This is a genomic window from Bacillus sp. AFS029533, assembly GCF_002585125.1.
In the GTDB taxonomy this organism is placed as follows: Bacteria; Bacillota; Bacilli; order Bacillales; family Bacillaceae_G; genus Gottfriedia; species Gottfriedia luciferensis_B.
Genome location: NZ_NUQC01000027.1, coordinates 57,672 through 115,342, shown reverse-complemented (window position 1 = coordinate 115,342; position 57,671 = coordinate 57,672). Strand labels below are relative to the sequence as shown.

Sequence of the window (57,671 nt, the reverse complement as noted above, 5' to 3'; positions counted from 1 at the left end):
AATCTCTAGTATATTCAATTTTTGTTGTTGATAATACTTCAATATTTGAATTCATGTTGCTCCTCCTAAAAATGTATTATAAATACATTACAATTTATGTCATTATACCACACGTCTAACCTTAAATCCCCTACTATTCTCATGCTAAATTTTGAAAAACTACTAAAAATCTTTTAATAATTCATTAATTGAATTAATTTTTATTTTGTTTTTCGGGATTAACTTTAAAAATTCTGATCCATAACTAGTATTTATTATGCGATTATCTAAAACAAATAATGAACCTTGATCTTTTTCATTTCGAATTAGACGACCATAACCTTGTCTAAACTTAAATACTGCTAATGGTAAAGCCAAACTTGAGAAAGAATTTTCTCCAGCTTTTTTTAATAAATTTGATTTAGCAATAAACATAGGCTTTTCAGGGTTAGTAAACGGTAAGCGTACAATGATTAAACAATCTAATTCTTCATTAGGTAGGTCAATTCCTTCCCAAAAAGTGTTCGTACCTAATAAAATTGTTTGTTTAGATTGTAAAAACTGTTTTATTAACTTTTGTTTTCCTCCAGGAGAAACACCTTGAGCTAATACAGATGAATTCAGAGAGCCTAAATCTTGTATTAATAGATCATAAGTCTGTTTTAATAAATCAAAAGCTGTAAATAAAACTAATGTTCTACCTTTTATTTCCGAAACAATTTTGCGAATTGTATTCGAAGTTTGTAATGCATACTCTTCTTGTGTAATCTCTTTTATTCCCATTAAATCTGATGGAATATACACTTTCATCCCCTGGGCAAAATCATTTGGGACTGGGTATATTTTTTCAATGACATTGATATTTTCACTAATTCCTAATGATGACTTTATAAATGAGAATGATGAATCAATCGACATTGTAGCGGATGTTAGTACAATTGAATTTCTTCCACTAATTAAATAATTTTGTATTAAATCTGCATTTTCAACTTTCTCACAATAAAGCATTGTTGTATGAAATGAGCCTTTTGCTTCAGTGTCCATCCAGCAAATATAATGATCATTTTTATCGAATAATATTTCATAAAGACCATTTTTCATGCTTTTTAGTTGTTCAATAATCATTTTAAACTCCGAAACGATTGAACGATGAAACGCTGATACCTTTTTATCTTCAATTAAATTCAAATATTGCTCACAACCCGTGAATAAAGTATTATTCACATGAATTAATCTATTTGCACATTCTTGTATAACTTTCCAATTTTGGCTTGCAGTATTTTTATCACTTAGTGTAATTGACTGTCTAATGTTTTCTTTATCAAGTTCATTTTGTTTACTTAAAATAAAATCACGTAATAACCTAAATAACTCTTCTGATTCATACTTTATTTCTTTTACTAAATGATCAACTTTCTTCCACCATTTTTCACGATTTGGTATTCCCTCATCAAATTTATATAATCGGTGTACAAGTTCATTACTATCAGTAGTACTTAATCTACTTAAATATTGATAATATTTTAAGCAAGAAAAAGTGATTCCAAAAGTTTTTGATGCTGTCTCCTCAAGAGCATGTGCCTCATCAATTACAATCGTTTTGACAGAATTAATTAAGTGATCTTTATTTTTTAAAGTAGACAATAAATAAGCATGGTTTGTAATAATTATATCGGCTAACATTAATTGATTTTTAGCTTTTTGATAAAAACATTTATGAAACCAAGGATTTGTTCTTTTATTTTCACTTTCTTCGTTACAACATACACGATCCCATAAATGTAAGCCACCTGAAGGAAGTGATAATTCATCTAATTCTCCATTTTCAGTTTCAGTTAACCAAACTGTTATCATAGCCTTCGATAAAATACTATCGTAATTATCATCAAATTGTTCGCCTACAATATATTCAAATTTTTGCAGACATAGATAATTTCTTTTACTTTGAATTGAAGCTATTTTCAACTGAAATGGAATTATTTTTTCAATTGTTTTTATATGTTTTTTAAGTAATTGTTTTTGTAACGAGATGGTACTTGTGCTGATGACCACTTGTTTGCCAAATTGTTTTGAGAAAAATGCTGATGGAATTAAATAACCAAATGTCTTACCTACACCTGTTCCAGCCTCAGCTAAGAGAATATTATTTTGGCTAAATGCATCGAATACATCGTGCATATATGCAAACTGTTCATCTCTTTTTATAAAATTTGGAATTTCCACAGCCATCTGATCTACTAGATCACGTTTGAGATGCTCGTCAAATTCTACGAAATCTTCTTCCTCTTGGGGTAAACTAAAGCTTCTTTTTTTAAGAGCTATTCGTCTAAATTCTTCATAATCAACAGATTCATTTGAAAATGATTCAGATTGCTTTTGAAGTAGATCCGAAATATAGTATGTAATGTCACTTTTAAAACTAGTGCTAAGTTTTTCTAATATTTTTAATGATGCATATGGCAAGCTCTCAAGTTTTTTTAATAAAATTGTTAATAATTCGGCAGTTACTTCCGCATCACTATCAGCTTGATGAGGGTTTTCATGTTGTATATTAAAAACTTTTGCTAAATCAGATAATTTATAACTAGTTAATGTTGGATATAAAATTCTTGTTAACTCCACTGTATCAATGGCTAACGGAGAAATTTTTGGTAAACCAATCCGCTCAAATTCTTTTTGCAAAAATGTTAAGTCAAAATGAACATTGTGTGCAACAAAATAGGCGTCATTAAACATCGGGTATAATTCTTCAACTATTTGTTCAAATTGAGGAGCATATTGAACCATTTCATCTGATATCCCTGTTAGTTCGGAAATAAAGGTTGGAATATTCATATTTGGATTAATAAAACTTGAAAACTGTTCAATAACTTCTCCACTTTCCAATAAAAAGGCTGCAATTTGAATAATTCGATCTTGACCTCTATTATTATTTCCGGTTGTTTCTAAGTCAACGACCACAAATTTATTCATATTTTGCCACCTCCAAATTCTCTATATAGATATTATTTTGCATAAACAGATTAAACAATACAACCAACAAAAAAATCCCCTAAAGAAGGGGATTTCAAATTGCCCTCAAAAGCTCGTTTCTTTCGATGTTTCACTTGTCTGTTAAATACTTTTGATCCTAAAGCAAGTAACTCCTTGCTTCGATATTCAAAAATTGACTATTACTTAACTGTACCTGCAATTTCTTTGCCAATCATTTCAACAATTTCATTTGCATCATTTAAAATAGCAATCTTTGGTTCATGTTGATCCAGTTTCTCTTCCTCTACCTGACCATATGCAATAATAATTACTTTGTCGCCTTCTTGGACTAATCTAGCCGCTGCACCATTAAGACAAATTACACCACTTCCACGTTTTCCTGGAATAACATATGTCTCAAGTCGTGCACCGTTATTATTATTTACAATTTGAACTTTTTCGTTTTCAAGTACATCTACAGCATCCATTAAATCTTGATCAATTGTAATACTTCCAACATAATTTAAATTAGCTTCTGTAACTGTAGCTCTATGAAGTTTTGCTCTCATCATTGTGCGAATCATGTCATTTCCCCCTAGTTGTTCAATCCTTAAATAGAAATTAAAATATTATCGATTAAGCGAGCATTAGAAAATTTTACTGCTAAAGCAATAATTACTTTTCCATTTATTTTATTTATAGGCTCTAAATCTGGATAAGAATAAATACTTACGTAATCTACTGTTCCAGATGTTTCGCTTTGAATTGTCGAAATAATATTTTGTTGCAGTTGATCTGGATTTAAATTCCCATTTTTTATATCTTCAACCGCTTTTTGTAAACTTTTATAAAGAACTGGTGCTTCTTGTCTTTCTTTATCTGTTAAATAGACATTTCTAGAACTTTTAGCTAATCCATCTTCTTCTCTAATAGTTGGAACTGGATTAATTTTTACAGGAATATTAAAGTCTTCAACTAAACCTTCAATTACAGCGACTTGCTGAGCATCCTTTAATCCAAAATAAGCCTGGTCTGGTTGAACAATATTAAATAATTTTGTTACAACTAATGCAACACCATCAAAATGTCCAGGTCTTTTTTCACCACAAAGGACATCTACTCGTTTTGTTACTTTCATTGTTGATTTTAATTCATTTGGATACATTTCTTCAACTGTTGGATAAAAGAGGCAATCTACACCAGCATTTAGTGCAACTTTTTCATCTCTTTCAAAGTCCCTTGGATATCGATCAAAATCTTCATTAGGACCAAATTGAGTCGGATTAACAAAAATACTTAAAACGACGATATCATTATTTCTTCTAGCTTCTTCTAATAATGATGCATGGCCTTCATGTAAAAACCCCATTGTTGGTACAAATCCAATCGATTTTTCATTTTTTCTGTGAATTTTTAATTCATTTCTTAAATCATTTATTGTGTGAAACACTTTCATTGCGAACTTCCCCCGTATAATGCCTTTAACTGTTCTTCCTTCATCGTAAACGAATGTTTTGTATCTGGAAATTGTCTAGCTTTAACTTCTTGTACATATGAAGCAATTGCATTTTCAATTGTTGGAGATACATTTGCATACTGTTTAACAAACTTCGCTACTCGACCAACACCATATGTTATTAAATCATGGTAAACAAGTACTTGACCATCTGTATCAACACCAGCACCTATTCCGATTGTTGGAATGGAAAGATCCTTAGTAATATCCTTTGCAATTTGCTTTGGTACACATTCAAGTACGATTGCAAATGCTCCTGCTTCTTCACATTTTTTTGCATCGTTAAACAATTTCATCGCACTTTCAGAGTCACGTGCTTGAACTTTATACCCACCTAATACACCTACAGATTGAGGAGTCAATCCTAAATGAGCTACAACTGGTACTCCTGCGATTGTTAATGCTTTAATCACTTCTAAAACATTTTCATCTGCGCCTTCAACCTTAACAGCGTGCGCATCACCTTCTTGCATAATGCGGCATGCATTACGTAAAGCCTCTTCTTTTGAAAAGTGGTAAGACATAAATGGCATGTCTGTCACAATAAACGTATTTTTTGCCCCGCGTTTAACTGCTTTTGAGTGATGAATCATGTCGTCTACAGTAACCTTAATTGTAGAATCATATCCTAGGACAACATTCCCAAGTGAGTCACCGACTAAAATCATATCTACTTCACTAGCTTCTGCTAATAGTGCTGAAGGGTAATCATAAGCAGTGATCATGACGATTGGGTCATTGTTTTGTTTCATGTTTAAAAAATCTTTTGTTGTTTTCATCTTTTTTCCTCCTTTTAAATGAGAGGAAATGGGGGTTACAATAAAAAAACTTTGCTCAAAAGAGAACAAAGGAAAATTGTAAACCGTCTCATTCCTCTGTCCCAGTCCTTATAGGATCAAGGCAGACACATTTTTAGAATTGATTTTTTAAAACCTGGTGTAGTTCTTCTTAGGATACTAAAGATTGATTAACCCTATTCAGATACCACCCATGAAGTATCAGCGAAAGTCGCGACCCTTCCAATACAGTTTATAGTAAGAATAGCAATTAAGTAAAGAAAAAACTTGGTATTATTTACAAATATACGTGACTATTATACAGCAAATAAAATAACTCTCTTTCAAAAATATAAAGAGAGTTATTTTATTTCATATTACATTATTTATTTATCGAAATATCCGCTGAATAAATTGTATGAACATTACCTAAGTGGTCTTCAATCAATAATTGGCCCTCATCCGTAATTCCAATAGCATTACCGACAATTTCTTCGGTTAAAGTTGTGGCTTTTATTTGTTTCCCTAATGAAATTGCATAGCTTTCCCATAAAATTTTAATCGGTTTAAACCCTTTTTCTAAAAATATTTCATAGAACTTTTCAAATTCAGCTAAAATAGCTTGAATTAAATTCGCTCTCATAAAGGTTTGTCCTTTTTCAATACGTAATGATGTAGCGATATCTGACAGTTCTAATGGGTAATCTTCCTCAACTTGATTTACATTAATTCCAATACCTATGACAACGCTTTTAATGCAATCAGCGTCACCTTGCATTTCAGTTAAGATTCCACAAACTTTTTTATTATTGATTAAAATATCATTTGGCCATTTTATATTGGGATGTAAACCGGTCACTTTTTCAATGGCTGAAGCAATGACTACAGCCGTTAGTAATGTAAGCTGAGGTGCTACTCTAGGTGAAATAGCTGGTCTAAGGATCACACTCATTGCAATAGCTTTTCCATCTGAAGTTAACCAGTTTCTTTGTAATCTACCCCTACCTAATAATTGACGCTCTGCCAAAACGATCGTACCTTCTGGAGCATCATTTAGCACTAATTCATTAGCGATCGTTTGTGTTGAATTAGTTTCTTCATGGTATACGACATTTCTGCCAAATTTTTTTGTTTCTAAACCAAGCTGAATATCCGTTGGAGTTAATCGATCAGATTTGCCTGTTATTTTATATCCAACCTTCCTAACTGCTTCAACTTCAATTCCCTCATCTTGCAATTCTTTCATGTATTTCCATATTGCAGTACGTGAAATTCCTAATTCATCACTCAAAAATTGACCTGATAAATATTCATTACTATTTTCCGTAAACAGTTGTATAATTTTTTCTTTTACTTTTGAAGCCAATTTATGAACCACTCCTTAATAGCAAGTTGGTTATTCTCAAGCTGGTTCTCTACTAATTGAAATTCTATTTCACTTAATACTTCTTTCAACCATGGTCCACCTTTTAATTGGGACCATTCTAATAAATCATTACCTGTAATACATATATCTGACTTTGAATAAATCGGTAATTGATTATATAAGGTCTTTAATAAATCTTCATTCAATTCATTTGCATCGATCTTGTCAATGACACATTGTAAACGCTCATATTTTATGGCATCCGTCAATCCAACTTGATATAACTTTGTATTGCTCCATTTAATTTTCGTTTCATTTAACAAATGATAAACCTTTAATATTTGTTTCATGCGATTATTCGACATCTTCCAATTTCTTAAAACCTGTTCTGGGTTATCAAAATTACATTTATATAATATTAGCGCCCAAATCTCTTCAATGGTTTTTAATGATTGAATAGGAAAATCTAATAGATCATTAAACTGACTTGTATATTCTTTTAAGCTTGGTAAATGATTTACTAAATTTGTTTGTATTAATAGACCGATGCCTTTTTTAGGCGACTTTCCTAGTAACATTTTTTCTATTTCAACTGAAATGCGTTCAATTGCTATATTTTCAATTAAATGTTTATATGATTTAATTGCATTAAACGTTTCATCATGTAAACGAAAATCTAATTGGCTTACAAACCGTATACCTCTTAACATTCTAAGAGCATCTTCTTGAAATCTTTCCTTAGCTTCACCGACACATCTAATTAATCCATCATAAAGATCAATTGTACCATTAAAAGGATCTATTATTTCATTTTTTGTCGTCATAGCAATGGCATTCATTGTAAAATCTCTTCGTTTTAAATCTTCTTCGATTGATTTTACAAATGTAACCTCCGATGGTCTACGAAAATCATGATATGTTGATTCAGTTCTGAATGTTGTAATCTCATATGGCTCACTATTTTGTATAACTAAAACCGTTCCATGCTGTAATCCGGTTGGAACAGTTTTTGGAAATATTGACATAACCTCTTCAGGTAAAGCTGAAGTTGCAATATCAATATCTCCAATTGTTCTATTTAATAATTTATCTCTTACACATCCACCGACAAAATAGGCCTCGAAACCATATTTTATTAATTTATCTAATATCGGCTTTGCTTTGTCAAAAATATCCATATTATTTCATTCCTAATAACTCATTATAAATAGCTAAATATTGTGAAACGATTTTATTTGATTGAAATCTTTCTTTTACAATTTCAATCGCGCGACTTGATATGCGTTTAAATAGTTCTTCATCTTGTAATAAGTTGAGTGTATAATAAGCGATTTGTTCAATATCTCCTAGTTCACAAATAAATCCGTTTTCTCCATGTTCGATTACTTCTGGAATCCCACCAACTCTAGTACCGATACATGGAACTCCACAAGCCATCGCCTCAAGTAAAACTAAACCAAAGCTTTCTTTTGATGAAAGAAGTAATTTTATATCGCTCATTGAAAGTAACTCTTCAACATTCTCTTGCTTTCCTAAAAATAAGACATCATCATCAATACCTAGCTCTCTTACTAATTTACATAAACTTGAGATTTCCGGACCATCACCAACTAATAGTAACTTGGATGGAATTTCTTTTCTAACTAAGTTAAATACATCTACTACATCTTTTGTTCGTTTAACTTGTCGGAAATTAGAAATATGTATAATGACTTTTTCATGCTCCTTAATCCCGTACTCTGCTTTTAATGCCCGACAATTTCTTTTGTAATACACTCGTTCATCAATAAAATTATACACAGTTTGTATTTCTTTATCAGGGTTAACTAATTCCTCTGTTTGACGTATTAAATCATTTGAGACCGCAGTTACAACATCTGATTTTTCAATCCCAAACTTAATTAACTCTGTTAAAGATGAGTCATAACCAAGAACAGTTATATCTGTACCATGTAATGTCGTTACAATTTTAATATCATGATGAATCATTTGTTTTGCTAGAACAGCACAAATTGCATGCGGAATCGCATAATGTACATGTAAAATATCTAATTTTTCACGGTTTGCAATTTCAGCCATCTTACTCGCCAATGCTAAATCATATGGAGGATATTGGAAAACTGAATATTGATTTACTTCAACTGCATGATAATAAATATTAGGATATACTTTATTTAAACGAAACGGCATACTTGATGAAATAAAATGAATTTCATGTCCTAGTTCTGCTAATAACTTTCCTAGCTCAGTTGCAATCACACCAGAACCGCCTACTGAAGGATAACATGTAATCCCAATTTTTAATTTCATTTTATCTCTCCTAAACTTCTTCATTTCTACTTAAACTAACCAATCTGCATTTAATAGGAGTGGTCTCTTACTCATAAACCCTTCCCCATATGGCACTCCGGCTTCTTTTCCAAAAATTTTCTCTCTTGCAATTACGCTATTTACATAGTCGTTTGTTAAAGGCGTAACTACACCATCTGGTCCGGGAGTAAATTGACTTTCATAAACTTCTAAAGCTGCCCTTTTGACTTCAATCGTTTCTGAAACATCAACTATAAAATTAGGTCGATGAAACCCATTAATCATATATTGAAAAACGTGTTTTACCTTGTGAGCTTCATGATTTGTATTTACATTAAATTTTCTAATCCCAGATGAAAATACAGCTTCTTCTACTATTTTTGTACAATTACCATGATCAGGATGACGATCCACTTCATATGGCGAAAAAATAATACTAGGCTTCGTCATTCGAATTAAAGCAGCAACTTGTTTAATCGCTTCCTCAGATAAGTATAGCCCCCTATCTGGTAATGATAAATTAAAACGCTTTGAAACCCCTAAAATCTTATCTGCTTCTTCAGCTTCTTTTCTTCTAATAATAGTATCCCCATTTGATGAGAGCTCCGCTTCAGTTAAATCACAAATAGCAACCTTATAGCCTAACTTCGTAAACTTAGCAATCGTGCCTGCCATTCCAATCTCAACATCATCTGGATGCGCTCCAAATGCTAGTACATCAAAATATTCCACTTATCTCACTCTCTTTCAAACTAACTAAAAAATTTCACTACTGCCTTAGCGGTTTGAATGTTCGTTGCCACCGGGACATGAAAAACATCGCATAGCCTTAATAAAGCATTTACATCTGGTTCATGCGGTTGAGCAGTTAATGGATCCCTAAAAAAGAAAATCGCGTCCATTTTCCCTTTAGCAATTAGTGCACCTATTTCTTGATCTCCTCCGAGTGGACCAGATTGAAAACGATAAACTTTTAAAGTTGTATTTTCCATTACGCGTAATCCTGTAGTACCTGTTGAAAATAGTTCATGCTGCTGAAAAAAAGATTCATTTTCTTGAACAAAAGTTACTAATGCGTCTTTTCTCTTATCGTGAGCAATTAAAGCTATTTTCACTACCTGCACCACCTTTAGTCCATTATATTTTCTAAGCCGTACACTAGCTCTGAAAGTTTCATTACTTCCTCAACGGCTACTTTAACTCCAGACATAAAAGAAGCTCGATTCATTGAATCATGTCTAATTGTTAATAGTTGACCATCTCCACCGAATAAAACTTGTTGATGCGCAACTAAACCAGGTAATCTCACACTATGAACTCTCATTCCATTTAGATCAGCACCTCTAGCTCCAGCTTCAGTTTCAACTTCATTTGGATGTCCTTGTACTTTCGATTCACGAACTTCCTCAATCATTTGAACTGTTTTAAGAGCTGTACCTGAAGGCGCATCTAATTTTTGGTCATGATGTAGCTCAATGATTTCGATATCTTTAAAATATTTCGCTGCCATTGCAGAGAATTTCATCATTAATATAGCACCAATTGCAAAATTTGGCGCAATAATACAACCTAGCTCCTTATTTGAAGCTAACTCTTTTAAATCATCAAGCTCCTCTTTTGTAAAACCTGTTGTCCCTATTACAGGTCGAATACCATTTTTTAATGCTAAAAATGCATGTTTTTTTCCAATTTCAGGTGTTGTTAAGTCAACAAGAACATCAAAGCTTTCATTTTCAATACATTGCTCTAATGTTTCATATATTTTTGCTTCCCCTTTAAAGCCGGGGCTAACTTTTTGGATTTGTTCTCCACCTAATTTATAATCTACTGCAGCTACAAGGTGAAAATGCTCAGTTCGATCAATTAATTGTAAAGCTTCAATTCCCATTTTACCTCTTGGTCCTGCTAATACTACTCTAATTACTTTCTCCATTTTAAACTTCCTTCCTAGTCCAACGATCTTTATCACGAGTATTAAACTTCTTCATTACCATATCATGTGCTTCTTGTAAGTCTATATTTAGGCTATTTGCTAAACAAATCATAACAAATAATACATCACCTAACTCTTCTTCAATTAGCTTTTCTTCTTCAGTGCTTTTCTTAGGCTTTTCACCATAGGTATGATTAATTTCTCTAGCTAACTCACCCATTTCTTCAGTTAACCTTGCCATCATTGCTAAAGGACTAAAATACCCTTCTTTAAATTGACCTATATATGTATCGACTTCTTTTTGCATTTCTTTCATCGTTTTTTCGTGCATACTAATATCAACTCCTCAATTAAATCTTATCGAATTGACCACTTTTTGACAAATTATATATTATTTTACTTGAAAAAAATACAAGATAAGATAAAAATAAGAGTTTAGGGTAATTTTTATAGTATGGAGGAAGTATATGATTTTTAAATTGAAGTTACGCAATATCTTTTTTATTATTTTAGGTTCTGCAATTTTTTCTTTTGGAATTATGAATATAAATATTCCAAACAATCTAGCTGAAGGTGGCTTTACGGGAATAAACTTAATTCTTTTAGCTGAACTAAATATTCCTGTTTGGATCTCAAACTTAGCCTTAAACGTCCCCTTATTTTTTATTGGTTGGAGATTACTTGGTACAGTGACAATGCTTTATACAATCATCGGAACTGTTGCAGTCTCTTTTTTCTTAAAATTATTTGAGAAATTTACTTTCAATATAGATGTTCATGGCGATTTAATGTTAGCTTCATTATTTGCGGGTGTATTTATTGGTGTAGGTTTAGGAATTATTTTTAGATTTGGTGGAACTACTGGTGGTGTTGATATCATCGCTCGTTTAGCATATAAATACAAAGGTATTAATATGGGGAAAACGATGTTTATTTTTGACTTTGTTGTCATTACACTTTCACTTTTAACTTACTTAAAAGCATATGAAGCAATGTATACGCTAGTTGCAGTTTTTGTCGGAGCAAGAATAATTGATTTTATGCAAGAAGGTGCATATGCTGCACGTGGAGCAAATATTATCTCTGAGAAAAATGATTTAATTGCCGCTCGAATTATGAAAGAAATGGAACGTGGCGCAACTTATTTAAAAGCAACTGGAACATTTACTGGAGAAAGCAAAGACGTTTTATTTTGTGTCGTACCAAAAAACGAATTAGTTCATTTAAAAAACATCATTCAGGATATCGATCCACACGCTTTTGTAGCCGTTACAGAAGTGCATGATGTACTAGGTGAGGGCTTTACATTAGATGAAAATAAAGTCCCTCTTCACCCTTAATTTTTAACTAAAAAAAGAGGTTCTTGGCATTTGATTGCCAGAACCTCTTTTTTTTATTGATTTTAATCATCACTACGTGTCATACCTGTATAAATTAAAATTAATCTTAATAATTCTGCGACGGCTACCGCTGCTGCTGCAACATATGTCAATGCGGCTGCATTTAAAACGCGTTTTGCATAAACATGCTCATTCGAATTGATGATGCCCAAAGTTGTAATCTGTTTTAAAGCTCTACTTGAGGCATTAAATTCAACAGGAAGTGTAACAACTTGGAACAAAACACCTAGTGCTAATAACACTATTCCTATTAATAATGCACCTGAAAGACGAGAAAACATGCCAATTAAAATAAATATATAAGAAAAATTGGAACTGAAATTTGCAACAGGTACTAATGAATGACGGAATCTTAAAAAGCTATAGTCATTCGCATCTTGAATTGCATGTCCTACTTCATGAGCTGCAACTGCTGTACCCGCCACCGAATATCCATGATAATTTTCAGTTGATAATCTTACAACTTTTGCACGTGGATCATAATGGTCAGATAAATATCCTCGAGTTTCCTCTACTGCCACATTGTATAATCCATTTTCATTTAAAATTTTTCTCGCTACTTCTGCACCCGTTAAATGTGATGTAGAACCAACTTGAGAATACTTTCTAAAAGTTGATTTAACCTTCATTTGCGCATATAAAGGTACAAGCAACAAAATTAAAAAGTAAATTAAATAACTCATTGTAATTCCTCCAAGGAGTGTGATTTTACGATATTGTAATAACTTTTAGAGAAATTTGTCAATCATTATGTTCTCTTCTTTTTTTGTTCTTATTTCGATCACCTATATATTTTCTCCAACCAACATAACTTAATGTACCGACAATAATGATCCCTGTTGTAAATATTGTCCAAATAGAAACAGGTGGAATAATTGAATTACCTTGATCAAAAATGAATAATAATTCACTTTTAGTCTCATCCAACTTTTGTTGAAAAGCCGGTATAGATTCTTGGTTAATACGATAATCATCTAAAAACGAAACAAGTGAATTTATTTTTTTTACTTCATCATATGGAAGGTCCATAATTAGACTTGGATAAATAATCTCAAATTGGTGTAAGAATTGATTTAATTGCGTTTCATATGCTTCAGAATTACCTCGTTTATATGCTGACTCCATATTCTGTAGTGGAGTCATAACTGACTTTTTCATTTCCTTCCACATCGGCTGCATAGTCGTTTCACCAGCATCAATCAATAATCTCAAACCAAGCACATCGGCAACCTTTTCTTGTGGATCAATTCCATCATTTGATAAAGATACAAGTGCATTTTGAAAAGTAACTGAAATGGTTTCTAAATCCTTTGGTGTGAAATCCTTATTCTTTTTTGCTGACGCCATATACTTTGATTCTAATTGCTCCAATAAATTAGCGCCATGAACATAATCACCATCTTGTACTAAAGAGAGCGATTTTTCAATTAGTGAAGTTTCTTGATCTATTTTAGCGTACCCTTTTACGGTATTAAATGAAAAGAAAATAAAAAAAACGCTTATCCCCGCAATTAATTTTTTCATCAAACCCCTCCCTCATAACTACTAATAATTATGAGAGAAAGGACAAGATTAGAACTTGTTCAAGCACGAGCTCTATTTTTTAAAATTAACTGGTAATAAGCGATTAAAATAACAAATATCGTTAACCAAAATGTAATTAAAGCAATCCAAATTCTGTAATCAGAAAGCATATAATATTCTGGCATTGTACCAAAAACATAGTCTAAAATTAGATCTTGTAAAATCCAAATACTTGCAACAGTCAAGTGCCATTTTTTTACTTTAAATGTCGGTGCGTACAAAACAGCTTGGATTGCCATAGCTCCATGTGAAAAAATTAATAAATATGCAACCTTATCAAGTCCACCTGATATATAAAGAACCATTCCATTCATTATAACTGCCCATATACCATATTTCATCAAGCTTACATATGCTAGTGCTTCTATTAATCCATTCCGTTTATTTAGAATGAAAAGTAGCAATACAATACAAAAAAATAAGGATGCAGTTGGACTATCAGGTACAAATATTTTTAACCAACCAGGAGTAAACTCAAGTTGAGATTTATACCAATAGTATCCATAGATTGTTCCTAGTACATTTATTATAAATAAAGCAATTAAGTTAGGTTTAAGCCGTAGCATACTGTATAGTATGTTCACTAGTTCACTTCATCTCACTTTCACTTTAGGAGATTTAATAAATTTATAACACAAAGTTCACAATTTATATGTATCATCACATTTTTTACATGTTATTATTTCAGTATACAATAAAACATAAAAAAAGAGTCGAAAATTCGACTCTCTTTTAATTACTCTGTTTTACCTGCTTTTGAAACGAATTCAGCTAGTACTTTAAGTTCTGCGTCAGTACCTTTAAATACACCAGATGGCATCGCTTTTCGACCGTTTCTTGCGATATGTGCGATTTCTTCAGGTTTTAAACCATTATTTTGAAGACTTGGAGCTGCTGCGCCACCTTCAAGATTATCGCCATGACAAGATACACAAGTATTTTTTTGCAATAGTTTATATGCTGGATCTTCTTTATTTAACTCAACAAAAGTACGGATTTTACCTTGTTCTTTTTGTTTTTTCCAGTCATGGTGAGCCGCAGCTTCCCATGTTAAATAAATTACACCAGATAAAGCTAATAACATAAAGCCTGTAGCTAAAGGACGTTTAATTGGTTTTCTATGTGGACTACGATCTAAGAATGGCGCTAATAATAAGCCACCAAATGCTAATCCAGGAATTACGAAAGCACCAATTACGTTATAGTCACCAGAAGCATAGCTATATTTTAAGAATTGATATAAGAATAAGAAATACCAGTCTGGTAATGGCGTATAGCCAGTATCAGTTGGGTCTGCAACCCTCTCTAGTGGAGATGGATGTGCAATTGTTAATGTTAAGTATCCAATTAAGAAAACTGCTCCTACCATCCATTCTTTTAATAAGAAGTTTGGCCAAAATGCTTCAGTTTTACCAGGATATTCTGAATAATCCTTTGGAACATTAGGTTTACGTCCTGCCATTGCAGGCACACGTGAGTCACCTACAAATTTCATTCCTTTACCGCGATGCATGTTCTCCCTCCTTTATTTCGACACACTTTAGTCATTTTTTACTAAAGCCCCATGCACTAAATCTTATAGTGGACCTGAAATACCTTGCTTACGAATAATTAAGAAATGGGCACCCATAAGAGCAAGTAAAGCACCAGGTAAGAAGAATACATGGATTGCGAAGAAACGAGTTAATGTTTGTGCACCGATGATGTCCGGATTACCTGCAATTAACGTTTTCACTTGCTTACCAATAAATGGTGTTTGTTCAGCAATTTGCAGACCTACTTTAGTCGCAAATAACGCTTTCATATCCCAAGGTAATAAATATCCTGTAAAGCCTAATCCAAGCATTACGAAGAAGATTAATACCCCTACAACCCAGTTAAGCTCACGAGGCTTTTTATATGCGCCTTGGAAGAATACACGTAAAGTATGTAAAAACATCATAACAATTACTAAACTTGCACCCCAGTGATGCATACCACGAACGATTTGTCCGTATGCAACGTTGTTTTGTAAGTAATAAACTGATTCCCATGCATTTTTGATATCTGGAACATAGTACATTGTTAAGAACATTCCAGATAAAATTTGAATTACTGTAACGAAAAATGTTAATCCACCAAAGCAATATACGAATGCTGAAAAATGATGCGCTGGATTAACGTGTTCTGGTACTTCATGATCAGCGATATCTCTCCAAAGAGGTGTAATTTCTAATCGCTCATCTACCCAGTCGTAAATTTTGTTAAGCACGATTATTTACCTCCTGTATTTGGTTCTAATTTACCAAGATAGAAAGAATCACCTTTCACTTTTACCGCATAGTTGTCTAGTGGACCAAGCGGTGGTGTACCTTTAATGTTTTTACCATCCTTATGGTAACGACCGCCATGACATGGACAGAAGAATTGATTTGGAAAATCTTTATTGTCGTTCCAACCAACTGTACAGCCTAAATGCTTACAAGTAGGTGATAACGCAACGATGTCTCCATTTGAATTCTTGTACACCCATGCAATGTGTGACGCATCAGATTTAACCCAACCATCTACCTGCTTAACTTTAAAGTCAAAGCGTTTTGGGTCAGTCGTTAAATCTTTAACTAGTCCAACCTGCACCATTGCTCCAGCTGCTTCTTTTTGTAAGACTGGGTCAATGGCAAAACGAGCCAATGGCATTAGCATTCCTGCCGCCATAAAGCCGCCTACACCTGTTAAAGTGTAGTTTAAAAACTGGCGTCTTGAAACCTTTTCACTCATGAAAATTCCCCCCTCTATCACAAGTACTCCTGTACGGACAACAGCTATAATAATAAAACTAGGACACTTTCATAATATAATAACAAATTTAGAAGGTCAATAATATCCTAATAATAATCATAGTAATAATGTTGTTTTTATTTTTATCCCCATATTTTAGAAAATAATGCATTTATGTGAGATAATTGTTTATCTACTATTACGCGTTGTGATGATTCATCTAAGCTATTGATGTTTAAATTAGGTAACCAAATTAATGATTCATCCATTTCAGCTTCTGACTGTCTCCAATCAAAATCACATGTTAAATAAAAAACATGTTTAATACCACTAGCTTTAAACTCTTCATTCCAAGCTTTTAATCTGCTTATTTTATTCGATTCTTCAGGTAAATAAGTAAATTCAGGTGCGATTACAACTCTGCCTTTATATGTACGTTCTAGTTCCGAAGTAAGTATTATTAGGTCCTCTCTTTGCTCGGCTAGACCAATATTTTCTTTTTTCAAAGAAACAGGACAAAGTGGAATAATGATCGTATCGATGTATTCCAGATTCTCAATAACTTGATTTAATTCATTAGTTGTCCATTTCATCAAAATTACCTCTTTCTATTAAAATAATTTATTTATAATTGTGAAATTTTTGTGAACAAATTTCTATTTTCCATTTAACCATACATTACTATTTTAAGAAAGAAAAAAAGCCCGCTATTTAAGCATTGTCCAATCAGTCAAAAGGGATCTATGTATTCAATTCAGTAATCCCATTTATAGTTTACTGATTAATATTTAAAAAATTGCGATTTTAGTCAAACCCTGCTCCTTCATTACGAAGCAAATATTTCTATGAGATCAATCAATTATCCAAGAATCTTTCTCTATTAAGTGACTTTTTTACTATTTTTTTTATTTGAGTATTTTTTTATGAGTAATTTGCTAATCTTAATTTTATATACGGCCATTTTAAATTTGTATAACTTTATGAAATGCCCGACTTCTGTGGGATATAACAGAAGGCTTTTGGAACGCCATATGATGATTAAGATCATGTATATAGCCACACTTAATAGGGAGGGGACTAAAAATGGAAATTAACCCCACATATCTTATTTAACAATAAAATTAAATTGTGTTCAATTAGCAAATACATTTACAACAGTAAAAAAGCCCCCAAAATGAGGACTTTTTTCAGTTTAATATTAAGTTAAAGAATTCAGTTGTTTAGTTAATTCTTGAAAAAGCTTTTTGTCTTGTTTATCTAGAGCCTCGTCAATCATTTTCATCAATCTGTCTTTTTGGAAATTAATAATTGAATCTGACAATAACTTTTCAGCAATTACGCGGTCTTTTTCGTTACTATTTAAGTTTTTTGGTATATGTGGGTTCTCTTCTAAAACTGAAACAAACATCGGATATTGAAAAGAAGATTTAAAATTGAGCTGGATATAAATATCCTCATCCCTATTTAGTCGAATATCGTGAAAAGATTTCTCTGCATCAGTCGTCATTACATTTTGTTTATAAAAATGAAATGGGACTTCTTTAACACAGTTCGTCGACATCACTAACCCGCGTGGACAATATTTAGACTGTTCTACAAAATGAACCTTTTTCATTAAATAATCATGGCTCATTAGGTAATTTAAAATCCAAACACATTCTCTTTGCTTTAACTGAAAATTACTTAGAAACCACTTAACAAAATCTTTCTTCTCATTCACAGATACAGGGGTTGCCATTATTAAATCCCTCCTCTGTCCATAAAATTTGTCCCCTTTTCTGAATAAAGAAAACTACAGAATTTCATTTATTCTTTCAAGTCGTTCTCTTACTTCTTCCTGTAGATACTCATCGTCTACAAGTTTACTGTAAACCTCTTTTGCTTCTTGTACTAAGCCTTCTTCAAACAATAGGTCTCCGTATTCCTTTAAGAAGGAAATTTCCTGGTTAAAGTCATTATATGCTAGACGATATTGATTTAATGCCAATTCATAATTTTCATTTCCATAATATGCTTTGCCTAAGTCCCAATTAAAATGAGGATCTGAAGCTCCATGCTCAATTGCTAGTTCAATTGTACTAATTATGTCATCGAAATCTTCCTCTTCGAAAAGAATTCCGACTAATAACTGAACTGCTTCAATTAACGAAGGATCATAAATTAATGCTTCCTGTAAATGTTTTTTACTTGCATCTAAATTCTTCATTTTACGAGCTAATTTTGCAGCTGATAAAAGGCATTCTACATTTGTTTCATCAACAAGTAATGCTTTTTGTAATATATCATAGCCTTCTTGAAATTGGCCTTCAAGGTCATGTGCTTTACTTAGCCATAAATGTGCTACCAAATATTCAGGATCAAAGAAGATTGCCTCTTCGAATACCGGAATAGAGGCTGCATAGCGTTCAGCTTGAAATAGCGTAATACCATATCCTAATAGTGTATGGAAGTCCTTAGTTTTCTGAATTCCTTTTTCATAATAGGAAATTGCATCTTCCCATTCACCTTCAGCACTTAAACATTCAGCAAGTCTTAAATCTTTATTAACTCCACTCACTTCAATTTCTTGATTAGAAAGCTTTTCGTAAAATGGAATTGCTTTTTTATAATCATATTTACTAAAATAATACTCCCCTAATGCAAAATCTACTACAGGTTCATTCGGTAAAATTCTTTTTGCTTCAAATAATTTTTGTTCAGCTACTTCATCAAGACCCTGAACTTGATATAGATCAGCCATTAATAAAAGTGCTTGAACTCGACTTTCACTATCAGCCTTTATGGCAAGTAAAATTTCTAAAGCTTCGTCTTCTAAATCAAGATCTAATAATATTTCTGCATACATTATTTTAAGATCATCGTCGTCATCATATAAGTAAACTAAATCTTCAATGATATTTTTTGCATCTTCCACAAAACCTAATGATTGAAAAAGAAGTGCTGCTTCGTATTTTTCTTCATCGTTAGCATTTTTTAAATTCTTTCTTAATAAATCTAATCCCTTTTCAGTATGACCGTTCTCTATTAACTGAACAGCTTCGTATAAACTCATTCTTACACCTCATATGACTACTTAATTAATTCATTTAATTGCTCTTTAAAGTTCGGAAAAGATACAGCTATACATTCTGTATTTTCAATAATTGTATCACCTTTAGCAAGTAATGCAGCAATTGAAAGCATCATTCCCATTCGATGATCTCCATGTGAATTTACATTAGCACCTATTAAAGAACTATTCCCTTGTATAATCATACCATCTTTTGTTGCTTCAATGCTTACACCAAGATTTGTAAGTTCTGTTACAACAGTCTGGATACGATCCGTTTCCTTTACTCTTAACTCTTCAGCATCCTTAATAATAGTCTCTCCATCTGCTAAAGCCGCTGCTAAGGCCAAGATCGGTAACTCATCGATACATGTAGGAATTTCAGCCCCTCCAATGACAGTTGCTTTTAAATTGGATGATTTCACTCGTATATTCGCAATTGGTTCTCCGTTTACAACTTTTTCATCCTCTAAAGTAATATTAGCTCCCATTCTTTCTAAAACAGTTAATATCCCTGTTCTAGTAGGATTTACACCTACATTTTTTAACAATATTTCGCTATTAGGAACAATCGACCCTGCTACTAAGAAAAATGCAGCTGATGAAATGTCCCCTGGTACAATAACATCTGTTGCAGTTAATTCTTGGTTTCCATTAATTGAGACTTTGTTTCCATCAACTACTAACTCACAACCAAATGCCTTTAGCATTCTTTCAGTATGGTCACGAGACTTTTCTGGTTCAGTAACAGTTGTCGTACCATTTGCGAATAAACCAGCTAGTAAAATTGAAGATTTAACTTGTGCACTTGATACAGGAGAAGCATAAGAAATACTATTCAGTGAACCTCCTCTAATAGAAATAGGTGTATATGTAGCGTCTTCACGTCCATCTATAGAAGTACCCATCATTTTTAAAGGTTTTGTAACTCGTTTCATTGGTCTTTTACCAATAGATTCATCACCAATAATAACTGAATGGAAAGGTAAACCACTTAATATTCCCATCATTAATCTTGCTGTTGTTCCCGAATTCCCTACATCAAGTACTTCATGTGCCTCTTTAAGACCTTCAATTCCTTTACCATAAACGACTACTTCATCTTCTGATACTTCGATTTGTACACCTAATTTTCTAAAACACGCTATCGTACTTAAACAATCTTCACCTAATAGAAAGTTAGTAATCTTTGTCGTCCCTTTCGCTAATGATCCAAACATAATTGCTCTATGAGATATTGATTTATCTCCTGGAATTGTCACATCACCAACTAAACGGATTTTTTCTAACTGGGAATTTCTCATCATAGTCATCTTATCTAACCTTTCTATATGTATTTACATTCCATTTTTTATTAAATCAAACCTTTTTTTTCGCTGAAATTCTATTCGACGAATTGTCCTATGTTTTTCATTTCCGATGATTTAGTTAGCCTAATTTAGAAAAAGAAAATGATATTTTGATTTAACATTTGATCAAAACACCATTTTCAGGTAAGCATTATGAAATTATTTGTTTTAAAAAACTATCTAAATTTTCTTTTATAAAGTCTTCCTCTAATTCACAAATCACTGGATGTCCAAAACTTTTTAATAGTATATATTTTATTTTCAAATCGATATTTTTCTTATCTTGTTTCATTAGATTAATAATTGGATCTAATTCTAAATTTGAATAAACAGGATAATTCAATCGATTATACCAATTTACTATCTCATTAAATTTTAAGTCAACCTTAAAGAACTGTTCACTCAAATAGATTGAAAATAAAGTTCCAAATGCAATTGCCTCACCATGAGTTGTTTTAGCATAACCTAAATACGCTTCAATTGCATGCCCAAGTGTATGGCCTAAGTTTAAAAATGCTCTTTCACCAGTTTCTCTTTCGTCCCTAGATACAATTTCATTTTTTACACTTATCCCCATTGTGACACATTTTTCAACTAACTCATTATTTAACTCTTCAAGTGAAAGTATATGATCCATTAACCAACTCAAATTGTCGTTAGAAGAAATCATGGCTTCCTTACTAATTTCAGCAAAACCTGATCTCCATTCCTCTATTGGCAAAGAAGTTAAAAAGCTTAATTCATATAATACTAATTCCGGCTGATAAAATGCGCCAACTATATTTTTAGCTTTTGGAAGGTTGATAGCTACTTTACCACCTATAGCACTATCGTGGGCTAGTAAAGTAGTAGGTAATTGGATAAAACGAATACCACGCATATAAGTAGCAGCGACAAATCCAGCTAAATCGCCAACTACTCCTCCACCTAAGGCAATGATTAAGCTATTACGATCTAATTGGACATCAAAACAATAGGTTAAACAATTTTCGTATATTGCAAAACTCTTACTTTTTTCACCATGTGGAATGATATAGTGTTCAACTTTATTTGTTTTACTACAATTTAGTCGTACTTCTTCTAAATAAAGTGGAGCAACTTGATCATCTGTAATGATTAGTATTTTGGAAACTTTAGGAACTAAGCTGTCCAACTTTGACTGCAGTTCACTCAATACTCCAAACCCTATACAAACATCGTATTGTTTAGAGCTTGTATTTACAGTTATCACATTCATTAAAAATTCCTCGCATACTCACGGAAATCTTCAATATTACGTTTTAAACGTTCAAGTTGATCGGATTCAAATTGTTCAATAATTGCTTTTGCAACTTCCCAAGCAACAATATGCTCTGCTACGACACTTGCTGCCGGAACAGCACAGCTATCAGAACGTTCGATACTTGCTTCATAAACTTCCTTTGTTTCAATATCAACGCTCTTTAGCGGCTTGTAAAGCGTTGGGATAGGTTTCATTACTGCTCGAACGACAATTGGCATACCAGTTGTCATACCGCCTTCAAAACCGCCAGCACGGTTCGATAATCGGTAGTAGCCTTGTTCTTCTGAATACGCAATCTCATCATGAACTTCACTACCTGGTAAAGAGCCAGCTTGAAACCCGATGCCGAATTCTACACCTTTAAAGGCATTAATGCTTACGATTGCACCTGCAATTTTTGAGTCTAGCTTTCTGTCATAATGAACGTAGCTACCAACACCAGCTGGCATACCTTCAACAACAACTTCTACAATCCCACCAACTGAATCACCTTTTTGTTTTGCATCATCAATTAACGATTTCATATTTTCTGTCGCTTCAGCGTCTATACATCTTACTTCTGAGTTTTCAGCTCTATTATGTAAGTCTTCTACATTTTTATAGTCTAGATTTTTTGCTTTAACTCCACCAATTTCAATAACATGGCTTGCAATTGTGATTCCTAACTCACTTAACAATTTTTTTGCCACCGCTCCAGCGGCAACACGTACAGTCGTTTCACGAGCTGAAGATCGCTCTAAAACATTCCTTACATCTCTAAAGCCATATTTTATCGCTCCATTTAAATCGGCATGCCCTGGTCTTGGTTTTGTAATGCTTCTTTTTCCTTCGTATTCTAGATTGTCCAAAGGTTCAGGACCCATAATATTCGTCCAATGTTTAAAGTCGTTATTTTCAACAACCAATGCGATAGGAGAGCCTAATGTATAACCATGTCGAACACCGCTAGTAATTTGAGCAGTATCCTTTTCTATTTGCATTCTTCGCCCTCTTCCATATCCACCTTGTCGTCTACGAAGTTCAACATTTATTTCTTCTGCTAAAATTGGTAAGCCTGCTGGAACGCCTTCAATAATTGTAGTTAATTGTGGACCATGTGATTCACCAGCTGTTAAATAACGCATTTCAACACCTTCTCTTTATGTAAGTTTAAAATTATTAGTTACTACTATAGCACAACCTATTCTGAATTTAATATAAAAAAGAGCCATATTCAAAAAAATGAATAATTCAGTAGAAAAACCTATAGTTTTTTTCCTATTCAATTATGTTTCGTCATGAACTAATCTAATTGCTTAGGCACCTCTCTCTTCTTTTCATCCAGAAGTAGCATGTAAAAAAATAAAAACAAAAAGTCCCTACTGAATAAACAGTAGGGACGAATTAATTAATCGCGGTACCACCCTAGTTGTGAACTAAAGCTCTGTTCACCACCTTGATTTTTTTAACGATCAAAACGACCGTTTCTATTTTCATAAAATGAAAATAGAAATTGCTCCAAGAATGAAATTTTGGCATATTTTATGTACTGACTCGCAGCTTTCGTCAGCTCTCTGAAACAGTGAAATTATGCTTACTGTATCCTTATCAACGCAAGTTATTTAATTGTCAAAAGATTCATTTAAAAACTTATTAATGATGATTATAAGCAGATTTAAAGAAGCTGTCAATGCAATATTTTATTACTATTTGCAACTTTCCCTCTATTTCGCTTACTCATATCGATTCTTCTTAAGTTAATAAAAAATTTATCCACAGGTCTAGATTTTAATATTTTCCTATAAAAAAAAGCCAGCAATATGCTGACTTCTTTGTTTTGTGTAAAACTATTTTATTAGTATACCCACTCTTTAATAAGCTTAGAGTATTCAACTAATTCATTTTGATTGAAGAAAATACCGATTTCACGTTCTGCACTAGCAGGTGAATCTGAACCATGAATAATGTTTTTACCTACAGTTGCAGCATACTCACCACGGATCGTTCCTGGTGCTGAATCTTTTGGGTTTGTTGCTCCCATCATTTGACGAGCGGTAGCGATTACATTTTCGCCTTCCCAAACCATAGCGAATACTGGGCTTGAAGTGATGAAGTCTACTAATTCACCAAAGAAAGGACGTTCTTTGTGCTCAGCATAGTGAGTTTCAGCTTGGTCTTTACTCACTTGCATTAATTTAGCTCCAACTAATTGGAACCCCTTTTTTTCGAAACGTGAAACGATTTCACCAATTAAGTTACGTTGTACACCATCAGGTTTTACCATTAAATAAGTTCTTTCCATTATGCTCTACCTCACTTGATTTCAATTATGTATAAACAACACAGTTAGAATAGTAACATCAATTTATAAAATTATCAATAGTTTAAAATCTTGTTATATTATAAAAATTGAAATCGCTTCCAGATTATTGATTAACTTTAATCAATATAACTGATTAACTGGAGTTCTATACGTATCTAAAAAGCCAAAAGAGGCAGTTGTAAATGCACTAGCATTTTCCCGCCTCTAGTTTTTTCGATTTCCAATATTTTTAGCAATTAATATTAACATTTCCTTTGCTTCACTATTAGGAAGGCTGTTGATACTGTTTAAAGATTTTTGTAAATATGCTTCACTAACTTTTCTTGCTGCTTTAATATATGTACTTTTGCGAATTTGATTTATAAGAGGTTTTACAGTTTCCGGATCGATTCCTTCATAAACAGATTCAATTTTCTCTTTAAAAGCTAAATCATTCATCGCAAACAAGACAGGTAGTGTAATATTACCTTGAATTAAGTCGCTACCTGATGGTTTCCCTAATTCCTTCTCAGAAGCCGTAAAATCAAGAATATCGTCCATAATTTGAAAGGACATACCTAAATAGTATCCGTAATCTTTTAGACATTTTTGAAAAGCTGGAGAGGCTCCTGATGCAATTGCACCAATTTCACAACTCGCTGAAATTAAAAGGGCAGTTTTTCGTTTAATTCTTCTTAAATAACATTTTAAATTTTGGTCAAAATTATATTTATCTTTTATTTGTTCAATTTCACCTAAACAAATCTCTAAAATAGTCTCAGATAGTTTTTGATGGGCCAATGGGATTTCGATTTCTGACATACATTCCAATGCTTTTGCAAATAAAAAATCCCCTGCATACATAGCAACACGATCATTGTATGTTGAATTGATTGTCGGTTTACCTCTTCGTAAACTAGCTTCATCAATTACATCATCATGAACTAAAGATGCCATATGTATGATTTCCAAAGTAGCTGCTACATTTTTAATCGATTGAAGGTTATATTGTCCAAATTTAGCACTAAGCAATACAAAAACTGGTCTAATTCTTTTCCCACCAGATTCGAGCAACTGTACAGATGCATTTTTCAAAATTGGTTGAGAAGAATTGACTACTTTATGCAGCGTGCTCTCAATCTCATTAATGTCCTTTTTTAAATAAGAATATTTCCATTTAACCTTCATTCCGTTCACCTTACTATTCATCCCATTTTCTCGCTTTTTTGTAACTAGCTTTTTGGTTTAACACCTAAATGCATTGCTGCTACACCAAAAGTATAAGGTTTAATTTTTATTTTTTCTAAACCTGCTTTTTTGAAAAGATTTGCAAGTTCGTTCATTCCTGGAAACGTGCTTGCACTTTCTTGTAACCAAGAGTATTCTTTAAAGCTTTTAGCAAATATTTTCCCAAAAATCGGCATGATGTATTTAAAATACGCTTTATACACATGTCTAACACCAAATGCAGTCGGTTGTGATGTTTCTAAACAAACAACAATACCTCCAGGCTTTACAACTCTCGTCATTTCCTTCAACACTTGATAATAATCTGGAACATTTCTTAAACCAAATCCAATTGTAACAACATCAAAATAGTTGTCCTCAAATGGTAACTCCATAGCATTACCATGAATTAATTTTACTTGGTCTAAATGCATATTTTTAACTTTTTCTTCACCGATAGATAGCATATTTTTACTAAAGTCTAATCCTACTACTTCTCCATCTTTTCCAACTGTATTTGCAAGTGCAATTGTCCATTCACCAGTACCACAGCATACATCAAGCGCTTTCATACCTTTTTGAACATTCATAATTTTCATAGTTTGTTTGCGCCAAGCAATATGTCGTCTAAAACTAATAATACCATTCATTGTATCATATTTATTGTAAATCTTTTCAAACACGTCATGTACGCGTTCTTCTTTTGATTGAGTCATATAAACCCCCACTAAACTAATTACGATTACTTCTATGTAGATTAATTTTGTAATTGTATTATTTTTGATAATTCTTCTTTTGTTTTCGTTAAATCAACAATCCCCAATATTCTTTGAAATTGCGAAATAAAATCAGAGCAGTTTTCTACTGAAAATCGTTCGAATTCTTTTTTCAGTCTTGACATTAAACATTCTTGCTCAATATGCTTTATTGATTCTTCAGCTGATATAAATTTTGCAAAATGTACAAGAATAGTCGATTCGATTACAGTTATACAGTTGAAAAGATCTTCTAAAGAACTAAATTGTTCATGAACTAGATTGATCTTCTCTTCATTCATTTCTTTAACAGCATATGAAAGTTCTCGTATTAATCCAATCTCCCCAGTTTTAGATAGAGCATCGTAATATAGTCCACTATATAAGTCCCCTTCTAATACGGTTAATTGTTTCTTTTCTCGATCCATTGGTGTACCTTCAAATGTGGATACTTTTTCATGTGTATCTAATGCAATTTGATGAATCATCAAGGCTTTACAGTAATGTACAATTTTATCACTCGTAAAATTGTGTTCTTTTAATAAATTGATTAATAAAGTAACCTTTACATCATCAATGGTAGGTGCTTGAAGATGTTGATTTAAATATGGGTGTCTAATCGTATGTAAGATTTGAGTGATTACTTCATTTTTTAACTCGAGAATACTATTCATTATTTCCATCCATTCCATTTATAACTGATTTTTTCATTATACCATAAGTATTTTAGATGGTATAAGTTGATTGCTCAATCAACTTGCATTATTTATAAATGAATATTTTAAAAAAAGCAGGACTTCCGGCTTTTTAGACTGCCTATTAAAAGCCCTGCTTTTGATTATTTGATTCTATTTAGAAGAATGAATCATTGCAAGAATTTCATTTCTTCCTTGCACATCCTCTTTAAGTGAGCCACGCACAGCAGTCGTAACAGTTTTTGAGCCTGGTTTTCTTACTCCACGCATAGACATACACATATGTTCTGCTTCAACAACTACCATTGCTCCGTGTGGTTGTAGCACGTCCATAATTGCATCAACTACTGAGGCAGTAATACGCTCTTGTAACTGTGGTCTTTTAGCTACTGTTTCTACAGTACGTGCTAATTTACTTAAACCAGTTACTCTACCATTTCTAGGTATATAAGCTACATGTGCAACTCCGTAAAAAGGTAATAGATGATGCTCGCACATTGAATGGAATGGAATATCTTTAACAAGAACTAATTCTTCATGATCTTCACCAAATACTTTATGTAAATGAGCTTTTTCATCTTGGCGCATCCCAGAGAATACTTCAGCATACATTTTCGCAACTCGTTTTGGCGTTTCGTAAATTCCTTCTCTATTTGGATCATCACCGATAGCTTCGAGAATTAGACGAACCGCTTGTTCAATTTTTTCTAAATTAACTTCATTCATTAATTGATCCCCCATGCTAAAAAAAATTCTAATATTCACTATCAGATTCGTTTTATTTTAACATAATTCTTTTTTTATAGGCAAAAAAAAGAAGGATACTTTCTTTTAGACTACCTAAAATCGACGCTTTCTTTGTCCAAAATTAATTATTGCTCCCTAAAACATAAGACTTTTTGGACTTTTTTAGCAAAAAAAGAAGGATGCTTTTTTTAGCATCCTTCTTTTTCGCTTAAATTATGTAATTATTTTACTGCATCCTTAAGCGCTTTACCAGGTTTGAAAGCTGGAACTTTACTAGCTGCGATTTCGATTTCCTCGCCAGTTTGTGGATTACGTCCTTTACGAGCTGCACGCTCACGAACTTCAAAGTTACCAAATCCGATTAATTGTACTTTATCCCCGTTTTGTAACGCACCAAGAATTGATTCGAATACAGCGTCTACTGCTAAAGTAGCTTGTTTTTTAGTTAATTCACCAGCTTCAGCAACTGCATTGATTAAATCTGTTTTGTTCATGTCTTTCACCTCCTCCCAAAATTTTAGATGTTTCTTAATTTCATTTGTGACCAAAATTTTAAATTTTATACAACAAATTCCAATTAATTTCTTTGTCATGCCTTATATTATACGATTCTACGGCTTTTTTCAATATGTTTTATAAGAAAATGTTGGAATTACTCGAAAACAGGTGGCGATTTTTCTGAAAAGTTCCTTTTTCGTCTTCAATTTTCTAATAAGTACTTCTGGAGGTACGATGATTACTGAATTATTCGGCATTTTATAAAATTTATTGATGATTTTTAATAAATTTATATTTGTTGGATTTTGTCGAATAACATTTATTTTCTCTTGCTAATTTTTTGTGATTTTTTTAAAACGTTCATTTCACCAGATAAAATATAAGCATTTAGATTTTCTAAAAATACATGTTTATATTTTGCTAACACAAAAAAAATCAGATGGTTTTGACCACCTGATTAATTAATGATTAAAGGATAATTGCAATTAAGCCGCCACTTCCTTCGTTAATAATTCTTTCTAAAGTTTCTTTCAATTTATATCTTGCATTTTCAGGCATTAGAGAAAGTTTCGCTTGGATGCCTTCACGTACGATTGAACTTAATGAACGTCCAAATATATCTGAGTTCCAAATTGATAATGGATTATCTTCAAAATCTTGCATTAAGTATTTAACAAGTTCTTCACTTTGTTTTTCAGTTCCGATAATTGGTTCAAACGTTGACTCAACATCAACTTTAATCATATGAATAGAAGGCGCTACTGCTTTTAATTTGACACCAAACCTTGAACCATGGCGTATAATTTCTGGCTCATCTAAGCTCATATCTAAAAGCGAAGGTGCAGCAACTCCATATCCTGTTTGTTTAACCATTCTTAAGGCATCTGCTACTTGATCATACTCTTGTTTTGCGTGAGCGAAATCTTGCATTAATTCTAATAAATGATCTTTACCGCGAATTTCTACTCCCACTACTTCTTTTAAGACTTGATCATATAACTCATCTGGTGCGGATAAATCAATTTCTGCAACCCCTTGCCCCATATCTATTCCAGCAAGTTGTGCATGTTCAATAAATTCATAATCACTAAATTGGCCAACTACATAATCTACATCTCTTAATCGTTTAATATCTTTAACTGTTTCTTGAATTGCTTCTTGATAGCTTTGGCGTAGCCAGTGATTTTCTTTTAAAACTAAGACCCAGCTAGGTAAGTTTACGTTCACTTCAAGGACTGGGAATTCGTATAAAGCTTCGCGAAGTACGTTCATTACGTCTCCTTCGCGCATTGCTTCAACACTTAATGCGATGACAGGAATATCGTACTTTTCTGATAGTTCTTGTCTAAGTGCCTCTGTATTAGGATGATATGGCTGAGAAGAGTTGATCACCATAATGAAAGGTTTTCCAACTTCTTTTAATTCAGCAACTACACGTTCCTCTGCTTCGATATAATCGTATCTAGCAATTTCTCCAATTGTGCCATCTGTTGTTACAACAACTCCAATTGTTGAATGCTCTTGAATAACTTTTCTTGTACCGATTTCTGCCGCTTCATTAAATGGAATCGGCTCTTCATACCAAGGAGTGCTAATCATTCTAGGACCATTTTCATCCTCATATCCTTTAGCCCCTGGTACACTATAACCAACGCAATCTACTAATCGAATATTTACATCTAACCCATCCGCTACATGAATTTTTACGCCTTGATTCGGAACGAATTTTGGTTCAGTAGTCATTATTGTTTTACCTGCTGCACTTTGAGGTAATTCATCATGTGCTCTAGCACGGTCAGCTTCATTTTGAATATTAGGGATTACAACTGCTTCCATAAAGCGTTTAATAAATGTTGATTTACCAGTACGCACAGCACCTACAACACCTAAGTAGATATCTCCTCCTGTGCGCTCGGCAATGTCTTTAAAAATATCTATCTTTTCCATGTGTTCCCCTCCCGATTTATCAATACATGGGAATAATTGACTTGAAGTAGTATACCTATGACAATATCATTCTATGATGTTGTCCTAGTGAGTTATGACAAGATTTTTTATTTTTTCTTTTTATTCACTTGGGATCAAATAAAATAATCCTTCGATAAAATGTATTCTTTTATCAAAGGATTATGATTTATATTATTTATTTTTGTTCTAAAAACACTGGTTGTCCATCTTTAATCGTATATGGAAGTGAGTATGCAGGCACGATTGGTGAGTCTTTTACTAAAATAGAACGAATATCTTCACCAAACTTATAATTTTTTGCTTCTTTAATTTTTGCATATAAATCAGTTGAGTAGTCAACATAAAACTCCCCATCATTCCCCATGACGATTGGTAAGTTCTTATTACTATAAGGACTGACTACAAATGGTTCTTGTTTGAAACCCATCTTTTTATAGTTTAATAGAAAAACACCATTAGCCAATGTTTTCTTGATTGGTGGATAAGTATGTTTATCTTTATAAACTTGTACTCTTAATGAAACATCTCTTAGTTTTTCTGCAATTCTAAGATCGACTAATTTAACAGTCGGATTCTTCTCTGCATCTACTAATACGTACTGGAAGATCCCACCATTTTCATAAGAATTACCAGGTGCATCACTTAAATAGCCAGGTGTTAGTTTTGTAAAATCAATTGGATATTTAATATAAATAGGTGTACTCATATCCTTGTTTTTAATAGGTAACATTCCTGAATTGTTTTCCTTAAATTTATTAACTGCAGTTTGAACAGATTGCAATTGATCATCATATGGTACTTGATTTTGTGCAAGTTTATCTTGTGGATATAAACAGCCACTCAATAGACTGATAACAAAGCACATTAGAATGGAAAGAAATAGCTTTTTCATGTTAGTCCCCTTTATTCTAAATTAACTAGGCCAGCTTAATACGATATATGTAATTAAAATCCCAGAAATAATTAAAGACATATAAGCAATGAAGGCTGTAATCATTTTTAAAAATTTTATTTTTATTTTGTTTCTACTCAAGAAAATTAAAAATAATGATAAAAGCATTAATCCGATTCCAACAAAAGAAATAATTTCATTAATATGTGCCGAGTTCATTATGTTCCCCCTATGTATTTTCTACCATTATTATAGTATCAAAATAATCACATGATTTGAATTAAAATCTTTTTAATCCTATTAAGACATTATCGACTTATTTAATGCTTACGTATACTTGTCTGTTTTAAATTTATTTCCTGCTTCATAAAAAACCATTAGAACATATTCACTATTTACACCCTTTACAAACACCATCAAAATACCTCCTTGATAAAAACCATCCAAGGAGGATACAGGACCATTCACATATTTAAAAGGACAAAATAAAAAGAAAGAAAAAGTATAAATATACTCCTTCTTTCTTCGAAGCAAACTGGGGCAATTGCTTCGTAATCATCCTCGACTAACACCCACCAGAATACATCCGGTATAAGTCATTCTATAGTATGCGAAAATGTATGATTATGCACTAAATACATCGCTGAAGAATAAGCCCAATTATTTTTGTTTAAACATATTTGTTAATGATTGAAAATCTAATGGCATATTATTCGTAACAATCGCTTGAACGATTTTGTCTTCTTTTTCCTTAGAAACTTGACGACCTGTCATCAATGCAATTTGACGGACTAGTTTTCTAACTGTTGCTTCATCTTTAAAGTTTGCATCTTTTACTGAATCAGCGACTTTAAAAATATCTGATTTGCTTACATTTGCTTTCTTTTCAATCTTATCGAAGAAACCATTTGGATTATTATTAGTCACCATTCAAACCTCCTTCTTTTCTATACAACATATGCTATGCAAAAAAAGAGAAATGGTGAAACGCCTATTTTTAGTCCACATAAGAAAAAGCATTAAAACAAAGTTTTAATGCTTTTAAACTATCTATTTTAATAAAATTAATTACTCAGCAAGATCGCTAATATAATTTGAAGTACTTTCGCCCTCGTGTTTTTTTACACGAGACATAAGTGCATCAACTGCTAATTTTGGATTTTTATTTTCAAATAATACTGCGTGTAATTCATTAACAATTGGCATCTCTACATTTACTTGTTTTGCTAATTGATATGCAGCCTTTGTCGTTCGAACTCCTTCAACGACCATACCCATATTATCTAATACCTCGTCTAACGATTTGCCTTTCCCTAATAAATTACCAGCTCTCCAGTTACGGCTATGTACACTCGTACAAGTTACGATTAAGTCGCCCATTCCAGTTAAACCTGCAAAAGTTTGAGTATTAGCTCCCATAGCCTTACCTAAACGAATTATTTCTGCAAGTCCACGTGTCATTAAAGCCGCCTTCGCGTTGTCGCCATAACCAAGTCCGTCAGTAATACCAGCAGCAAGTGCGATAATATTCTTTAAGGCTCCACCAATTTCTACACCAATTACATCTTCGTTTGTGTATACACGGAAATAACCATTTGAGAATAATTCCTGAACAACTTCCGCATCTTCCATATTTTTAGATGCCGATGTTACAGTCGTTGGATGTCTTAAAGCAACTTCTTCAGCATGACTTGGACCTGATAATACAACTACTGATTTTAAGAATTTCGAATCTATTTCTTCAGAGATCATTTCTGAAACACGCTTAGAAGTATCAGGCTCAATCCCTTTACTTGCATGGATTATTGTAACCTCGTTCGTTAATTCATTATTTAGTTGTTGGCAAACTTCTCTTATTGCTTTGGTCGGAACAACAAGCAAAATATAGTTAGCTCCATTTATAGCTTCCTTTAAATTGACCGATGCTTTTAAATTTTGAGGTAAATTAATTTCCGGCAAATATCTTTTATTAGTATGTTGTTCATTTATTTCATTTATTTGTTCGGATTTATTTCCCCATAAAGTAACCGTATGCCCATTATCTGATAAAACCATGGCTAAAGCAGTTCCCCAACTACCCGCACCTAAAACAGCGATTTTTTCCAATTCAACACTCCCCTTCATAAAGAATCCATATTTCACATCGAATTTAAGCTCGTGCACGACCGATAATCTTAATTGGAGATCCCTCAAAATCAAAAGCATCTCTAATACGATTTTCTAAGAAACGCTCATAACTAAAGTGAAGTAATTCAGGATCATTTACAAAAACAACAAATGTTGGTGGTTTAATTGCTACTTGAGTTGCATAATACACTCTTAATCTTTGTCCATTATGTGTTGGTGTTGGATTCATCGCAATTGCATCCATAATAACATCATTTAATACATTTGTTGGAACGCGTAAACTATGGCTTTCACACGCTTTATTAATCATTGGTAATAAAGTTTGAGTTCTTTTCTTCGTTTTAGCTGATAGGAATACAATTGGAGCATAGTCTAAGAATTGGAAATGTGCTCGAATGTTTTCAATGAATTCATTCATCGTTTTTTCATCTTTTTCTACTGCATCCCATTTATTAACAACAATAACAACTGATCTACCTGCTTGATGTGCATATCCAGCTATCTTCTTATCTTGTTCAATAATACCTTCTTCACCATCTAATACGACTAAGACGACATCTGATCTCTCAATTGCACGTAAAGCACGTAGTACGCTGTATTTTTCCGTACTTTCATAAACTTTACCTTTTTTTCTCATACCAGCTGTATCGATAATAACGTAGTCTTGGCCATCTTTTGAATAAGGTGTATCGACAGCATCACGTGTAGTTCCAGCCACATTACTTACGATTACACGATCTTGACCTAATAATGCATTTACTAAAGAAGACTTCCCTACATTTGGTCGTCCAATTAAACTGAATTTAATTGTCTCCTCATCGTAATTTTCATCTTCTTGGTCAGGGAAATGTTTTACTACTTCATCAAGTAAATCACCTAGTCCTAAACCATGTGAACCTGAGATTGGAAATACTTCTCCAAATCCTAATGCATAGAAGTCGTAAATATCACTTCTCATTTCTGGATTATCGACTTTATTAACTGCTAATACTACCGGTTTTTTTGTTTTATAAAGGATTTTAGCAACTTCCTCATCAGCCGCTGTAACACCCTCACGACCATTTGTTAGAAATATAATAACATCCGCTTCATCCATTGCGATTTCAGCTTGTTGACGAATTTGCTCTAAAAATGGCTCATCACCAATGTCAATTCCACCTGTATCGATTAAACTAAATTCTTGATTTAACCACTCTCCTGAACTGTAAATACGATCACGAGTAACCCCTGGAATATCTTCTACAATTGAAATTCTTTCTCCCACTATCCTATTAAAAATAGTTGATTTCCCTACATTTGGTCGTCCAACTATTGCAACTGTCGGTTTAGACATTTAATTCATCCTTCCTAGCATAACTATGTACCATTTAAATCATCTAAATGAGTTTTAGTTTTGTTTTAAAAATTGATTTATTTAAATAACTTATCTATTTTAACAAAAAATATGAGAAAAGACCAATACACTTCAACTTTTTAGTAATTTTCTGTTTTTGAGACTTATTTTCGATACGTAAACTGCTATGAATTGAATTGCTGACAATAATAAAATGGACATAATTAAAGTATCAAACCAATTTAAATCTCCAATTATATATTTAAAATTAATCGACTTAAACGTAAAATAATTAAAAATGTCTCCCTGAACTAGACCAATTGTTATATAACGCATTTTGTCAAAATAGGATTTACTTAAAAAGAAAGAAAGTACTATTACAAAAAATGAACTGATTATCCTCTCATCAATAAAAAAACTTGCAGGATCATAAATCGAAAGCAGTGTAACTACACTAAATGTCATGCCTATAATCAGGCCTTTAAAGAAATGCACTATTTGTTCAATAAAATTTAATAAACTAATAAAGTAGCTTATGATAAAAATTATAATGATATATGAAAAATTTATTTCAATTGAAAATAGATCAATTGTGTAAGCTGAACCGCTAATTAATATAAGTACTCCCGCTAAATACAAGAAATTCTTCTTAGTTCGATCCCGAAAAATCAAAAGAAATAAAACAGTCATCCAAGAAGTAATGATAAATAGACTACCTTGCACACGAAAACCTCCTAATAGTACTAGTATGAACAATTCATATTTCAAAAATAATCAAAAAGAAAAGAAAGTGTATAAGAAGTTGCATTTAAAACGAATCTATAAATGAGATATTTTTGGAGGTGAAACGAGTGGGAAAAGATCGTCAAGAAAAGAAGCTTAAACAATCTAGAAGAGTTGAATCTGATCGAGATCAAAGCATTCATAACAAAGGTGCTACGCGTTTAGACACACCTGAGGAAGCAAGAGCAGAAAATCAACATAACTAAAATGTTCGAATTAAAAATCCTTCAGCAAATGGCTGAAGGATTTTTTATTATTTTTTAAATTTATTTAATTTATCACCAAGTAATTCGCTTAATTGGAAACCACTTTCACTTGGTTGTACGTATTTAGCAATATCCTCTTGAAGTTCAGCTTCACCAGCTTCTTTAATGCTTAATGATAAGCGTTTTTCAGTAGGATTAATTTCTAAAACTTTTACTTTTACTTCTTGACCAACTGTTAGGACTTCGTTTGGATTTTTAATATGTTTATCAGCAATTTGAGAAACATGAACTAATCCTTCAATTCCATTTTGAACTTCTACAAATGCACCAAAGTTTGTAAGACGTTTTACAGTCCCTTCAACTACTGCTTCTGCTTTAATGCTTGGATTTAATTGATCCCATGGTCCTGGCTGAATTGCTTTCATTGATAAAGCAATACGGTTTGTATCAGAGTCAATTGAAAGAACTTGAACTTTTACAGTATCACCTACAGCTACAATCTCTTCAGGCTTTGTAACGCGTTTATGAGACATTTGAGATACATGGACTAAACCATCAACACCACCAATATTTACAAAAGCACCGAAATTAGTTAATCTTTCTACCTTACCTTCAACGATTTGCCCTACTTTAATAGAAGAGTATGCTTGACGGCGATTTTCAATTTCATTTAATTGCTCAACAGCTTTATGAGATAGGATTACTCGATTTTTTTCGCGATCTAGTTCTTCAATCACTACTTCAAGCGATTGACCAACATAGCTACCTAAATCTTCAACGAATTTTTTTGAAACAAGTGAAGCAGGAATAAATCCACGAACGCCTACGTCTGCAATTAGTCCTCCGTTTACTTGCTCTGTAACGATCACTTCAAAAACTTCTTTACTAGCTAATTTTCCTTCTAATTGTTCCCAAGCTTTAACAGAATCTACAGCACGTTTAGAAAAAACAACTGTATCTTCCTCAACTTTAATAACCTTTAATTCAATTTCTTGTCCTACAGTTAGCGCGTCATTTACATTTTCAATATGTACGTTTGAAATTTCTTTTATTGGAAGAATACCATCTGTTTTTCCACCGAACCCTACGATTGCTTGCTTATCTTCAATTTGTTCTACTACACATGAGATAATTTCCCCAACTTCTGGCATTACTTTTTCAACCATGTCATATTCCTCCTTATGTTTTAAAAATGGATAGACCAATTATGTATTATCCTCTTTTACCTTCTAATAAATAAGCAGAAAAGTCAAGAAATCTGATGACTAATTCTTCTAAATATTTTTTATTTTATCTTCAACAATCGTTAATATTTCATTTACAACATCATCAATGTTTTTAGATGTAGTATCTAATGAGATTGCATCATCAGCCTTTTTCAATGGTGATACTTCTCTTTCCGAGTCAATTCGGTCTCTTGTTGCTATTTCTATTTTCAATTGTTCTAAATCACTTTCAAAACCGTTTTTAACGTTTTCAATATGTCTTCTTTGAGCTCGTTCATCCACAGAAGCAATCATAAAAATCTTAACTTCTGCACCAACTAATACATGAGTCCCAATATCTCTTCCATCCATTACAACCCCACCATTTACGGCATATTCACGTTGTAAATCGACCATTTTTTCACGAACTAAACTATGTTTTGCAACAAATGATACATTTCTAGTTACTTCTGGTGTTCTTATTGGCTCTGAAACATCAACATCATCAATGAAAACTTTTTGAGTGCCTTCTTCCGGAATTAACTTAATCGTTATATTTGAAAGTAAGTTACTTAAATCCATCTCGTTATTTACATCAATATTGTTTTGAATCGCTTTAAAGGTTAGAGCACGGTACATTGCACCAGTGTCTATATAAACATATCCTAATTTTTTTGCAACAATTTTTGCAACTGTACTTTTACCGGCAGCTGCTGGTCCATCTATCGCTATACTAATTTTTTTACTCATAAGTCCTCCTACATAAAAAAAGTGCTACTTCAATAGCAACCTTTAATCTTATCATGTCCTAAAAAAATAAAAACAAATAAAAATAAAGCAGGCTAGCCTGCTTTAATTTATATTACCATATGATTCCGACGAATTCATCTATTTACCAATATGATTATATACTTCTCTCGTTACGTCTTTAGCTTTTTGCGTAACGCCTTCATATAATTCAATTTTCGTTAAATAGACAGAAAGACTAGGGAATGATAAGACGTATTGACTTATAACTAAACAAAATAATTGAATAATAATTAATTTAAATAGTATTCGTTCGATTCTTTTCATTTAAAATCATACCTTTTTTATTACCAGTATGATTAGATTCATTTAATTTTATACACAATTTTGAATTTAAGTTTTAATTCATTTAACTTTTAACTGTATTAATCAAAAAAACCTTGTCAATAAATTACAAAATTTTCGTAAAAGGAGTANNTGGGGTCTTTAGCCTTCCCGTATATCCCATAGGAATCGATCATCCCTCCAAAACTAGCTCTTAAATATTTTTAACTTTTTAAAAATAAAAAGCACTAGATTTTGTTGACTTTTTAAAACTGTCATATTAACTTTTAAAAGCCTTAATAGACTATAAAGAAATTAAATATACAATCAAAGAGTTTTACTTAATATACGTTTGAACATTTGTGTTTCAACACCAAAAAAACGTGCTATGCACGTTTTTGAGAAATGTATAAATAAGTAAAATTATTTAGAGAATCCTTCGAGAATATCATTCACTTCGGATGCTAACATAACAGTTAATTTAATTCTTGCCTTTTTGCTATCATAATCTTTACCTAAAATAACACCTTTATTAACTAAATCATAGGCACTTCCGTAATAATCATAAGTCGGATATACTTCGCCTTCTTCAGAACTTGTTGTGATGACTACTTTAATGCCATCTTTAACCGCTTTTTCGATTTCTTCAGTCATATGTGGAGATACTTGTCCTCTTCCAACGCCTTCAAGGACAATACCTTTAGCTCCATTTTCAACAGCTGCTTTAATTAAATATCCTTTAGCTTCAATATAACATTTAATTATATCAACTTGAGGTAACTCACTTGTAATTTTGTATTTATCCTTTAATACCGGTTTTTGATAGATATGTACTTTATCGTTATCGATAATACCTAGGTATCCGAATCCAAATACGTTAAATCCTTGAATATTAGATGCATGTTCTTTTTTAACATATTTTGCAGTAAAAATACGTTCATTAAAGACAACAACTGTACCAACGTTTCGAGTAGATTCGTCAGATGCAGTATAAATTGCATGTCTTAAATTGATAAAAGCATCTGTACCTAATTCTCCTGGTGATCTTTGAGAGCCAGTAATAACAACTGGACGATCGTCGTCAATTGTTAAATCTAAAAAGTAAGCCGTTTCTTCTAACGTATCAGTTCCATGGGTAACGACAACCCCATCGATAGTTTCGTCTTGATAATATTCTTCAATTTTATTCTTTAATAACATCCAATGTTCGAAGCCTATGTGCATACTTGGAACTTGGAAAAAAGAATCAACAATTACATTTATATCTTTTGGTAAATTGAGCATTTCTGCAATTTCTTGACCTGACAATGCTCCAGAATCTAATTTACCTGATTCTGCATTTGGTTTACTTGCAATCGTTCCACCTGTTGTTATTAATACTACTTTTTTCATTTTAAGCACCTCATTTCACATGAAATTATAACATTTTAAAATTATTTAAGTAAACAGAAAACGGCTCGAAAATCTTTAATAAAAAAAACGTAGCTTAGCTACGTTTCAAAAACATTCTTGTAAATTAAATTTTCAAATTTTCGTAAAAGGAGNNCCCTTCGTTCCAATCAACTTATTCATCGAAAAAAGTCTGCAATAAACCCTAATCAAATATCCTTTACTTAGAGTAACCTAACTATTGTATATTAATCAGCTAAATCAGCTTGTAAGTCAATATATACCGAACTTTAATTAAACTAATCTACTGAAATTGTTTTTCTAAAAATTAGTCCATAGTATTTTTAACTTCTAAAAATGAAATCATTACTTGCTATTGGAATCATGAAATTAATCAACTATATTAACATTTAAAACTTTAATAGATCATCCAAAAAATGTTCATTTTATCATTAAATAAATGTTCATTNNTTAATGTCCGTTTTCCCTATTGACCATTTTTTTGAGATTATTTATTACTAACTAAATGAGAAACGATTAGGTCACCGTGAAAACGACCATTTTCTATAAATATTTCGTTTGCATTGTTTCCAGCAGCAATCACCCCTGCAATATAAATGCCTTCAATATTTGTTTCCATCGTTTCTGGATTGAATAATGGTCTTCCTGTTAGATCATCTACTTTTACGCCCATACTTTTAATTAATGTATGATCAGGATGGTATCCTGTCATGGCATAGACAAAGTCATTCTCAATCTCAACTATTTGTCCTTCTTTTTCGTATACTACTGATGATTCTTTTATTTCAAGTAGATTTGCGTTAAATTCCATTTTAATTGTTTCAGAACGGACAAGTGCCTCGAATTCTGGTAGAACCCATGGTTTAATACTTGGTGAATACGAACTGCCTCTATAAAGTACCGTTACATCTGCCCCACACTTTTCTAGTTCTAGTGCTGCGTCAACACTTGAGTTTTTCCCACCAATAACGACTACCTTCTGATTAAAATGTTTATGACCTTCAAAAAAGTAATGGGAAACTTTATTAAGCTGTTCACCAGGTGTTAATAAATAGTTTGGTTGGTCATAATAACCAGTTGCTACAATAACAGCTTTCGCTTCATAACGTTTTTCTTCACCGTTTATTGTAACTGATTCGATGATAAAATCACTTTTCTTATTAACCGTTTTTACCTCTTCAAAAGCATTAATTTTTATTTTATTTCGTTTAACAACGTCACGGTAATATGCTAGAGCTTGGTGTTTTTTTGGTTTTCTACCTTCAATAATAAATGGAATATTTCCCACTTCTAATTTTTCACTTGTACTAAAAAATGTTTGATGCGTTGGAAATCGACTGAGGGTATGAACTATATTCCCTTTTTCGATTATTAATGCAGTAATCCCCTTATTTTTTAATGCAAGATAAGCTGCAATACCACATGGTCCTCCGCCAATGATTAGAACTTCAACTTTTTCCATTTGAAACATCTCCAATAAACTAGAGTCTTAGTTATATTTACTATTACTATTTTACGTAAAATATTCAATTTGTCTAATAATAGCTAATCAAAAAAAACAAGATGGATATTCTCCACCTTGTTTTTATCAACAAATATAATCTTATACCCAGCCTCTGAATCGGCTAGCTTCAGCCATTTTACGCGCGCCAACCATATAAGCAGCTAATCGCATATTTACTTTTCTATTTACACTTGTTTCATAAATATTATTAAATGAACGTACCATAACTTTTTCTAATCGATCTTCTACTTCTTCTTCAGTCCAGTAGTAACCTTGGTTATTCTGTACCCATTCAAAGTAAGAAACAGTTACACCACCAGCACTAGCTAATACGTCTGGAACTAATAAAATTCCACGCTCTGTTAAGATCTTAGTAGCTTCAAGTGTTGTTGGTCCGTTTGCAGCTTCAACTACAATATTTGCTTTAATATTATGAGCATTATCTTTTGTAATTTGATTTTCAATCGCTGCTGGAACTAAGATATCACAATCTAATTCTAATAATTCTTTATTGGAAATTGTATTATTAAATAGTTTAGTAATTGTACCAAAGCTATCTCTACGATCTAATAAATAATCAATGTCTAAGCCGTTTGGATCATGAAGTGCACCATAAGCATCAGAAATACCAATAACTTTTGCACCAGCATCATGCATGAATTTCGCTAAGAAGCTACCTGCATTACCAAATCCTTGGATAACAACTCGTGCACCTTCTAACTTAATTCCTCTACGCTTTGCTGCTTCACGAATTACAATTGTTACACCTTTAGCAGTAGCTGTTTCACGGCCGTGAGATCCACCTAATACTAATGGTTTACCTGTAATAAAACCAGGTGAGTTAAATTCATCTATTCTAGAATATTCATCCATCATCCAAGCCATGATTTGTGAGTTTGTAAATACGTCTGGAGCTGGAATATCTTTAGTTGGTCCTACGATCTGACTAATTGCACGAACATAACCGCGACTAAGTCTTTCTAACTCACGGAATGACATATCACGTGGATCACAAACGATTCCACCTTTACCTCCACCATATGGTAAATCTACAATTCCACATTTTAAGCTCATCCAGATTGAAAGGGCTTTAACTTCATTTTCTGTTACATTTGGATGGAAACGGATACCACCTTTTGTTGGTCCTACCGCATCATTATGTTGAGCTCTGTAACCAGTGAAAATTTTCACTTGTCCATCATCCATGCGAACTGGAATTTTTACAGTCATCATACGAACTGGTTCTTTTAAAAGTTCATACATTTCATTTGAATATCCTAATTTTTCTAACGCTTCTTTAATAACTACTTGTGTAGGCGCTAGTACATCTAATTGTTCTTCAGTGTTGCTATTTTTCTCTGTAGATTTCTCGGCAACCATTGTAAACCCCCTAGAAATTTGAACTATGAAAAGATTCATTCATTCTGAAATTAGTATACAACTTTCCATCCCTTTTTGAAAGTTATAAACACATAGAAAACAAAATATAATATTCGTTTAATGTAAGCGTTTTCTAAGGTCATTATACTCCTATTTCCAAAATTTGAAAAGAAAAGAATATGAAGAAATACAATATATTAATAAAAAATTTACAAAAGTAAAACCTCTCGTAATAAATTACTGAGAGGCTTTATTTTTAACGAAATAAAAATGCAGTTGTTCAATAGCATTTTCTGAGATAAGTTCTTTACCATATTCAATAATACGATAAATAGTTCTTGTGGAAGGATTACCATATTCAGCTAAAATCGCATAAAATGTTTCACGATCTAGTCTTCCTATTTCATTCTCCTCGAACTTTAAGTAAAACGTATTTTCAAAAGAGAATAATCTCCCACCTAAAGCATCACATGAAACCAATTTTTCAGAAAGTAGGATTAGATCATCTAAAGTAGAAAACTCGTACAATATATGTTCACTTTCATCTAGGATTACTTCCATTGAGATAAAATCGTCTTGAAATTCGTCTTCCTCTTCTTCAATTTCATCGGATTTTGTTACAATTACAACCATTCCTTGAGCTTGAAGAGAGAAAACTTCAACGGATACTTTTCCATCTACTTCGAAACCTAGTTCTACGCTAGCTTCATGCATCATATCTTGAAAAAGCTGTTGAACTTTTGGTGCATTGTACCATAAGTCTTCTTTTGTCAGACCACGTTCAGATAAATCATCAGATGTAAGAAAAACTTTTATTTTATTGTAGTTCAACCGTTCCAACCTCATGAACTAGCCTCCTTGCTGCATTTACCATAGTACAGTTTATGTTTTTATATAATTTTGGTGATTCTAAAGTCAAAATTCATTTATAATTAAAATTCTGCTTTAACCACTCATCCCAGTTCGATTGTTGACTACCAATATAAAATTCCTGTATTGAATCCATAATTGGGCTCTCACAAGTTGAAACTGCGTGTCCACCAATTCCAATAATGATATCAGGTTTTATTTTTTTGATTATGATGGCTAGATCAATTGTTTTCTTTAAATTCTCTCTTAAAGTACAAGTCATGATAAATCCAGCTGGATTCACTTCATTTATTACTTGTTCAACATCATTTGAATCAATTGATGCTCCTAAATAAATAACTTGAAAACCGATTCTTCTTAAATAAATCGTAAAAATTAATAAACCTAATTCATGTTTTTCTTCTGGTCCACAAACTGCGATTAACTTTGGCAAATGTTTATTGTTAGGTAAATTTTGATAAATCATCCCTAATCTCGTTCTCAAAAAGGATGTTGCAAAATGTTCATGGGCACTTGTAATTTCACCATTACGACATTTATCACCTATTAGTATGAAAACCTTAGAAATAATTTTAAATAATACTTTATCTACAGAAAAAAGACTAAAAGCGTCATTCACATAATTGTGGGCTTCACTTTCTTCAAAAGATAATAGTGAAGAAACAATTCGATTTACTAACGCATCTGATTGAAGATTTTCCGTTAGAGAGCGATCATTAGATGATTTATGCTCTTTTGCTTCGTATAAATTAATTGCTTGTCCAATAGTAAACCCTTCATTAACTTTTTGAACGAGCCATTTTAAAATATAAACATGTTCTTCTGTATATAATCGATGGCCAGCATCATTTCGTACAGGACTTATAATATTATATCTTCTTTCCCAAGCTCTTAATGTACCTGGTAAAATCCCAACAATGTTAGAAATTGCTTTAATATTGTACTTTCCTATTTGGGCCAATTTTCTTTCCTCCTGCATGTAAACAACAAACACTTATTTCATAACTTCAAAATTTAAAACTGTTATTGTGTTTTGTTTGCGAATTCCCTTATTGTTATGTAGCTCCAAATATACCATTTTCTGATTTCGATTTACATTTAATTGACTTCTTTCAAACAGATAAACTTGAATACTTTCAAAATTACTACTATTACTATCCATAACTTCAGTATAGCTTGATAAAATACTAAAATCATCTTCATAACGCTCTTCAAGTGCAAAGTCTAATTGATCTCTCTTTGTTTTCACATCATCTAAACCAATAATCGAAAATTTAGTACCATTTTCAGTTTCAAATGAAGCACTTTTATTTTCTAAAATTGTAACTTTACAATCTAGTAATAATGCATTTAGATCCCTATAGTTGCCACTATAGTCAACATCATTCCACAAAAAATAGACAGGAGCAATAGTAGATAAATACTGGATGTTTTCATCTTTATATTTTTTTGACTTCTTTTTTGAGTAACCACTTAAAAGAATTAACGTATTAGGATTGCAAACTTTTTCAATCTCACTCAATTTAAAAGGAATATCGCCTATATTTGGAATCCATATAAACTGAATGGACTGTAATGAAACATCTAAATGTTTTATTTTAATTTTTTTATGTATAATTTCTAGCTTATTTTTTCGATTAATCAAAAGAATAATTGCTACAATTACTATGAGTCCGATCAATGATAATAATTTTATTTTAATTTCCCCCTTGTTTCTTAACCCATCAACAAAGTAAATGTCAGCTTAATTCTCTATTTTTACTTCATTTTTAAAAATCAATTTATCTATTTCTTTTTTTCATTATACAAAAACTAGTAGAAATTGAAAAATTTTAAACAACAAAAAAACTTATATCCATTAATACAAAATGGGCATAAGTTTTTAATTTGAGTGAAATATGGTTTAATCGTTCCAAAAGTCTATTTTCGTATACGCAAAATAATATCATTTATGAGTAAGTAGTAAGATAAAATAGCAAAAACCGGTTTAACAATATTAGTGTTTAACTGTTGAATTTTCTATTTCATTCGTAACAGATACAATTCTAAGACCAAGCTCTTCAAATTTACGTAAAATTTTATCGATATTTTTATTATCATCTATTTTTAAGACAATTCTTCTTAATAAATGATCTTTTGAATCAAAAGTTACGAGCGAAATTATATTAATCCTAAAATGGTGAAGATAATCAAGTGATCTTGCTAATTGACCTTCCTTCTCCATACTTGTCATTGAAATTCTTATTCCTCGACAGTCCTTTCCTAGAACTTCTTGAAAAATCTCAATTACATCATATCTTATCACTAGTCCAACAAAATTTCTCTCATCATCAACTACCGCAATTGATGGATATTTTTTTAACGAATTCATTGTATCTTCAAATGGCTCATCTGTTTTAACACAAATTGTTTGGTGTGTAGCTATTTCACCTATCTTGAGATTCTTAACATATTCTTCTTTAGGTAATTTACTAAAAAAGCATCTTTTAAAAATCTCTGCTTGTGAAATCATTCCAACATATTTATTTCCTGATAATACAGGAACACTATCAATTTGCTTTTCCAATAGGAGATTAATTGCACATTCTACAGTATCATTTGATTGAATTGTAATTACTTGATGGTTATGAAGCATTCGATGTTTCGCTAACATACTTTAACACTCCCCTTCCCTCTATTTATAACATAGATAAGAAGGATTCAATCAAAGCAATTTTGTCTAGATTTCGAATTTCAATTCCCTATTTAACATTATTTATCCACATCAACATTTAATGGGATTTTTAATATCTGGCCGGGCGTCACTTCGATCCCATTTAAATGATTTGCATCTTGAATAATTTCTTCCCCATCACGATTACCATAATATTTCATTGAAATAGTAAATAATGTTTCTCCTCTTTGAACTTCGTGATTAACCTCTTCCACTCCTACAGATTCACTTGAATCTGATTTGGGTTTTACTACATTTTTCATCTCATTTTTGATTGGAGCTTTTTTCTGAGATTCATTCTTATTTTGGTTTTTTAAATGATTGGTAGCAGTTAATTCAACTTTTTCAAATTTATTTGAAGGAATGATTAAGCTTCCTTTTTCAGTAAAAATTTTATCGTATTTACTATGTACAAACTTCACTACTCCAAATGGTAGCATGATAAAGATTATGACTAAAGCAGTGATTAAAGGATACTTTATTTTCCACCAAGGTCTTCGTTGATCCTCTTTTATTTTCATTGTTTCACTTCTTGGTGGAAGATTTAACAAATCAACAGCTTTATTTTGATCATTTATTTTCTTATTTTTAAATTTCTTATTTTTATTCTTTCGACTTAAGTCAGCTATACTATTAGTCTGAAACTCATTTTTCATTCTTTGTCTTCACTTTCCAAACTTAATTTCATATACATTCCTAAAACATAATCTAAGATAAAATGTGCGATAAATACTATAACAATATTATTTGTCTTCAAATACAAATAACCTAAGAAAAAACTTTCAATTAATACAATTGTAAGTAAAATCGGTTTTTTCACATATCGAAAATGAACTAAAGCGAATACAACTGATGCAATAATTAGTCCAAATTTTGCTTGAATAAATCCTCTAAAAAATAATTCTTCTGATAATGCGATTAAGATACAAAGTATTGTCATTTCAGGAACTGAAAGTGACGTAAAGAATCTTTTATTAAATCCACCATCATCCAACAAACGCTCGGGGATCATATAATTTAATAAAATATTAAATAGGACGAGTGAAAATCCAGCACCGAATCCATATATATATGTTTTATAACTTTTAAATAAATGTAAATCATCTATAAATTTTTCTGTACCAATAAAAAAAGCAATACATAAAATAGCGATTACTAAAATGATTAACTGCGTACCATATACGCTTTTCTTCAAATAGTTAACTGGAATTTCTTGTTGGTTTAATTCGCTTTCCATATAGATTCCTCACAGCCCCAATTTATTTCTTAATTCTTGTTCCCATGAAAGTACATTAGTTTTTTCAAATTTCTCATGATCATTTGAGCAGTACTCTTCAAACGATAAACCACAAATGTTACAACAATTTATTGGTCTCTGTTCTAACATTTCATCAAAAAGTAAAAGATATTTTTCACGATAACAAGTGGATGAAGATAGAAAATCGATCATCGCTTTGAGTTTTAAATATTTTACTTTTTTCCGCTCCGAAATTAACTCTTTAATCGATTCTAATAAGTCATGATTTATTTTTTCTAAATATAACGTATCATCTACGATTACAGTATATTTAAGCATTTCAGAATGCAGCGTCGTCCACTGTATTTCACTAAATTGAAAAACTGCTTTCCAATTATTCACGAGTGTTTCAGACAATTTAATCGGATTTTCTTCGAATCTTTTTAAATAGGCTAGAAAAGACTCAACTTGATTTACAGAAAGGATTTCGTCATCAATTAGCCTTAGTGGTAACTCATGATCCTCTTCACAAACAAGTAGTATTGCTATACTTGGCTGACCATCTCGGCCGGCTCGTCCAATTTCTTGAAGATAATTCTCTATATTTGAAGGATACTGATAATGAATGACAAACCTTACGTTTGGCTTATTGATCCCCATACCAAAAGCACTAGTACAAACTATGATATCTATTTGATTTTGAATAAATTGTTGTTGAATTAAAATTCTTTGTTCATGCTCCATTCCACCATGATAATAAGCGACTTTGCAATTTAACTTTTCTCTTATGGTATGTGAAATTTTCTCGCATGCAGCTCTTGTACCACAATAAACGATGCCTGGACCTGTTAATTTAGAAAGATGGTCAGTTAAAGAATTGATTTTTTCTATTTCCGAATCTACTTTTTCAATTTGAATTGCTATGTTCTCTCTATTAACAGAATTGATATATTTTTGAACATGTTTTAACTGTAAAGTTTCGATTATTTCTTCCCGCACATTTTTGCTAGCTGTAGCGGTTAAAGCTAAAACCGTCGGATTATTCAATTTACGCTTTATTTCCCCTAAAGTTTTATATTCTGGTCTAAAATCATGCCCCCACTGTGATATACAATGTGCTTCATCAACAACAAATAACGAAATTCTAGACGTAGAAAGCTTGTGAATTAAAAATTGGTTTTGTAACATTTCAGGCGAAACGAAAATAAACTTATAACTGCTAATATTATTAAATAAATATTTTTTTTGCTCAAAACTTCTAAAGCTATTAAGTGCAATAACTCGTTTATCTCCAAATGCTTTAATCTGCTCTACTTGATCCTCCATAAGAGAAAGTAATGGTGAAACGATTACTACAACGCCTGGCAATAGTAGGCCTGTTAATTGATATAATAATGATTTCCCCCCACCTGTAGGAAGCATTGCTAAAACATCCTTCGAGTTTAACAAATCATGAATAATTTCTTTTTGGTTATTTCGAAAACTTGAATAACCGAATTTTTCGTATAGAAGTTTATTTAGGTCCATGTAAATCACCCATTCTTGCAAGAGTAATACGAATTTGAAAATATGTTACCTCATTTAATAAAGCTTCTTTAATAATTTTTAATTTCCTTGTATTTAGTTCAATAATTTTATTTTTTATTAAAGTAAATTGCTTTGTTGTAATAAATTGATTAATTGGAAATAATTTATCACCTAATACACACTCAACTATATGATCCTCTATTGTACTAATCTTTAACTGACGAATCTTTGCTATTTCTTGAATTGTTTTACCTTCAGTAAATAATCGTTTTGTTTCAATAGACGTATTCGTAATATTAGTACTTTTAGCTCCAATAACAAATTTACTTAATAAAGGATAATGATTGTTTGGTTCAAGTAAAATAGTGATCATATGATGCAATGTATTAATCGAATTGAGATAAATTTTTTCAACACTCACTTTGTGTTCTAATGCAATTTGTTCAAAAGTCATGCCATAAGTATTTGCTCCAGATAATCGTTTCACAAATAGTAATGCGTCTTCGTCACTAATATTTTCTAAAATTGTATGCAATTCTTTGTAAAATTGATTAACTAATTCGTTTTTATTCACAGGAAAATTAAGAATCTCATTTTTTACCCATTCTTGTATATCTTGGTCTTGAATAACTGCCCTAAAATATTTTAAATTCATATTCAGATTGGACACCGTTTGAAAAAATAATGAAAATCTTTTCCAAAATATCTTTTGAATACTAGAAAATTTTAGTCCGTTTAAAAATGTATATTCCATAAACTGTAATTTTTGATTTGCTAGATAAGCTTGACCATTTTTATTTAACAAATAGATATTCTTATTTTCAGACTGACCTATATACCCTTTAACCTCTAACCCATTTATAATTTCTTGCATATTCTGATGAGTAAGGAAATGAAAAAGTCCGAAAAATGATGTGACTTGATAAAAATGAGAATCTTGAATAATTTGAGCACTTTGTTTTCCTTTTAATAAATACAGTATACCTTGGATTGTTCGTTCACCATTATATCGATGAAGTAAAAAAAGGATGATTTCTTCCAATATTGATAGCTTAAACATCATAAACCTCTCAAATAAAATTATTCCATTAATATATTTAAATATTTTTTCGAATAATAATTAGTAGTACAAAAATATTTGTGCATTTTTTCTAAATAGTTTTTATTTCTTCTAGCTTATCATATGTATCAATAACCAAACCATTTTAAACATATAAAAATCATTATTTATTTTATTTGAGGTTTCATCATTTCTCGTTTTTTTCAAAACCTTGTACAATTATATTGAAAAGTTTTGGAAACCGTTTTAAAATGTTTACAGGTACATTACAAAAATAGTATCTGTAACATAAACAGGGAATAATTTGGGAGGTCAATACAATGGCAAAATATACAATCGTTGATAAAGACACTTGTATCGCATGTGGCGCTTGTGGCGCAGCTGCACCTGATATCTATGACTATGATGATGAAGGGATCGCATACGTTACTCTAGATGATAACCAAGGAATCGTTGAAATTCCGGACGTTTTAGTTGATGACATGATGGATGCATTTGAAGGATGCCCAACAGACTCAATCAAAGTTGCTGACGAAGCATTCGATGGCGACGCTTTAAAATTCGAATAGTAAAAACTGCGGCGAAGTTATTTCGTCGCTTTTTTATTTATAAAAAAAAAACACGAGCTATCCGTATTGCTCGTGTTTTTTAATATGCGCCTTGAATTAGTTCATTAAGAAAATGTTATAGAAACATTCATTTTTGTCTTCTGTTTTGAGCCACGATATTTTTGAATTCGATCAAAACATACATAAGACAGTGTGCCAAATTGTTGTGATGAGGCTAATTATTTCCTTATTTTACATATTCAGAATTATCTAATAAATTGCTATAATAAATAAAACATCATGAGAGGATGAACAGCATGGAACAGATGACAGTTACCGAGAAAAAGACGTTTTTAAACAAGTTCTTAGAGAAAAAACAGGTAAAAAAAGACATCGAATTGATATTACAATTTCTCCTTGCTGTTGATGATGTACTTACAAACATCTCGTTTGTAGAGGATGCAAAGAGTACACCAAATGGCATTGTCTTTAATTTTCGAAAGGATAACAACTCCCACCCTCCGTTTTCTTATTATGAAAATAATAAGAGAGTCGATCTTTCGTCGGAATCGATTTACCATAAACTTCGCTTGCATGGGAAGGAAACAAAGTTTTATCTTGAGTTGATATTTGATGTGATGCCGATCGAGTACGCTTTGATCTTAGATACTAATCCGTTTTCGACAACTACCATTGAATCAAATGAGGAAGTTCAAGCAGAAATCGATGCGTTTCTTTCATCGCTTGTAGCTCAAACTTCGCATAAACTTCTGATATGTCAAATCGACAAAGCACTTGATGAACGCAATGAACAACTGTTTCTTTTGTTAACTTCCCAGTTAAAAAATTAACAACTAAACCATCTATCATTCGATAGATGGTTCTCTTTTTTTCTCCTATAAAATAAATATGATCTTTTCATTCAAATTAGGTACATAAAACAAAAAGTGTCTACCAAAATTTAGTAGACACTTTCATTTATTTATACGTTATGGACATTCATTCTTTGAGTTAACCAAACCTTTAATTTAGGGTAGATAACTAAGAATAAGATCATGATTAATAAACCTTTAATTGCATTAAATGGCATAATTGAAGCAACAATTACTTCATTTGGTAGGTTAAAATTCATGAAATGTGCATATGCAGGTAATAACACAAAATAATTTAAAAGACTTAATATTCCAGTCATCACTACTGTACCAACAATTAATCCAAGAGTTAACCCTCTTACTGAACGATATTTTCTAAAGAAATACGACGCAGGTAAAATGTATAATACTCCCGCACTAAAATTAGCAAATTCTCCAATCGGTACACCAGTCATACTACCATTAATAACATAATGAAGGATGTTTTTTATTAACTCTATTCCTATTCCTGCTACAGGACCAAAAACAATTGCTCCTATTAATGCTGGAACGTCACTAAAATCAATTGTAAGCCAAACTGGAAATGCAGGAAGTGGAAAGTACAGCATCATGAGTACATAAGAAATACTGCTAAGCATTGCCACTATCACCATTTTATTTACTTTGTTGCGTTGTTGCATATTACCTCTCTCCTTTTTCCCGATCATATCAAGAAAAATGAAAGGTTCGCTTAAGTTGCGTTATTATTTGCACAGATTATAATAAGGCCGAAATAATAATGAAAAATAGTATAAAATTATGCAAATAAAATAAAATCCCCTATTTTTTTCGAAATAGGGGAGAATTTTTCAGCACGCCAAATAAGCGTTCAAAAAGAAAAAATTTTTGAACTTGCGAACCTCCATCTTCTCCCATCCAGACTATACTGTCGGCTCTAGAATCGCACTAGATCCTGCCCAAAAAATCAGGCTCGCGGGCTTATAAGCAATGCTTAATTACCGCCGGTGGGGAATTTCGCCCCGCCCCGAAGATAGATCGTTTATTAAATTACAGTTTAATGTTACTAAATTAAATACAGTTTGTAAATAAAAATCTCCGACTAATCATTTAAAGCATTACTTAGGTTTTCTTGACAAAAACTTACTAACGACTCATCTCTTTGATCGTTTGCATATAACAACAGAACAACTGTTGTAAAGACAGCTCTAAACTGTGCAAGTTTCTTTGACGCTTCCGATACATTACCATAAATCTCAAAAAACTCCCCTCTCATATCGTTCGGAATTAGACTATAAACAATGGATAAATCTAATTCACGATTACCAATATGAGCATCACCCCAATCAATAATTCCTTTAAGTTGGTTTTGTTCATTAACAATCATATTCTTAAAATGTAAATCACCATGAACAAGAACTAAAGTTGTCTCACTTTTAATTTCAACTAAGCTTTCAATAAAATGATTAAGTTTCTGTTCATCTTCAATTAGATTCTTCTGTATTGCCTGTTGAATATATTTTTTAGCCTGAGGTTTACGGAAGTTTATATCTAATCTCTTCAATTCATCATACGGTAAATTTATATCCTTTAATTCATCGAAATTTATTGAATGTAAATTTTTCAAGAAATTCGCGATTGGTTCAATCATTAATATTCTATCAGTTCTATTTAAATAAATTGGAGGTTTTCCTGCAATAAAATTATATCCTAAAAATGGCCAAGGAAATAATTCAGATGGCTTTCCATCGAGTATTGGTACCGTTGTCTTCAATTCAAAATGATTAAATATAATTGGGAGTAACTTTCTTTCAACATTTAAAATTGCTACAGCTATTTCTCTTCGTGGAAATCTTAGTAAAATTTCATCGTTTAAACAAAAAACTGTATTATCAAACCCTTCGCCAATTTTTTTTATTCCGTTTATTTTTATATTTGGAAATTGGATCTTTATTATTTCTTTCGCTATTTCGTCTTCCATTACAATTGCTGGATCCCATATATTAGTCATTTTTTTCTCCTTAAAATTAAAAATAGAACTTCACATATAAATGTACTTTACCAAATTTATTAGTAAATTACATTTACATTAGAAGTTCTACAACTAATCTGTGCTTCAACCCTAATTATGAAACTTATAAATCCAAAATAAACGGCTAAGGATTTGAAACAATTTTTAATTCATGAAAATTTTTATCTAATATTATATCCTTTAATTTCTCTCGATTTCCACCGATAAATAAAAGACCAATCGTTAAAACAAACACAACAATCAACAAACATCTCCTAAGAAAATCAAACATTATTTGCCTCCTATCTAAAGAAATGTGAAAAGTGTTTAATCAGTCAAATAACTCGAGGACTGACCTTTAGTAATTTAGAAATAAATTGGACTAAGCGCTTAAATCAGACCCTAACTCTTTTTTATGTATATTACTTAAGATGAATTGAGCAATTCTAAAATATAAACGCCAAGAAGTACTTTTACTAAAACATACACTCAAACATTCTATGATAGAAAAAACTTATTTATACAAAAAAATAGCGATTGATTAGAAAAATTTAACTATTCAATCGCTATTTTTCTTATTTATTTTTTATCAGTTCGAAATACGATTGCTCCTCGTTCGTATTCAACATCCTTAATATTTAAACGTGTGTTGATTACCCTTGCAAGTGCAAAGAAATAATCAGATAGTCGATTTAAATATAAAAATACTGGAAGATGAATATTTTCTTGCTTCATTAATGTTACGACTGTTCTTTCTGCACGTCTCGTTACCGCTCTTGCTTGATGAATGATTGCAGCAGGTTTTGACCCACCTGGTAAAATAAAACGCTGTAATGGGGGAGTTGCTTCCATATATTCATCAATTAATGTTTCAAGCTCTTCTACCATTTTCTCTGTCGTTTTAAAAGGGATGCTATCCTTTACTACTGCCAAATCTCCACCGCAATCAAATAGTTCATGTTGGATCTTTTGAAGTGAATTGTAAATATCTCTTGTATCTTCATGATCTAAATATGTCATTGCGTACCCAACGATTGTATTTACTTCGTCAATTGTCCCGTAAGATTCTACCCTTAAATCATCTTTATCTACTCGTTTACCTACTAAGCTAGTTTGACCTTTATCCCCAGTTTTTGTATAAATTTTCATGAAAAACCTCTCCTTTTTTCAATATTAATTTACAATACATTACTTTTATAAATAATGACCTTTTTATTTGTTTCGGGATTATCTAATATTTGAAATGATGTGTCATATAAACCTTTTAATAAATCTTCACTTAAAACTGAATCTGTATTTCCTTCGATATAAATTTTTCCGTCCTTTAATCCTAATAATCGATCACAATAAAGACTTGCTAAATTTAAGTCATGAAAAACAGTTACAATCGTTTTATTCTCTTGTTTTTGTAATTCCTTTAAAACGTCTAAAATTTTAATAGTATGCATTAAATCTAGATGGTTACTTGGTTCGTCTAAAAAAATATATGGTGTTTCCTGAGCGAAGCATTGAGCAAGAAATACTCTTTGACGCTCACCACCACTAATTTCATTTATGAAGCTTTTTTCCATCTTCTCTGTACCAGTCATCATCATTGCATTATTGACAGCAGTTTCATCGATTGTGGACCAGCTAGGAAAAAAGGAATTCGAATGAGCAAGACGTCCAAGTTTAACTGTTTCTTTTACCTCATAAGAATATGTATAGGAATTTTGTTGTGATAAAACAGCAATCTTTTTTGCTATTTGTTTATTAGACATATTAGTAACAAATTCTCCATCCAACATTACATTTCCTTTAGACGGCTTAAAAAGTCCACAAAGAATATTTAAAAACGTTGACTTTCCACTCCCATTTGGACCAATAATTCCTAGCCATTCTCCTTGATTAATCGAATAAGACAGTTCATCCAAATCAGTATGAATCCCATCATATGAATATGAGATATCTTGACATTTGATCATACTTTTCCCCTATTTCTTTTCAAAGATAGTAAAATAAAAGCAAATATTGGAGCACCAATTAAAGATGTAATTACCCCAATTGGTAATTCTCTAGGAGCTAGAACAATCCTAGATAGAATGTCAGATCCAATTAAAAATATTGCTCCATTGATCATTGATAACGGGAGTAACTTTTTATGTAATGGCCCTACAAGTGTTCTAGTAAAATGCGGAACAACTAATCCTACAAATCCAATTGTTCCAGAAACAGCTACTGCTGCACCAGATAAAATACTACCTGTTAACAAAATTAAATAAGTGGATTTTTTCACATCAATTCCGATATGTTTTGCATTTGTACTACCAAATGTCATCGCATCTAACTGCCTATTTTGACTAAATAAAATAAAAAAAGAAACGATTAAAAACGGTAATAAACTTAGAGAGTATTGAATGCCTCTACCACTGATATTGCCCATTAACCATCCAATTACTGCTCGTAATTCATTATTTGAAAATGTAATAAATAATGATAACAATGCAGAACAAAATGAACTGATTATGATACCACCTAATATTATTGTCTCTACATTTAGGGATCGATCTAGTTTTCTAACAAATAATAATAATAAGATGAGTGTGCCAAACCCAAATAATATACTAACTACAGGCAATGTGAAATAAGTTACAAAAGGTAAGCTTATTTGGAAAAACAAAACTACAACAGCTCCAACAGATGCACCTGAAGAAACACCTAATGTAAAAGGATCAGCTAATGGATTTTTAAGTATACCTTGAAATGCAACACCTGCCAAAGAAAGGCACGCACCGACTAATCCAGCTAACAAAACCCTTGGTACTCTTATATTCATGACAATTGTTTGAATATCAGTTGGAACATAATCTGTTTTAAATAGAGCATCCGAAAAGCTAGAAATAATCGAAGAAAAGGGAATCGATGTAGACCCTATCGAAACCCCTAAAATAAATAAAAAGATTAATAAGATAATTGGAATTAAAAAGATTGAATATGTATTATTTATAAAGCTCTGGGTAAACCGCCTTTGCAATTGCTTCGACTCCCTCTGCAAGTCTTGGACCAGGTCTAGATGTTGTATCTGAATTAACATCATATACACGGTGATTTTTAATTGCGTTTACTGTTTGCCAGTTTTTTCTAGCCATTACAGTTTTTTCTAGATTTGGTACATAATATCCATAAGTTGTTAAAATCACATCAGGATTCGCTTTAATCGCTGATTCCTCACTATACTTTACCCAACCTTTTTCACTTTCAGCTACGTTTTTAGCATGTACAATCGAAAGCATTTCATCTAGGAACGTACCTTTACCTGCTGTATATATTTCTGGTGGTCCTGATATTTCAAGCCAAACCTTTGGATTTGTAGTTGCTTTAGCTGTTTTTTTACTAATTTCATCTAATTTTGTTTTCATACCTGTTACAACTTTTTTCGATTGCTCAGTTTTTCCAGTTATTTCTCCAACTTGTTGAATTGTATCATACACATCATTAATAGTTGCAGCATTTTTTACGACAAAAACATTAATCCCAGCTTGTTTTATCTGTTCTAAACCGTCAGCAGAAATTCCTAAACTTGATTCATGTGCTAAAACTAAATCAGGTTTTAATGAAATAATTTTTTCAACATTATATGTCATATCAGCATTATTTCCGCCAACTTTATCAATTGATTTTACTTCTTTTGGATAATTGTCAAAATCCGTTACCCCTACTACATCCTTGCCATCACCAATAGAAAACAAGATTTCTGTATTACTAGGTATAAGTGATACTATTCTTTTAGGTTCCTCTTTAAAGCTAACTTCTTTGTTCGTTGCATCTTTTACAGTCATTGGAAAAGTTGCTTGTTCACTCTTACTTACATTCGATTTTTTTTGTGTTGTATCATTATTACAACCAAATAATCCTAAACACAATAACATAATGATCAAACTTGATAAAAACTTCTTCATTTAAATCCTCCTAATAATTTGGAAAGCATAAAAAAACCCCATTCGTTTTGAACGGGGCTGAAACAACATATTTATACAAGAAGTCTTGCAACTGCTGCTTCAAATTCTTACTCCCCGAAGAATTGAACAAGGATGAATTTAGCAGGTCTACTGACTTTGCTTCAACCTACTCCGACCTTCCCATTCATAAAGAACAGTGGCTATTCGTTTCGTCCACATTACAGTTGCGGGGACAGTTCTGGATTATACCAGATTCCCTTTTAAGCAATACTTGCACTAAACTCATCAATATTTCATTAATTCAATCGTAAGATAAATTGGGTAAGAATTCAATTATTTTATTTATATGTTTATTATTTTACTAACCTTTGATATGTTTTTTTGTGTGTTTAGCAGAGTTTTTGTCTCTAAACTTAATGGAAATATGTTTTATATGAAACAAGATTACTCTACATCTTTTTCGTTCATTCATAAATTATGCGGAATTTTAACTTTAAATGTCGTTCCTTGTCCTACTTCACTATAGACCTGAATCGATCCAC

63 protein-coding genes, 2 riboswitches and 1 other annotated feature (2 of these 66 cut by a window edge) are annotated in these 57,671 nt (G+C 31.9%); of the genes, 4 read left to right on the top strand and 59 right to left on the bottom strand.

Annotated elements, in window-relative coordinates; genetic code table 11:
- From COE53_RS16040 to COE53_RS15985, 12 genes are all read right to left on the bottom strand, one after another.
- On the bottom strand, window positions 1-55 hold the 5' portion of the coding sequence (locus COE53_RS16040) for a YpmA family protein (RefSeq protein WP_069031887.1). 116 nt of this gene lie to the left of the window's left edge; the window shows 55 of its 171 coding nt (coding positions 1-55); the start codon lies at window positions 53-55; its stop codon lies beyond the left edge, outside the window.
- 107 nt (window positions 56-162) lie between these two features.
- On the bottom strand, window positions 163-2,952 hold the full coding sequence (gene dinG / locus COE53_RS16035; RefSeq protein WP_098948372.1) for an ATP-dependent DNA helicase DinG: 2,790 nt from the start codon (window positions 2,950-2,952) through the stop codon (window positions 163-165).
- 200 nt (window positions 2,953-3,152) lie between these two features.
- Window positions 3,153-3,536, bottom strand: a complete 384-nt coding sequence (gene panD / locus COE53_RS16030) for an aspartate 1-decarboxylase (protein ID WP_025671415.1) — start codon at window positions 3,534-3,536, stop codon at window positions 3,153-3,155.
- 26 nt (window positions 3,537-3,562) lie between these two features.
- Window positions 3,563-4,408: a pantoate--beta-alanine ligase gene (gene panC, locus COE53_RS16025; protein WP_069031885.1), complete on the bottom strand. Its 846-nt coding sequence runs from the start codon at window positions 4,406-4,408 to the stop codon at window positions 3,563-3,565.
- On the bottom strand, window positions 4,405-5,247 hold the full coding sequence (gene panB / locus COE53_RS16020; protein ID WP_069031884.1) for a 3-methyl-2-oxobutanoate hydroxymethyltransferase: 843 nt from the start codon (window positions 5,245-5,247) through the stop codon (window positions 4,405-4,407). Before panB ends, panC begins: the two co-directional genes overlap by 4 nt.
- A gap of 379 nt (window positions 5,248-5,626) precedes the next feature.
- Window positions 5,627-6,610: a biotin--[acetyl-CoA-carboxylase] ligase gene (locus tag COE53_RS16015; RefSeq protein ID WP_069031883.1), complete on the bottom strand. Its 984-nt coding sequence runs from the start codon at window positions 6,608-6,610 to the stop codon at window positions 5,627-5,629.
- Window positions 6,595-7,788 carry a CCA tRNA nucleotidyltransferase gene (locus tag COE53_RS16010; RefSeq protein WP_069031882.1) on the bottom strand — a complete coding sequence of 398 codons (1,194 nt, stop codon included), beginning with the start codon at window positions 7,786-7,788 and terminating at the stop codon, window positions 6,595-6,597. The genes COE53_RS16015 and COE53_RS16010 overlap by 16 nt, the downstream gene beginning before the upstream one ends.
- Window position 7,789: 1 nt before the next feature.
- Window positions 7,790-8,920 carry an N-acetyl-alpha-D-glucosaminyl L-malate synthase BshA gene (gene bshA / locus COE53_RS16005; RefSeq protein ID WP_069031881.1) on the bottom strand — a complete coding sequence of 377 codons (1,131 nt, stop codon included), beginning with the start codon at window positions 8,918-8,920 and terminating at the stop codon, window positions 7,790-7,792.
- Between the two features lie 30 nt (window positions 8,921-8,950).
- On the bottom strand, window positions 8,951-9,652 hold the full coding sequence (bshB1, locus tag COE53_RS16000; RefSeq protein ID WP_139116318.1) for a bacillithiol biosynthesis deacetylase BshB1: 702 nt from the start codon (window positions 9,650-9,652) through the stop codon (window positions 8,951-8,953).
- A 20-nt stretch (window positions 9,653-9,672) separates the two neighbouring features.
- Window positions 9,673-10,035 (bottom strand): methylglyoxal synthase, encoded by a 363-nt coding sequence (gene mgsA / locus COE53_RS15995; protein WP_025671410.1) that lies wholly within the window; start codon window positions 10,033-10,035, stop codon window positions 9,673-9,675.
- A gap of 14 nt (window positions 10,036-10,049) precedes the next feature.
- Window positions 10,050-10,853, bottom strand: a complete 804-nt coding sequence (dapB, locus tag COE53_RS15990; RefSeq protein WP_069031880.1) for a 4-hydroxy-tetrahydrodipicolinate reductase — start codon at window positions 10,851-10,853, stop codon at window positions 10,050-10,052.
- Between the two features lies 1 nt (window position 10,854).
- Complete coding sequence (locus tag COE53_RS15985) at window positions 10,855-11,184, bottom strand: nucleotide pyrophosphohydrolase (protein WP_049819716.1); 330 nt, start codon at window positions 11,182-11,184, stop codon at window positions 10,855-10,857.
- A 136-nt stretch (window positions 11,185-11,320) separates the two neighbouring features.
- Here COE53_RS15985 and COE53_RS15980 point away from each other — a divergent pair, with 136 nt between their 5' ends.
- Window positions 11,321-12,193, top strand: coding sequence for a YitT family protein (locus COE53_RS15980; RefSeq protein WP_069031879.1), 873 nt, complete (start codon window positions 11,321-11,323; stop codon window positions 12,191-12,193).
- A gap of 62 nt (window positions 12,194-12,255) precedes the next feature.
- Here COE53_RS15980 and COE53_RS15975 read toward each other — a convergent pair whose 3' ends face one another.
- The 25 genes from COE53_RS15975 to COE53_RS15855 all read right to left on the bottom strand — a co-directional run bounded on the left by COE53_RS15975 (window position 12,256) and on the right by COE53_RS15855 (window position 35,520).
- Window positions 12,256-12,936, bottom strand: a complete 681-nt coding sequence (locus tag COE53_RS15975; RefSeq protein WP_069031878.1) for a zinc metallopeptidase — start codon at window positions 12,934-12,936, stop codon at window positions 12,256-12,258.
- Between the two features lie 58 nt (window positions 12,937-12,994).
- Window positions 12,995-13,777, bottom strand: a complete 783-nt coding sequence (locus tag COE53_RS15970; protein WP_069031877.1) for a sporulation protein YpjB — start codon at window positions 13,775-13,777, stop codon at window positions 12,995-12,997.
- Between the two features lie 59 nt (window positions 13,778-13,836).
- A complete protein-coding gene (locus tag COE53_RS15965) occupies window positions 13,837-14,421 on the bottom strand; it encodes a DUF1405 domain-containing protein (protein WP_091021086.1) in 585 nt (194 codons plus the stop codon).
- Window positions 14,422-14,573: 152 nt separating this feature from the next.
- A complete protein-coding gene (locus tag COE53_RS15960) occupies window positions 14,574-15,350 on the bottom strand; it encodes a menaquinol-cytochrome c reductase cytochrome b/c subunit (protein WP_056466650.1) in 777 nt (258 codons plus the stop codon).
- Window positions 15,351-15,413: 63 nt separating this feature from the next.
- A complete protein-coding gene (gene qcrB / locus COE53_RS15955; RefSeq protein ID WP_025671403.1) occupies window positions 15,414-16,088 on the bottom strand; it encodes a menaquinol-cytochrome c reductase cytochrome b subunit in 675 nt (224 codons plus the stop codon).
- A gap of 2 nt (window positions 16,089-16,090) precedes the next feature.
- Complete coding sequence (locus COE53_RS15950) at window positions 16,091-16,594, bottom strand: QcrA and Rieske domain-containing protein (RefSeq protein WP_069031875.1); 504 nt, start codon at window positions 16,592-16,594, stop codon at window positions 16,091-16,093.
- 143 nt (window positions 16,595-16,737) lie between these two features.
- On the bottom strand, window positions 16,738-17,187 hold the full coding sequence (locus tag COE53_RS15945; protein ID WP_069031874.1) for a DUF2487 family protein: 450 nt from the start codon (window positions 17,185-17,187) through the stop codon (window positions 16,738-16,740).
- A 605-nt stretch (window positions 17,188-17,792) separates the two neighbouring features.
- Entirely contained in the window at window positions 17,793-18,332 is a 540-nt protein-coding gene (locus tag COE53_RS15940) for a ReoY family proteolytic degradation factor (protein WP_069031873.1), read from the bottom strand.
- A gap of 54 nt (window positions 18,333-18,386) precedes the next feature.
- Window positions 18,387-19,646, bottom strand: a complete 1,260-nt coding sequence (locus COE53_RS15935) for a tetratricopeptide repeat protein (RefSeq protein WP_069031872.1) — start codon at window positions 19,644-19,646, stop codon at window positions 18,387-18,389.
- Window positions 19,647-19,663: 17 nt separating this feature from the next.
- A complete protein-coding gene (gene aroA, locus COE53_RS15930) occupies window positions 19,664-20,947 on the bottom strand; it encodes a 3-phosphoshikimate 1-carboxyvinyltransferase (RefSeq protein WP_175403436.1) in 1,284 nt (427 codons plus the stop codon).
- A 196-nt stretch (window positions 20,948-21,143) separates the two neighbouring features.
- Complete coding sequence (gene aroB / locus COE53_RS15925; RefSeq protein ID WP_069031871.1) at window positions 21,144-22,229, bottom strand: 3-dehydroquinate synthase; 1,086 nt, start codon at window positions 22,227-22,229, stop codon at window positions 21,144-21,146.
- Window positions 22,229-23,398: a chorismate synthase gene (gene aroC, locus COE53_RS15920; RefSeq protein WP_069031870.1), complete on the bottom strand. Its 1,170-nt coding sequence runs from the start codon at window positions 23,396-23,398 to the stop codon at window positions 22,229-22,231. The genes aroB and aroC overlap by 1 nt, the downstream gene beginning before the upstream one ends.
- Before the next feature lie 247 nt (window positions 23,399-23,645).
- Window positions 23,646-23,874: a binding site (T-box leader), on the bottom strand.
- 234 nt (window positions 23,875-24,108) lie between these two features.
- Window positions 24,109-24,555, bottom strand: coding sequence for a nucleoside-diphosphate kinase (ndk, locus tag COE53_RS15915; RefSeq protein ID WP_069031869.1), 447 nt, complete (start codon window positions 24,553-24,555; stop codon window positions 24,109-24,111).
- A gap of 225 nt (window positions 24,556-24,780) precedes the next feature.
- Entirely contained in the window at window positions 24,781-25,743 is a 963-nt protein-coding gene (hepT, locus tag COE53_RS15910; RefSeq protein ID WP_069031868.1) for a heptaprenyl diphosphate synthase component II, read from the bottom strand.
- 44 nt (window positions 25,744-25,787) lie between these two features.
- Window positions 25,788-26,498, bottom strand: coding sequence for a demethylmenaquinone methyltransferase (locus COE53_RS15905; RefSeq protein ID WP_069031867.1), 711 nt, complete (start codon window positions 26,496-26,498; stop codon window positions 25,788-25,790).
- Between the two features lie 41 nt (window positions 26,499-26,539).
- Window positions 26,540-27,211, bottom strand: a complete 672-nt coding sequence (locus COE53_RS15900) for a heptaprenyl diphosphate synthase component 1 (RefSeq protein ID WP_069031866.1) — start codon at window positions 27,209-27,211, stop codon at window positions 26,540-26,542.
- Between the two features lie 174 nt (window positions 27,212-27,385).
- Complete coding sequence (gene folE, locus COE53_RS15895; protein WP_069031865.1) at window positions 27,386-27,958, bottom strand: GTP cyclohydrolase I FolE; 573 nt, start codon at window positions 27,956-27,958, stop codon at window positions 27,386-27,388.
- Window positions 27,959-28,200: 242 nt separating this feature from the next.
- Window positions 28,201-28,473 carry an HU family DNA-binding protein gene (locus COE53_RS15890; RefSeq protein ID WP_056466694.1) on the bottom strand — a complete coding sequence of 91 codons (273 nt, stop codon included), beginning with the start codon at window positions 28,471-28,473 and terminating at the stop codon, window positions 28,201-28,203.
- A gap of 472 nt (window positions 28,474-28,945) precedes the next feature.
- A complete protein-coding gene (gene spoIVA / locus COE53_RS15885) occupies window positions 28,946-30,424 on the bottom strand; it encodes a stage IV sporulation protein A (protein ID WP_069031864.1) in 1,479 nt (492 codons plus the stop codon).
- A gap of 196 nt (window positions 30,425-30,620) precedes the next feature.
- A complete protein-coding gene (locus COE53_RS15880; RefSeq protein WP_069031863.1) occupies window positions 30,621-31,337 on the bottom strand; it encodes a hypothetical protein in 717 nt (238 codons plus the stop codon).
- Between the two features lie 21 nt (window positions 31,338-31,358).
- Window positions 31,359-31,556, bottom strand: a complete 198-nt coding sequence (locus tag COE53_RS15875) for a DUF2768 domain-containing protein (protein ID WP_069031862.1) — start codon at window positions 31,554-31,556, stop codon at window positions 31,359-31,361.
- Window positions 31,557-31,997: 441 nt separating this feature from the next.
- Window positions 31,998-32,267 carry a stage VI sporulation protein F gene (locus COE53_RS15870; protein WP_056466710.1) on the bottom strand — a complete coding sequence of 90 codons (270 nt, stop codon included), beginning with the start codon at window positions 32,265-32,267 and terminating at the stop codon, window positions 31,998-32,000.
- Between the two features lie 138 nt (window positions 32,268-32,405).
- Window positions 32,406-33,443: an NAD(P)H-dependent glycerol-3-phosphate dehydrogenase gene (locus COE53_RS15865; RefSeq protein WP_069031861.1), complete on the bottom strand. Its 1,038-nt coding sequence runs from the start codon at window positions 33,441-33,443 to the stop codon at window positions 32,406-32,408.
- A 43-nt stretch (window positions 33,444-33,486) separates the two neighbouring features.
- Window positions 33,487-34,797, bottom strand: a complete 1,311-nt coding sequence (gene der / locus COE53_RS15860; RefSeq protein WP_069031860.1) for a ribosome biogenesis GTPase Der — start codon at window positions 34,795-34,797, stop codon at window positions 33,487-33,489.
- A gap of 132 nt (window positions 34,798-34,929) precedes the next feature.
- On the bottom strand, window positions 34,930-35,520 hold the full coding sequence (locus COE53_RS15855) for a YphA family membrane protein (RefSeq protein WP_069031859.1): 591 nt from the start codon (window positions 35,518-35,520) through the stop codon (window positions 34,930-34,932).
- A 128-nt stretch (window positions 35,521-35,648) separates the two neighbouring features.
- Between COE53_RS15855 and COE53_RS15850 the strand changes: the two genes are divergently transcribed.
- Entirely contained in the window at window positions 35,649-35,786 is a 138-nt protein-coding gene (locus COE53_RS15850; protein ID WP_069031858.1) for a YpzI family protein, read from the top strand.
- Between the two features lie 47 nt (window positions 35,787-35,833).
- On the opposite strand, the gene rpsA is transcribed toward COE53_RS15850, so the two are convergent.
- From rpsA to COE53_RS15780, 14 genes are all read right to left on the bottom strand, one after another.
- Window positions 35,834-36,952: a 30S ribosomal protein S1 gene (gene rpsA, locus COE53_RS15845; RefSeq protein WP_069031857.1), complete on the bottom strand. Its 1,119-nt coding sequence runs from the start codon at window positions 36,950-36,952 to the stop codon at window positions 35,834-35,836.
- A gap of 108 nt (window positions 36,953-37,060) precedes the next feature.
- Complete coding sequence (gene cmk / locus COE53_RS15840) at window positions 37,061-37,741, bottom strand: (d)CMP kinase (RefSeq protein ID WP_069031856.1); 681 nt, start codon at window positions 37,739-37,741, stop codon at window positions 37,061-37,063.
- A 138-nt stretch (window positions 37,742-37,879) separates the two neighbouring features.
- Entirely contained in the window at window positions 37,880-38,065 is a 186-nt protein-coding gene (locus COE53_RS15835) for a DUF5359 family protein (RefSeq protein WP_069031855.1), read from the bottom strand.
- A gap of 420 nt (window positions 38,066-38,485) precedes the next feature.
- Window positions 38,486-39,454, bottom strand: coding sequence for an asparaginase (locus tag COE53_RS15830; RefSeq protein ID WP_069031854.1), 969 nt, complete (start codon window positions 39,452-39,454; stop codon window positions 38,486-38,488).
- Between the two features lie 505 nt (window positions 39,455-39,959).
- Window positions 39,960-40,934, bottom strand: a complete 975-nt coding sequence (locus COE53_RS15825; protein WP_069031853.1) for a YpdA family putative bacillithiol disulfide reductase — start codon at window positions 40,932-40,934, stop codon at window positions 39,960-39,962.
- A gap of 141 nt (window positions 40,935-41,075) precedes the next feature.
- Entirely contained in the window at window positions 41,076-42,356 is a 1,281-nt protein-coding gene (locus COE53_RS15820) for a Glu/Leu/Phe/Val family dehydrogenase (RefSeq protein ID WP_069031852.1), read from the bottom strand.
- Between the two features lie 237 nt (window positions 42,357-42,593).
- Entirely contained in the window at window positions 42,594-43,202 is a 609-nt protein-coding gene (locus COE53_RS15815; protein WP_025672362.1) for a genetic competence negative regulator, read from the bottom strand.
- Window positions 43,203-43,278: 76 nt separating this feature from the next.
- On the bottom strand, window positions 43,279-44,187 hold the full coding sequence (locus tag COE53_RS15810; protein ID WP_091021083.1) for a MerR family transcriptional regulator: 909 nt from the start codon (window positions 44,185-44,187) through the stop codon (window positions 43,279-43,281).
- A 33-nt stretch (window positions 44,188-44,220) separates the two neighbouring features.
- Window positions 44,221-44,871, bottom strand: a complete 651-nt coding sequence (locus COE53_RS15805; RefSeq protein ID WP_139116317.1) for a hypothetical protein — start codon at window positions 44,869-44,871, stop codon at window positions 44,221-44,223.
- Between the two features lie 351 nt (window positions 44,872-45,222).
- Entirely contained in the window at window positions 45,223-45,879 is a 657-nt protein-coding gene (locus tag COE53_RS15800; RefSeq protein ID WP_069031849.1) for a CBS domain-containing protein, read from the bottom strand.
- Window positions 45,880-45,977: 98 nt separating this feature from the next.
- The gene (locus COE53_RS15795) at window positions 45,978-46,595 is read right to left on the bottom strand and encodes a LysM peptidoglycan-binding domain-containing protein (RefSeq protein ID WP_069031848.1); all 618 of its coding nucleotides are present in this window, start codon (window positions 46,593-46,595) and stop codon (window positions 45,978-45,980) included.
- On the bottom strand, window positions 46,592-47,176 hold the full coding sequence (locus COE53_RS15790) for a CPBP family intramembrane glutamic endopeptidase (RefSeq protein ID WP_069031847.1): 585 nt from the start codon (window positions 47,174-47,176) through the stop codon (window positions 46,592-46,594). Before COE53_RS15790 ends, COE53_RS15795 begins: the two co-directional genes overlap by 4 nt.
- Before the next feature lie 9 nt (window positions 47,177-47,185).
- Complete coding sequence (locus COE53_RS15785; protein ID WP_069031846.1) at window positions 47,186-48,703, bottom strand: RecQ family ATP-dependent DNA helicase; 1,518 nt, start codon at window positions 48,701-48,703, stop codon at window positions 47,186-47,188.
- The gene (locus COE53_RS15780; protein WP_069031845.1) at window positions 48,690-49,763 is read right to left on the bottom strand and encodes a YpbB family protein; all 1,074 of its coding nucleotides are present in this window, start codon (window positions 49,761-49,763) and stop codon (window positions 48,690-48,692) included. Before COE53_RS15780 ends, COE53_RS15785 begins: the two co-directional genes overlap by 14 nt.
- Window positions 49,764-50,083: 320 nt before the next feature.
- On the opposite strand from COE53_RS15780, the gene COE53_RS15775 reads away from it, so the two are divergent.
- A complete protein-coding gene (locus COE53_RS15775; protein WP_025672247.1) occupies window positions 50,084-50,332 on the top strand; it encodes a ferredoxin in 249 nt (82 codons plus the stop codon).
- 296 nt (window positions 50,333-50,628) lie between these two features.
- Complete coding sequence (locus COE53_RS15770; RefSeq protein WP_069031844.1) at window positions 50,629-51,162, top strand: YpiB family protein; 534 nt, start codon at window positions 50,629-50,631, stop codon at window positions 51,160-51,162.
- 131 nt (window positions 51,163-51,293) lie between these two features.
- Here COE53_RS15770 and COE53_RS15765 read toward each other — a convergent pair whose 3' ends face one another.
- The 8 genes from COE53_RS15765 to COE53_RS15735 all read right to left on the bottom strand — a co-directional run.
- On the bottom strand, window positions 51,294-51,863 hold the full coding sequence (locus COE53_RS15765; protein ID WP_069031843.1) for an ECF transporter S component: 570 nt from the start codon (window positions 51,861-51,863) through the stop codon (window positions 51,294-51,296).
- Between the two features lie 219 nt (window positions 51,864-52,082).
- Window positions 52,083-52,219, bottom strand: a riboswitch (FMN riboswitch).
- Window positions 52,220-52,282: 63 nt separating this feature from the next.
- A complete protein-coding gene (locus tag COE53_RS15760; protein ID WP_069031842.1) occupies window positions 52,283-53,191 on the bottom strand; it encodes a phosphotransferase in 909 nt (302 codons plus the stop codon).
- Between the two features lie 145 nt (window positions 53,192-53,336).
- The gene (locus tag COE53_RS24040; protein ID WP_175403423.1) at window positions 53,337-53,483 is read right to left on the bottom strand and encodes a hypothetical protein; all 147 of its coding nucleotides are present in this window, start codon (window positions 53,481-53,483) and stop codon (window positions 53,337-53,339) included.
- 287 nt (window positions 53,484-53,770) lie between these two features.
- Window positions 53,771-54,340, bottom strand: a complete 570-nt coding sequence (locus tag COE53_RS15755) for a cob(I)yrinic acid a,c-diamide adenosyltransferase (protein WP_069031841.1) — start codon at window positions 54,338-54,340, stop codon at window positions 53,771-53,773.
- A 29-nt stretch (window positions 54,341-54,369) separates the two neighbouring features.
- On the bottom strand, window positions 54,370-55,155 hold the full coding sequence (locus COE53_RS15750; protein WP_069031840.1) for an ABC transporter ATP-binding protein: 786 nt from the start codon (window positions 55,153-55,155) through the stop codon (window positions 54,370-54,372).
- Complete coding sequence (locus tag COE53_RS15745) at window positions 55,152-56,204, bottom strand: FecCD family ABC transporter permease (protein ID WP_069031839.1); 1,053 nt, start codon at window positions 56,202-56,204, stop codon at window positions 55,152-55,154. Before COE53_RS15745 ends, COE53_RS15750 begins: the two co-directional genes overlap by 4 nt.
- Window positions 56,170-57,129 (bottom strand): ABC transporter substrate-binding protein, encoded by a 960-nt coding sequence (locus COE53_RS15740; RefSeq protein WP_069031838.1) that lies wholly within the window; start codon window positions 57,127-57,129, stop codon window positions 56,170-56,172. Before COE53_RS15740 ends, COE53_RS15745 begins: the two co-directional genes overlap by 35 nt.
- Before the next feature lie 123 nt (window positions 57,130-57,252).
- A riboswitch (cobalamin riboswitch) is annotated at window positions 57,253-57,425 on the bottom strand.
- 172 nt (window positions 57,426-57,597) lie between these two features.
- On the bottom strand, window positions 57,598-57,671 hold the end of the coding sequence (locus tag COE53_RS15735) for an ATP-binding protein (RefSeq protein WP_098948371.1). The gene runs 1,687 nt beyond the window's last position; the window shows 74 of its 1,761 coding nt (coding positions 1,688-1,761); its start codon lies beyond the right edge, outside the window; the stop codon is at window positions 57,598-57,600.

Excerpts from the sequence above, each read along its gene's own strand:
- dinG (WP_098948372.1), bottom strand. The coding sequence starts at position 2,952 with ATGAATAAATTTGTGGTCGTTGACTTAGAAACAACCGGAAATAATAAT.
- panD (WP_025671415.1), bottom strand. The coding sequence starts at position 3,536 with ATGATTCGCACAATGATGAGAGCAAAACTTCATAGAGCTACAGTTACA.
- panC (WP_069031885.1), bottom strand. The coding sequence starts at position 4,408 with ATGAAAGTGTTTCACACAATAAATGATTTAAGAAATGAATTAAAAATT.
- panB (WP_069031884.1), bottom strand. The coding sequence starts at position 5,247 with ATGAAAACAACAAAAGATTTTTTAAACATGAAACAAAACAATGACCCA.
- COE53_RS16010 (WP_069031882.1), bottom strand. The coding sequence starts at position 7,788 with ATGGATATTTTTGACAAAGCAAAGCCGATATTAGATAAATTAATAAAA.
- bshA (WP_069031881.1), bottom strand. The coding sequence starts at position 8,920 with ATGAAATTAAAAATTGGGATTACATGTTATCCTTCAGTAGGCGGTTCT.
- dapB (WP_069031880.1), bottom strand. The coding sequence starts at position 10,853 with ATGGAGAAAGTAATTAGAGTAGTATTAGCAGGACCAAGAGGTAAAATG.
- COE53_RS15985 (WP_049819716.1), bottom strand. The coding sequence starts at position 11,184 with ATGCACGAAAAAACGATGAAAGAAATGCAAAAAGAAGTCGATACATAT.
- COE53_RS15980 (WP_069031879.1), top strand. The coding sequence starts at position 11,321 with ATGATTTTTAAATTGAAGTTACGCAATATCTTTTTTATTATTTTAGGT.
- COE53_RS15975 (WP_069031878.1), bottom strand. The coding sequence starts at position 12,936 with ATGAGTTATTTAATTTACTTTTTAATTTTGTTGCTTGTACCTTTATAT.
- COE53_RS15970 (WP_069031877.1), bottom strand. The coding sequence starts at position 13,777 with ATGAAAAAATTAATTGCGGGGATAAGCGTTTTTTTTATTTTCTTTTCA.
- COE53_RS15960 (WP_056466650.1), bottom strand. The coding sequence starts at position 15,350 with ATGCATCGCGGTAAAGGAATGAAATTTGTAGGTGACTCACGTGTGCCT.
- COE53_RS15950 (WP_069031875.1), bottom strand. The coding sequence starts at position 16,594 with ATGAGTGAAAAGGTTTCAAGACGCCAGTTTTTAAACTACACTTTAACA.
- COE53_RS15945 (WP_069031874.1), bottom strand. The coding sequence starts at position 17,187 with ATGAAATGGACAACTAATGAATTAAATCAAGTTATTGAGAATCTGGAA.
- COE53_RS15940 (WP_069031873.1), bottom strand. The coding sequence starts at position 18,332 with ATGGCAACCCCTGTATCTGTGAATGAGAAGAAAGATTTTGTTAAGTGG.
- COE53_RS15935 (WP_069031872.1), bottom strand. The coding sequence starts at position 19,646 with ATGAGTTTATACGAAGCTGTTCAGTTAATAGAGAACGGTCATACTGAA.
- aroA (WP_175403436.1), bottom strand. The coding sequence starts at position 20,947 with ATGAGAAATTCCCAGTTAGAAAAAATCCGTTTAGTTGGTGATGTGACA.
- aroB (WP_069031871.1), bottom strand. The coding sequence starts at position 22,229 with ATGAATGTGATAACTGTAAATACAAGCTCTAAACAATACGATGTTTGT.
- aroC (WP_069031870.1), bottom strand. The coding sequence starts at position 23,398 with ATGCGTTATTTAACAGCTGGTGAATCACATGGTCCACAATTAACTACA.
- ndk (WP_069031869.1), bottom strand. The coding sequence starts at position 24,555 with ATGGAAAGAACTTATTTAATGGTAAAACCTGATGGTGTACAACGTAAC.
- hepT (WP_069031868.1), bottom strand. The coding sequence starts at position 25,743 with ATGAAGGTTAAATGGAAATATTCTTATTTAAAAAAGGACATTAATGAG.
- COE53_RS15905 (WP_069031867.1), bottom strand. The coding sequence starts at position 26,498 with ATGACTCAATCAAAAGAAGAACGCGTACATGACGTGTTTGAAAAGATT.
- COE53_RS15900 (WP_069031866.1), bottom strand. The coding sequence starts at position 27,211 with ATGAATAGTATTCTCGAGTTAAAAAATGAAGTAATCACTCAAATCTTA.
- folE (WP_069031865.1), bottom strand. The coding sequence starts at position 27,958 with ATGAATGAAGTTAATTTAGAAAAAATTGAACAAGCGGTTCGTCTAATT.
- COE53_RS15890 (WP_056466694.1), bottom strand. The coding sequence starts at position 28,473 with ATGAACAAAACAGATTTAATCAATGCAGTTGCTGAAGCTGGTGAATTA.
- spoIVA (WP_069031864.1), bottom strand. The coding sequence starts at position 30,424 with ATGGAAAAGATAGATATTTTTAAAGACATTGCCGAGCGCACAGGAGGA.
- COE53_RS15880 (WP_069031863.1), bottom strand. The coding sequence starts at position 31,337 with ATGAAAAAGCTATTTCTTTCCATTCTAATGTGCTTTGTTATCAGTCTA.
- COE53_RS15875 (WP_069031862.1), bottom strand. The coding sequence starts at position 31,556 with ATGAACTCGGCACATATTAATGAAATTATTTCTTTTGTTGGAATCGGA.
- COE53_RS15870 (WP_056466710.1), bottom strand. The coding sequence starts at position 32,267 with ATGGTGACTAATAATAATCCAAATGGTTTCTTCGATAAGATTGAAAAG.
- der (WP_069031860.1), bottom strand. The coding sequence starts at position 34,797 with ATGTCTAAACCGACAGTTGCAATAGTTGGACGACCAAATGTAGGGAAA.
- rpsA (WP_069031857.1), bottom strand. The coding sequence starts at position 36,952 with ATGGTTGAAAAAGTAATGCCAGAAGTTGGGGAAATTATCTCATGTGTA.
- cmk (WP_069031856.1), bottom strand. The coding sequence starts at position 37,741 with ATGAGTAAAAAAATTAGTATAGCGATAGATGGACCAGCAGCTGCCGGT.
- COE53_RS15835 (WP_069031855.1), bottom strand. The coding sequence starts at position 38,065 with ATGAAAAGAATCGAACGAATACTATTTAAATTAATTATTATTCAATTA.
- COE53_RS15830 (WP_069031854.1), bottom strand. The coding sequence starts at position 39,454 with ATGAAAAAAGTAGTATTAATAACAACAGGTGGAACGATTGCAAGTAAA.
- COE53_RS15825 (WP_069031853.1), bottom strand. The coding sequence starts at position 40,934 with ATGGAAAAAGTTGAAGTTCTAATCATTGGCGGAGGACCATGTGGTATT.
- COE53_RS15820 (WP_069031852.1), bottom strand. The coding sequence starts at position 42,356 with ATGGTTGCCGAGAAATCTACAGAGAAAAATAGCAACACTGAAGAACAA.
- COE53_RS15815 (WP_025672362.1), bottom strand. The coding sequence starts at position 43,202 with ATGAGGTTGGAACGGTTGAACTACAATAAAATAAAAGTTTTTCTTACA.
- COE53_RS15800 (WP_069031849.1), bottom strand. The coding sequence starts at position 45,879 with ATGTTAGCGAAACATCGAATGCTTCATAACCATCAAGTAATTACAATT.
- COE53_RS15795 (WP_069031848.1), bottom strand. The coding sequence starts at position 46,595 with ATGAAAAATGAGTTTCAGACTAATAGTATAGCTGACTTAAGTCGAAAG.
- COE53_RS15790 (WP_069031847.1), bottom strand. The coding sequence starts at position 47,176 with ATGGAAAGCGAATTAAACCAACAAGAAATTCCAGTTAACTATTTGAAG.
- COE53_RS15785 (WP_069031846.1), bottom strand. The coding sequence starts at position 48,703 with ATGGACCTAAATAAACTTCTATACGAAAAATTCGGTTATTCAAGTTTT.
- COE53_RS15780 (WP_069031845.1), bottom strand. The coding sequence starts at position 49,763 with ATGTTTAAGCTATCAATATTGGAAGAAATCATCCTTTTTTTACTTCAT.
- COE53_RS15775 (WP_025672247.1), top strand. The coding sequence starts at position 50,084 with ATGGCAAAATATACAATCGTTGATAAAGACACTTGTATCGCATGTGGC.
- COE53_RS15770 (WP_069031844.1), top strand. The coding sequence starts at position 50,629 with ATGGAACAGATGACAGTTACCGAGAAAAAGACGTTTTTAAACAAGTTC.
- COE53_RS15765 (WP_069031843.1), bottom strand. The coding sequence starts at position 51,863 with ATGCAACAACGCAACAAAGTAAATAAAATGGTGATAGTGGCAATGCTT.
- COE53_RS15760 (WP_069031842.1), bottom strand. The coding sequence starts at position 53,191 with ATGACTAATATATGGGATCCAGCAATTGTAATGGAAGACGAAATAGCG.
- COE53_RS24040 (WP_175403423.1), bottom strand. The coding sequence starts at position 53,483 with ATGTTTGATTTTCTTAGGAGATGTTTGTTGATTGTTGTGTTTGTTTTA.
- COE53_RS15755 (WP_069031841.1), bottom strand. The coding sequence starts at position 54,340 with ATGAAAATTTATACAAAAACTGGGGATAAAGGTCAAACTAGCTTAGTA.
- COE53_RS15750 (WP_069031840.1), bottom strand. The coding sequence starts at position 55,155 with ATGATCAAATGTCAAGATATCTCATATTCATATGATGGGATTCATACT.
- COE53_RS15740 (WP_069031838.1), bottom strand. The coding sequence starts at position 57,129 with ATGAAGAAGTTTTTATCAAGTTTGATCATTATGTTATTGTGTTTAGGA.